The 57671-nt window shown below is 67.9% G+C and carries 41 protein-coding genes and 1 tRNA gene (1 of these 42 only partly in view); 31 read left to right on the top strand and 11 right to left on the bottom strand.

Annotated elements, in window-relative coordinates:
- Positions 1-18: 18 nt before the first annotated feature.
- The 5 genes from KF889_19845 to KF889_19825 form a co-directional block, all read right to left on the bottom strand.
- A complete protein-coding gene (locus tag KF889_19845) occupies positions 19-447 on the bottom strand; it encodes a type II toxin-antitoxin system HicB family antitoxin (protein ID MBX3501700.1) in 429 nt (142 codons plus the stop codon).
- A gap of 28 nt (positions 448-475) precedes the next feature.
- Positions 476-664 carry a type II toxin-antitoxin system HicA family toxin gene (locus KF889_19840; protein ID MBX3501699.1) on the bottom strand — a complete coding sequence of 63 codons (189 nt, stop codon included), beginning with the start codon at positions 662-664 and terminating at the stop codon, positions 476-478.
- Positions 665-1003: 339 nt separating this feature from the next.
- Complete coding sequence (locus KF889_19835; GenBank protein MBX3501698.1) at positions 1004-1519, bottom strand: DUF3859 domain-containing protein; 516 nt, start codon at positions 1517-1519, stop codon at positions 1004-1006.
- 70 nt (positions 1520-1589) lie between these two features.
- Positions 1590-3260 carry a hypothetical protein gene (locus tag KF889_19830; GenBank protein MBX3501697.1) on the bottom strand — a complete coding sequence of 557 codons (1671 nt, stop codon included), beginning with the start codon at positions 3258-3260 and terminating at the stop codon, positions 1590-1592.
- Positions 3261-3285: 25 nt separating this feature from the next.
- The gene (locus KF889_19825; protein MBX3501696.1) at positions 3286-5577 is read right to left on the bottom strand and encodes a xanthine dehydrogenase family protein molybdopterin-binding subunit; all 2292 of its coding nucleotides are present in this window, start codon (positions 5575-5577) and stop codon (positions 3286-3288) included.
- A 167-nt stretch (positions 5578-5744) separates the two neighbouring features.
- Between KF889_19825 and KF889_19820 the strand changes: the two genes are divergently transcribed.
- Both KF889_19820 and KF889_19815 read left to right on the top strand, forming a co-directional pair.
- Positions 5745-6101, top strand: coding sequence for a hypothetical protein (locus KF889_19820; GenBank protein ID MBX3501695.1), 357 nt, complete (start codon positions 5745-5747; stop codon positions 6099-6101).
- Positions 6102-6267: 166 nt separating this feature from the next.
- Positions 6268-7293 (top strand): FecR domain-containing protein, encoded by a 1026-nt coding sequence (locus tag KF889_19815; protein ID MBX3501694.1) that lies wholly within the window; start codon positions 6268-6270, stop codon positions 7291-7293.
- A 91-nt stretch (positions 7294-7384) separates the two neighbouring features.
- Here the strand turns inward: KF889_19815 and KF889_19810 are convergent, their stop codons facing one another.
- Both KF889_19810 and KF889_19805 read right to left on the bottom strand, forming a co-directional pair.
- Positions 7385-7756 carry a hypothetical protein gene (locus tag KF889_19810; protein ID MBX3501693.1) on the bottom strand — a complete coding sequence of 124 codons (372 nt, stop codon included), beginning with the start codon at positions 7754-7756 and terminating at the stop codon, positions 7385-7387.
- 207 nt (positions 7757-7963) lie between these two features.
- Entirely contained in the window at positions 7964-10423 is a 2460-nt protein-coding gene (locus tag KF889_19805; GenBank protein ID MBX3501692.1) for a S8 family serine peptidase, read from the bottom strand.
- Between the two features lie 700 nt (positions 10424-11123).
- On the opposite strand from KF889_19805, the gene KF889_19800 reads away from it, so the two are divergent.
- The 9 genes from KF889_19800 to KF889_19760 all read left to right on the top strand — a co-directional run bounded on the left by KF889_19800 (position 11124) and on the right by KF889_19760 (position 21965).
- Positions 11124-11996, top strand: coding sequence for a hypothetical protein (locus KF889_19800; GenBank protein ID MBX3501691.1), 873 nt, complete (start codon positions 11124-11126; stop codon positions 11994-11996).
- A 141-nt stretch (positions 11997-12137) separates the two neighbouring features.
- On the top strand, positions 12138-13694 hold the full coding sequence (locus KF889_19795; protein MBX3501690.1) for a methyltransferase regulatory domain-containing protein: 1557 nt from the start codon (positions 12138-12140) through the stop codon (positions 13692-13694).
- A gap of 217 nt (positions 13695-13911) precedes the next feature.
- Positions 13912-15681, top strand: coding sequence for a type I secretion system permease/ATPase (locus tag KF889_19790; GenBank protein MBX3501689.1), 1770 nt, complete (start codon positions 13912-13914; stop codon positions 15679-15681).
- 170 nt (positions 15682-15851) lie between these two features.
- A complete protein-coding gene (locus tag KF889_19785) occupies positions 15852-17126 on the top strand; it encodes an HlyD family type I secretion periplasmic adaptor subunit (protein ID MBX3501688.1) in 1275 nt (424 codons plus the stop codon).
- Between the two features lie 202 nt (positions 17127-17328).
- Positions 17329-18117, top strand: a complete 789-nt coding sequence (locus KF889_19780; protein MBX3501687.1) for an enoyl-CoA hydratase/isomerase family protein — start codon at positions 17329-17331, stop codon at positions 18115-18117.
- Positions 18118-18128: 11 nt separating this feature from the next.
- On the top strand, positions 18129-18419 hold the full coding sequence (locus tag KF889_19775; protein ID MBX3501686.1) for a hypothetical protein: 291 nt from the start codon (positions 18129-18131) through the stop codon (positions 18417-18419).
- A gap of 43 nt (positions 18420-18462) precedes the next feature.
- Positions 18463-18942: a hypothetical protein gene (locus KF889_19770; protein MBX3501685.1), complete on the top strand. Its 480-nt coding sequence runs from the start codon at positions 18463-18465 to the stop codon at positions 18940-18942.
- A gap of 95 nt (positions 18943-19037) precedes the next feature.
- Positions 19038-20225 (top strand): SGNH/GDSL hydrolase family protein, encoded by a 1188-nt coding sequence (locus KF889_19765; GenBank protein ID MBX3501684.1) that lies wholly within the window; start codon positions 19038-19040, stop codon positions 20223-20225.
- A gap of 132 nt (positions 20226-20357) precedes the next feature.
- Complete coding sequence (locus tag KF889_19760; protein ID MBX3501683.1) at positions 20358-21965, top strand: NAD(P)/FAD-dependent oxidoreductase; 1608 nt, start codon at positions 20358-20360, stop codon at positions 21963-21965.
- An 82-nt stretch (positions 21966-22047) separates the two neighbouring features.
- Here KF889_19760 and KF889_19755 read toward each other — a convergent pair whose 3' ends face one another.
- The gene (locus KF889_19755) at positions 22048-22458 is read right to left on the bottom strand and encodes a carboxymuconolactone decarboxylase family protein (GenBank protein MBX3501682.1); all 411 of its coding nucleotides are present in this window, start codon (positions 22456-22458) and stop codon (positions 22048-22050) included.
- A gap of 120 nt (positions 22459-22578) precedes the next feature.
- Between KF889_19755 and KF889_19750 the strand changes: the two genes are divergently transcribed.
- The 9 genes from KF889_19750 to treY all read left to right on the top strand — a co-directional run bounded on the left by KF889_19750 (position 22579) and on the right by treY (position 42543).
- Positions 22579-23925, top strand: a complete 1347-nt coding sequence (locus KF889_19750; GenBank protein ID MBX3501681.1) for a nucleotide sugar dehydrogenase — start codon at positions 22579-22581, stop codon at positions 23923-23925.
- Positions 23926-24190: 265 nt separating this feature from the next.
- Complete coding sequence (locus KF889_19745) at positions 24191-25678, top strand: trehalose-6-phosphate synthase (GenBank protein ID MBX3501680.1); 1488 nt, start codon at positions 24191-24193, stop codon at positions 25676-25678.
- A 60-nt stretch (positions 25679-25738) separates the two neighbouring features.
- On the top strand, positions 25739-28945 hold the full coding sequence (locus KF889_19740; protein MBX3501679.1) for a DUF3416 domain-containing protein: 3207 nt from the start codon (positions 25739-25741) through the stop codon (positions 28943-28945).
- Complete coding sequence (gene treS / locus KF889_19735; GenBank protein ID MBX3501678.1) at positions 28942-32241, top strand: maltose alpha-D-glucosyltransferase; 3300 nt, start codon at positions 28942-28944, stop codon at positions 32239-32241. The genes KF889_19740 and treS overlap by 4 nt, the downstream gene beginning before the upstream one ends.
- Positions 32238-34382, top strand: coding sequence for a 1,4-alpha-glucan branching protein GlgB (gene glgB, locus KF889_19730; protein ID MBX3501677.1), 2145 nt, complete (start codon positions 32238-32240; stop codon positions 34380-34382). The genes treS and glgB overlap by 4 nt, the downstream gene beginning before the upstream one ends.
- A gap of 4 nt (positions 34383-34386) precedes the next feature.
- Positions 34387-36483, top strand: a complete 2097-nt coding sequence (gene glgX, locus KF889_19725; GenBank protein MBX3501676.1) for a glycogen debranching protein GlgX — start codon at positions 34387-34389, stop codon at positions 36481-36483.
- On the top strand, positions 36480-38213 hold the full coding sequence (treZ, locus tag KF889_19720) for a malto-oligosyltrehalose trehalohydrolase (GenBank protein ID MBX3501675.1): 1734 nt from the start codon (positions 36480-36482) through the stop codon (positions 38211-38213). The genes glgX and treZ overlap by 4 nt, the downstream gene beginning before the upstream one ends.
- Complete coding sequence (locus KF889_19715) at positions 38210-40102, top strand: 4-alpha-glucanotransferase (GenBank protein ID MBX3501674.1); 1893 nt, start codon at positions 38210-38212, stop codon at positions 40100-40102. The genes treZ and KF889_19715 overlap by 4 nt, the downstream gene beginning before the upstream one ends.
- Positions 40099-42543, top strand: coding sequence for a malto-oligosyltrehalose synthase (gene treY, locus KF889_19710; GenBank protein MBX3501673.1), 2445 nt, complete (start codon positions 40099-40101; stop codon positions 42541-42543). The genes KF889_19715 and treY overlap by 4 nt, the downstream gene beginning before the upstream one ends.
- A 115-nt stretch (positions 42544-42658) precedes the next feature.
- On the opposite strand, the gene KF889_19705 is transcribed toward treY, so the two are convergent.
- A complete protein-coding gene (locus tag KF889_19705) occupies positions 42659-45130 on the bottom strand; it encodes an NAD-dependent epimerase/dehydratase family protein (GenBank protein MBX3501672.1) in 2472 nt (823 codons plus the stop codon).
- A gap of 231 nt (positions 45131-45361) precedes the next feature.
- On the opposite strand from KF889_19705, the gene KF889_19700 reads away from it, so the two are divergent.
- Genes KF889_19700 through KF889_19675 form a run of 6 tightly spaced genes read left to right on the top strand, consistent with a single transcriptional unit; the run spans position 45362 to position 51876 of the window.
- Positions 45362-45940, top strand: a complete 579-nt coding sequence (locus KF889_19700) for a cytochrome c oxidase assembly protein (protein ID MBX3501671.1) — start codon at positions 45362-45364, stop codon at positions 45938-45940.
- A 1-nt stretch (position 45941) separates the two neighbouring features.
- A complete protein-coding gene (locus KF889_19695; GenBank protein MBX3501670.1) occupies positions 45942-46967 on the top strand; it encodes a c-type cytochrome in 1026 nt (341 codons plus the stop codon).
- Positions 46964-47938 carry a c-type cytochrome gene (locus KF889_19690; protein MBX3501669.1) on the top strand — a complete coding sequence of 325 codons (975 nt, stop codon included), beginning with the start codon at positions 46964-46966 and terminating at the stop codon, positions 47936-47938. Before KF889_19695 ends, KF889_19690 begins: the two co-directional genes overlap by 4 nt.
- A 7-nt stretch (positions 47939-47945) precedes the next feature.
- Entirely contained in the window at positions 47946-48998 is a 1053-nt protein-coding gene (locus KF889_19685; GenBank protein ID MBX3501668.1) for a sodium:calcium antiporter, read from the top strand.
- Positions 48995-51541 (top strand): cytochrome c oxidase subunit I, encoded by a 2547-nt coding sequence (ctaD, locus tag KF889_19680; protein ID MBX3501667.1) that lies wholly within the window; start codon positions 48995-48997, stop codon positions 51539-51541. Before KF889_19685 ends, ctaD begins: the two co-directional genes overlap by 4 nt.
- Positions 51541-51876 (top strand): hypothetical protein, encoded by a 336-nt coding sequence (locus KF889_19675; protein MBX3501666.1) that lies wholly within the window; start codon positions 51541-51543, stop codon positions 51874-51876. The genes ctaD and KF889_19675 overlap by 1 nt, the downstream gene beginning before the upstream one ends.
- A 100-nt stretch (positions 51877-51976) precedes the next feature.
- Here the strand turns inward: KF889_19675 and KF889_19670 are convergent.
- Both KF889_19670 and KF889_19665 read right to left on the bottom strand, forming a co-directional pair.
- Positions 51977-52050, bottom strand: a tRNA-Gln gene (locus KF889_19670).
- A gap of 83 nt (positions 52051-52133) precedes the next feature.
- On the bottom strand, positions 52134-53084 hold the full coding sequence (locus KF889_19665) for a helix-turn-helix domain-containing protein (protein MBX3501665.1): 951 nt from the start codon (positions 53082-53084) through the stop codon (positions 52134-52136).
- Between the two features lie 156 nt (positions 53085-53240).
- Between KF889_19665 and KF889_19660 the strand changes: the two genes are divergently transcribed.
- From KF889_19660 to KF889_19640, 5 genes are all read left to right on the top strand, one after another.
- Complete coding sequence (locus KF889_19660) at positions 53241-54431, top strand: amino acid ABC transporter substrate-binding protein (protein MBX3501664.1); 1191 nt, start codon at positions 53241-53243, stop codon at positions 54429-54431.
- 132 nt (positions 54432-54563) lie between these two features.
- Positions 54564-55433 carry a branched-chain amino acid ABC transporter permease gene (locus tag KF889_19655; GenBank protein MBX3501663.1) on the top strand — a complete coding sequence of 290 codons (870 nt, stop codon included), beginning with the start codon at positions 54564-54566 and terminating at the stop codon, positions 55431-55433.
- Positions 55430-56326 carry a branched-chain amino acid ABC transporter permease gene (locus KF889_19650; GenBank protein MBX3501662.1) on the top strand — a complete coding sequence of 299 codons (897 nt, stop codon included), beginning with the start codon at positions 55430-55432 and terminating at the stop codon, positions 56324-56326. The genes KF889_19655 and KF889_19650 overlap by 4 nt, the downstream gene beginning before the upstream one ends.
- Positions 56323-57054: an ABC transporter ATP-binding protein gene (locus KF889_19645; GenBank protein ID MBX3501661.1), complete on the top strand. Its 732-nt coding sequence runs from the start codon at positions 56323-56325 to the stop codon at positions 57052-57054. Before KF889_19650 ends, KF889_19645 begins: the two co-directional genes overlap by 4 nt.
- Positions 57047-57671 carry the 5' portion of an ABC transporter ATP-binding protein gene (locus KF889_19640; GenBank protein ID MBX3501660.1) on the top strand. 89 nt of this gene lie beyond the right edge of the window, so only the first 625 of its 714 coding nucleotides appear in the window; the start codon lies at positions 57047-57049; its stop codon lies off the right edge, out of view. The genes KF889_19645 and KF889_19640 overlap by 8 nt, the downstream gene beginning before the upstream one ends.

The raw sequence follows: 57671 nt of genomic DNA, 5'->3' as shown, positions 1-57671 counted from the left end.
TGGCGGCCTGACGCCGGGCTAAGCCGCTTTCTCGATTCCCACGACGATCCTGCGTCCGAGCGCCCTGAACGCTGACTCGATCTGCTCGAGCTTCGAATCGTGCGTCAGATCGAACAGCCGATCGACCTGGGGCGCGTGGACCGACAGCCGGCGTGCCAGCTCGGCTTTGCGGACATTGTCCTTCAGCGCGGCTCGGTAGAGTTCCACCTTCAGCGCGGTCAGGGCGGGCAGCGTGACCAGCGGGCCTTTGCCTCTGGTCGGGGCCTTGATCGGTTCCCGTCGTGCGATCCGGGCGGCAAGCGCTTCCTCGATCGCGTCCACCGCCCGCAATCGCGCATCGTCGGCGTCGTCGCCGAAGGTGGTGACCTCCGGCAGGTCCGGGCAGGTTACGAGCACTGTGTCGTTGTCATCGGGGGTCAGCGTTACACGGTAGGAAAGGGTACGCATAGGGTTCTGCTTTCTGTGTGCGCCCGGTCTATTTCAGGCCGAGATCCTTCTTGATCTTGTTGACCAGACCGGTGCCGAGTTCCTTGTTGGAGCCGTGCATCGGCAGCTGGGATTTCCTGTTGCCCAACGTCACCGTTACATGGCCGCTGCCGCCCTTGTGGCTCTCGAACTTGCAGCCCTGCCTGGCGAGCCAGCGGCGAAGTTCAGCGGCATTCATGCAAGCAACATAAGTGTTGTGGTGGTATTATGCAATGGGTCTTCCCTGTCGTCCCGAGCGCAGCGAGGGATCCAGTCAGCTTCCCTGGATCCCTCGCTGCGCTCGGGATGACAGCAAGTCGAGCTTGCTCGGATACCGCATTGGTTGGACGTCCGATCCCGGGAACGCGGCATGATGGACTGGACGACAGGCGAGCTCGTGGCGGCCCTGCTGCGGTATGGCCTGACGTCCATCGCCTGCAGCATCATCGTGGTCGTCTTCTTCAGATGGGTCGCGCGACGCAGGCGGGACTCCGACAAGCAACCGCCGCGATGAGGGCTGAACACGAACAAGATCGCGTCACGGCGCCTCGACCAGGAACGTCCGGCTCGCGAGCAGGCGCTTCTCGTGCCAGATCTCGAGGACCCAGTTTCCCGCCACGATCTCCCACGGTTGATCGAAGCCGTAGCCGTGGATCTGCGTGTCGCCGATCCGCGCGGTGAAGTCGCGCGCGCTCTCGCGATAGGTGTTGCCGTTGACCGGGTTGGTGATGCCGGGAGCGGGGATCTGCCACACGCCGCGCAGCGCGACCTCGCGACCCGGCGGCGATCCGATCAGCCGGTACTGGAAGCCGAACCGGATGCCGATCTGCGCCGGCACGCGTGCGGCATCCGCGTAGAAGCTCGGGCTGTCGAGGAGCGAGGCCTGGCCAGTGGGTGTGCCGTGCGCGCTGTCCCGGCGCACGATGCTGGCGCTGTACAGGCCTGATTGGATGATCTCGATCCGGTCCAGCCTGCCCTGCTGTCCCGACGCGCCGCCGACGGCGAACAGCGCCAGCGCCGCAAGCGCGCCGAGCGACCATCTGCGAATTCCCATCGTTGCCCCCCGAGCCATCCGGCAACAGTGTCAGAGCGCGGCGGCGCTGAACAGCCCGCCGCGCATGGCCTCACTGCTCGGTGCGCAGTCGGCTCCTCTGCACGATCGCGACCGCCGCCAGCGGTGCCGCGACGCCGATGATGGCGGCCGCTATCAGGATCCAGCCCAGCTCGCCGTAGTCGGCGGCGGTCTCGATGGCGCCGGTCGCGGGGCTGGTCACCTCGCGCGTCACGGTGAAGACCTGGTTGAGGTACCGGGTCAGCAACGCCGACGCCGACAGGGCGAGGTTGGTGAACGAGGCCATCACCGCGAAGAAGGTCGCCTTGAGGTTGGCCGGCGCGTTGCGGGCGATCCAGGCCAGCATCGGGATCATCGCCACCTGGCCCAGCGGCGATTCGAGCGCGGTGTCGATGATCGCGATGAAGTGCGCATCGACCAGGCCGCCGGTCCACGCCGCCGTCCAGTGGTGCACGCCGTAGAACAGGCCGATGTTGGGCAGCGACAGCACGCCGGCGGCGATGGTCAGCAGCACGACGATATAGGCGATGGAACGGTGGGCCATGAGCGGCCGCAGCACCACCAGGCCGACCAGGGTCAAGACCGAGGTGATCAGCGCCAGCACCGAGATGAACTGCTGGTCGAACTTCAGCACGTCGATCTGGAACCACGTGGCGCCGGGTCCGGGCAGCGGCACGGCGCGGAACACGAAGATGATGACGGCGGTGCCGATCAGCGGGCCGCGCAGATCGGGCGCGATCTCGAACAGGAGTCGGCGGATCAGGAAGAGCACGATGGCCAGGGAGCCGAGGAAGATGATCTCCTGCGCATAGGGCACGTCGGCGAGTCCGGTGGCCATGCTGAAGACCACGAAAACGCCGCTGCCGCCGAGGATCCACCAGTTGGGCTCGACCTTCTCCGGCGGGGCTTCCGCGACGCCCATGGCGTGCAGCCGCCGGGCGTGCCGATACCGCGTCAGCGACCCAAGGGTCACGCCGGTGACGGAGACCAGCGGGATGATCAGCGCCAGCAGGTAGATGTCGGCGTAGACGGCGGCCGTCTGCGCCGTCCCCAGTTTCTCGACGCCTTCGAACATCGCGACGTTGACGACCGCCACCGCCACCGTGCCGCCGATGATGGCGAAGCGGCCGAGCGTCTGCATGGTGGTATGCATGGCCTTGATCTCGGCTTCGGCGAACTTCCTGCCGTCCTTGTCGAACGCGGGCACGGCCTCGACCGTCATCGCATCGGCGACCACGTCCTGGACGACATAGCCGCTGGGCGCCAGCAGGGCGGCGAGCACGTACCAGGCGCCGGCGGGCATGATCGCGGTCATCGAGTCGGTCTGCGCGATGAGCGCGTACATGATGGCGATGCTGGCGGCGATCAGGCCGGCGCCGAACCACACCAGCAGTGCCTTCCAGCGCCAGATGAGATCGACCAGATGGCCCAGCGGCATCTTCAGCGCCCACGGGATGCCGGCCCAGAAGGTGAGGCCGGCCAGGAAGGCGGCCGACAGGCCGAGGTAGTCCTTGACGAAGAAGGTGCCGACGATCGCCGTCAGGCTGGATATGCCGGCCGCGAAATAGACCATCAGCGGCGGCAAGTAGGACCAGCGCATGTGCCGGCCGAGATCGACGAAGGTCACGCGGAACCAGACGGCGATGCCGGAGGCGGCGGCCTCGAGGGCGGTGCGGACGGCGGCGCCGGCGCGGCGGATGGTTTGCCCGATCGGTCGAGGCATCAGCGGTGATCCTGATGGCGAGGGATCAGCGTGCGCCTCCGGTCATTCGCCACACGCGCATCGGGGTCAGGGGGCCGTCGATGTTCTTGACGTTGAACGATGCCAGCGCATCGAGGATCGCATTGTGGATCGCCGGGAACGCCGCGATCGCGCCGGCCTCGCCGCAGCCCTTCACGCCCAGCGGGTTGGTCGTGCAGCGCGTCGGGTTGAACGCCAGGTCGAAGCTCGGCATGTCGTCGGCGCGCGGCAGCGTGTAGTCCATGAACGTGCCGCTCAGCAGCTGGCCGCTCTCGCCGTCATACACCGCCTTCTCCAGCAGCGCCTGGCCGATGCCCTGGGCCATCGCGCCGTGCGCCTGTCCCGAGGCGACCATCGGGTTGACCAGCACGCCGTAATCGTCGACCGCGGTGTAGCGCGCCAGGCGCGTGGCGCCGGTCTCGGGATCGATCTCGACCTCCACGACATGCGTGCCGCTGGGGAAGGTCATCGCCTCGCGTGTCCAGGCGTGGAAGGTGTCGAGCGGCGTGCCCTGGTCGCGGCCCAGCGCGGCGATGTCGAGGATGCCGATGGCGCGGTCGGTGCCGGCGACGCGGAAGGCGCCGTCCTCGAACACGATGTCGGCCTCGGCCGCCTCGAGCGCGCGTGCCGCCAGCGTCGTGCCCTTCCTGATGATCTCGTCCGAGGCGCGCCACATCGCCGTGCCGCCCATGTAGGTGGCGCGCGAGCTGCCGTGGCCGCCGCCGTTGACGATCAGATCGGTGTCGCCCTGGCAAAGCCGGATGCGCGCGTTGTCGATGCCCAGGCGGTGCGCGAGGATCTGCGGGAAGGTCGTCTCGTGGCCCTGGCCGATGGTCTGCGTGCCGGTGATCAGCCGCACCGTGCCGTCCGCGTCGAAGCGCACGTCGACGTTCTCGTCGGGCGAGCCGCCGGTGCCCTTGATGTGGCAGGCGAAGCCCAGCCCGCGCAGCATGCCGCGCGACTCGCTCGCCTTCTTTCGCGCGGCGAAGCCCGCGACGTCGGCGCGCAGCAGCGCCTGGTCCATGGTCTCGGCGAAGGCGCCGCTGTCGACCTTGAACCCAAACGCATTCGTCATCGGCGTCGGCGCCATGTTGCGGCGGCGCAGGTCGGCGCGGTCGAAGCCGTGGCGGCGCGCGGCCTCGTCGATCAGGCGTTCGACGACGTTGATCGACTCGGCGAAGCCCGGTCCGCGCGTCACGCCGATCGGCGCGGTGTTGGTCAGCACCGCCTTGACGCCGATCTCGATCGCCGGGATGGCGTAGACCGAGCCGGGCAGGTGCACGTGCTGGAAGGTTGCCACGCCGGCGCCGGCGCCGCAGAGATAGCCGCCGACGTTGAACACGCTGTCGCAGCGCAGTGCGAGGAAATGGCCCGCGGCGTCGAGCGCCAGCGCGGCCTCGGCCTGGTGGTCGCGCGCGGCGTGGTCGGCGGTCATCACCTCCGCACGCGTGGCGATCCATTTGACGGCGCGACCGGTGCGCTTGGCCGCCCAGGCGAGCAGCGGGAACTCGGCATAGACGAAGTTCTTGGCGCCGAAGCCGCCGCCGACATCGGGCGCGATGAAGCGCACCTGCGCCGGCGGCACGTTGAGCGCGCGGGCGGTGAAATTGCGGATGCCGTGGATGTTCTGGCTCGAGACGTGCAGCGTGTAGCGGCCGGTCTGCGCGTCGAACTGGGCCACCGCGCCGCGCGGCTCCATCGGGTTGGTGGTGATGCGGTGGTTGTCGAGGCTGAGCCTCACGACATGCGCGGCGCGCGTGAAGGCGGCCTCGACCGCCGCCTGATCGCCGATGCGCCAGTCGAGGCAGGTGTTGTCCGGCACGTCCTCGGCGATCAGCGGCGCGCCGGGCTTCGTGGCGTCGGCGGGCGTCACCAGGGCGGGCAGGGGCCGGTACTCGACCGCGACCAGCTCGGCGGCGTCGAGCGCCTGGTTCTTGGTGTCGGCGACGATCAGCGCCACCGGCTCGCCAACATAGCGCACGCGGTCGGTGGCGAGCAGCGGCTGCGGCAGGAATTTGAACTTCTCGCCGGTCTGCACGTTGGCCTCGACATGCGGGCGCAGCGCCTGCAGGCCGTCGGCTTCGACCTCGGCCGCGGTCAGCACCGCGCGCACGCCCGGCGCCTGGCGGGCGGCGGCGACGTCGATGCCGGCGATCCGCGCATGCGCGTGCGTCGAGCGCAGCACGACAGCGTGCGCGAGGTCCGCGAACGGCAGATCGTCGAGATAGGCACCGTGTCCGGTGACGAAGCGCGCATCCTCGCGCCGGCGGGGCTGATCGCCGATGATCGAACGGGTCATGACGCGAGCCTAGCGCGTAATGCGCGCGGATCGAATCACCGTGTCATTCCCCGCTGCGCTCGCAATGACCGTGGCGCCGCGCGGGCAACGACGCTGCGGAACGTCGGCGGTCGTGCTAGAAGTACGCCCCTATGCTTGCCGGCTGGAACGACATGAGAGCGTTTTGTTTGTTGTTGCTTGGTCTTGTCGTGCTGCTGGGCGCCTGCCAGCCCAACCCGACGCCGCCGTCGGTCAGCGAGCCGGTTCCGCCGCCCCCGGGCCCGTCCTACACCGCGCCGCCGCGCCTCGCTCCGCCCGCGGCCCAGCCGCCGGCCGCCAAGGCCATGACGCGCGTCCCGGCGGGTCGCGGGCAGAGCTGCTCGCAGTACCTGCGCTGGTGCGTGGAGTGGTGCTCGAAGAACCAGCCCGGGCAGACCGGCTGCCTCGACTGGTGCCGGCAGGAGAACGACAAGTGCCGCACCAGCGGCGAATGGACGATCGAGAGCGAATCCAGGATCGTGACCGGCCTGCCTCCGCGCAGATAGCATGCGCTGATAGCAATTGTCGTTCTCGCTGAAATAAGCGATAATCTATCCACAGGACAGACGCCGTCGATTGGGAAGGTCGAGGGCGCCAGGGTCAGGGACATATCTGCGGTTGGAATGCGTGCACCCGACGGGTGCGCGCCGCAGGCGTGTACGGGGGTTGGCGATGAAGATTCGTGCGCTGGGCCGGGCGCTGGCCGCGGCCGCATGCTTTGCGTTCTCTGCCGAGGCGCTCGCCCAGCAGCAGATCGCCAGCGTGCGCAAGATCGATCCGATGGGAACCCGACAGCAGGGGCAGGACAGCCCTGTCGCGCTCGCGCTCGACAGCCGGCTGTTCAGCAACGACGTCATCGAGACCTCGCCGCAGGGCCGCATCGACCTCGCCTTCCAGGACGGCTCGCGGCTGGCGGTCGGGCCGGATTCGCGGCTGACCCTGGACGACTACGTATACAAGCCGGGCGCGCGCGCCACCGCCGTGCTCGGCGTCGCCAAGGGCGCGCTGCGCTTCGTCTCGGGCAACGTCCAGCGCGACGGCGTGCGCATCAACACGCCGACGGCGACGATCGGCATCCGCGGCACGGAGTTCTCGATCAAGGTGCTGGCCGACGGCGCGACCGAGGTGCGCGTCGAGCGCGGCATCGTGCGGGTCTGGGCCTGCGACGCGCCGCGCACGTCGGCCAACGCCTATGTCGCCGAGGCGGGCTATTCGCTGGCCGTCGACGTCACCTGCACCGTGTCGGTCTCGGTCACCGCCGCGAACTCCAACGGCGACGCATCGCCGGCGGCCGCGGCTGCGGCCGCGGTGTCGAGTGCGGCCGTGGCGGACACCGACGGTCCCGGTCCCGCCGCACCCGGAGGCCCGGCCGGCGGACCGGGCAACGGCAACGGCAACGCGGCCAATGATTCCGGCGGCGGCAACACCGGCGGCGGCGGCCCCGGCACGGGCAACGGCGGCGCCAACAGCGGACAGGGCGATGGCGCCGGCAACGGCGGCGGCGGATCCGGCAATGGTGGAACTGGTGGCGCCGGCGCAGACGGCGGCGGTGGAGCAGCCGGAGCCGCTGGTGGCGCCGGTGGAGCTGGCGGTGCTGGCGGTGCCGGCGGAGCTGGTGGTGCCGGCGGAGCTGGTGGTGCCGGTGGAGCTGGCGGTGCCGGCGGCGGTGGTGCCGGCGGCGGTGGCGGCAACCGCTGATCAGCCTGGTCGACCAATCTGTCATCCCGAGCGCAGCGAGGGATCCAGGGAAGCCGCCTGGATCCCTCGTTGCGCTCGGGATGTCAGGGCGCTAGTCGCGCGACGGGCCGAACAGCCGGGAGAAGAGGCCCGGTGACGGCTGGGCGGCGCTGGGAGCGATCGGCTCGGGCACCGGCGGGCGTTCGGGCGGCTCGGGGCGGCGCTGATCGGGCGACGGACTCACGACGAAGGCGCCGATGTTCAGGCCGCGCGTCTCATCCCGGGCGGCGAGGTCGGAATCGTAGCGCGCCCGGCTGCGGTCGACGGCGATGCCCTTGGCGGCCACGCGGCGATCGGCGCCGATGGGGCCTGAGGAACTCTCCGCGGGCAGAGGCGCCGCGGCCGGCTCCTCGCCGTCGCAGGCGCAGAGCACCGCGGCGGCGAATGCCGCCGACGCCATCGTGCTGAAGGGTCCGCGCTGCACGGCGCGATGATAGTCGCGGCCGGCGGCGGTGGGAACAGCCGACCGCCCGGCTCCCCCCTGGCCGCCCTGGATCCCTCGCTGCGCTCGGGATGACGGATGCGTCCGGTCAACCGCTCGATCCCTGGCCGCTTTGTCATCCCGAGCGCAGCGAGGGATCCAGGGTTGAGCCTGGATCCCTCGCTGCGCTCGGGATGACGGATGCGTCCGCTAGACGAAGCGCAGGTCGGCGAAGCTGAGATCGGTGATCGTCATCACCTGGATGGCGGCATTGTCGAGCCAGTTGCCCGAGGCGTCGACGAAGCCGATGACGGTGTAGTCGATGCCGCCCAGGAAGCGCACCTGATCGGCCGCGTAGCCCTGGATCTCGAACATGTCGAGGCCGCGCGTGAAGTCGAGCACCAGGTCGACGCCGTCGCCGAAGCCGTAGAAGAAGATGTCGGCATCGGCCCCGCCGCTCAGCCGGTCGCCGACGATCAGGCCGGCGAAGTTCAGGTCGGCCGGGTCGTAGCGCCAGGTGCCGCCATCGACGCCGCCGGCGAGGCGATCGCTGCCGGCGCCGCCGAACAGCTGGTCGTTGCCGGCCTCGCCCCACAGGAAGTCGTGCCCGGCGCCGCCGTAGATTGCGTCGTCGCCCGGCCCGCCATGCAGGTTGTCGTTGCCGGCGCCGCCCTTGATCGTGTCGTTGCCGCGGCCGCTCTGGATGGTGTTGCCGTAATCGTTGCCGATGATCAGGTCGTTGCCGTCGCCGGCCCACACGCTCTTGATCACCGTGTCGGCGCCGATCTGCACGGCGCGGCCGGCGATCGTGCTGGTGGCGCCGGCATGGAGGTCGATCGTCGAGTTGCTGGTGACCGCCGCGGTGTTGATCATCGCCGTGCCGCTGCTGTCGTTCAGCACGAAGCGCGTGGCGCCGGTGATGGTCGCGAACTCGTCGGTGTAGATATAGACGTTGGGCGCGTCGGCCGAATCGCCCAGCGCCTTCAGGGTCCACGAATTGAGCGTGCCGGTGTTGCCGACGACCTTGTCGGTCACCGTCAGCGTCCAGTTGCCCGCGGTATCCTCGCCCCAGAAATTGTTGGCGGTGGTCGAGAATACGATGCCGCCGCCGACGCCGTTGGCGGGCTGCGCGATCAGCGTCGCCGTGGTGCCCTTGGGCGAGGTCAGGGTCACGACCAGGTCGCTGGCCATGGCGTGGGTGATGTTGAGGTCGACCACCATGCGGTCGATGTCCAGCCCGCCGGCGAGCGTGATCGTGCTCTTCAGGCTGCCCGAGCCGTCAGGGATCGCCGACTTGGTGGCGTTGGTCGCCGAGAGCGTGACCAGGTTGGCGTAGGTCGACTGCGCCTGCCAGCTCTCCGCCAGCCGCACCGCGGCGAAGGCGTCGACCAGGCCGAAGCCGTAATCGTGGCTGAAATGCAGGCCGCCGCCGTTCCAGGTGGTGGCGCCGTTGGTCGCCCAGCCGCTGCTCGCGGCGTCGGTCTTGCACGCCGAGTAGGCGAGGATCTCCATCACGTCGCGATAGCCGAGATCGGCGTTGGCCTGCAGCATCAGCGCGACCACGCCCGAGACGTGCGGCGCGGCGAAGGAGGTGCCGGAATTGGTGACGTAATCGCCGCTCGACTTGCCGTCCGTGCCGGTGACGTCGGTGGTCATGATCGACACGCCCGGCGCCGACACCAGAATCGCCGCGCCCGGCGAGCTCGAGGACGCGACCTTGCCCGAGCTGTCGGTGCTGGCCACCGTGATGACGTAGGGGCTGTTCTTGAAGCTGTGGTAGTTCACGTTGTCGCCGGAGGAGCGATAGTTGCCGGCGGAGAACACCACGTTCATGCCCAGGCCGTCGCGGCCCAGCGATACGGCGTCGCGGATGAACGACGGACCCGACGTGCCGTAATTGTCGGCGAACGGCGTCGAGTAGCCCCAGCTGTTGTTGACGACGTCCATCCCGTTGATGCGCGCCTGGTAGAACGCCTCGGAGATGCTGCCGCCGCCGATCGCGCGGTAGCCGGCGATCCCGGCATCGTAGGCGACGCCGACAGTGCCCGTGCCGTTGTTGGCGGCGGCGATGACGCCGGCGACGTTGGTGGCGTGGTACTCGGACGATTGCTCGTAGTAGGGATCGTAGTCGCGGCCCACCGTGTCATAGTCGAGCGCCGACAGGTAGTTGGGCGCCAGGTCGGAGTGCAGGTAGTCGATGCCGGTGTCGATCACGCCGACCTTGACGCCCTCGCCGGTGTAGTTCTGCCACACCTTGGTGACGTTGATGCCGGCGGTCGTGCTGTTGAGCGCCCATTGCTGCTTGAAGTAAGTATCGGTGGGCAGGGCGCTGTCGCCGGTGGGCGGGGCGAGATCCCAGCCGCCGCCGGATGACGTGCCGCCCGACGTGCCGCCGGAGGTGCCGCCGCCGGTCGTGCCGCCGCCCGACGTATCTCCGCCCGTCGAACCACCCGTCGACGTGTCGGTGCCGCCGGATGTGTCGCCGCCACCCTTCTTGCCCTTGGTCGGAGAGTCGGAGCCGCCGCCCTTTGTCGACCCGTCCGTATTGCCGCCCTTGGCTTCGAGGCCCGGTGCCACATCATCGCCGGTGAGCCAGGGCAGGTTGTCGAAGGGGTTCTGAAATAAGTCGCGATCGAAGGCAGCCGAAGACCGGGGAGCGGCATTGCGCATGAAATATTCCCATGTTCCCGGCCACACCAGGAGCGCACAGATATTTTCTCGCGAACTTCGAGAAGGGCGCGCCGATGACAACCGGCAGAAGAATGAATTTGGTAAAATAACTAAAGAATAATAGGTCTTATATAAAAGACCTGAAACATTAGGTCAATTGAATATTTGTCCGCGGCATCCGCGATCTGAGCCAGTTTGGTGCGATCTCGCATCGGCGATGCGGCAGTGGTCATTCCCGGGGTGAAGCCGGCGCAATGGCTATACCCAATGGGGGTATCGACCAAGAACGCTTTTGGTAAGGATCGGGTCAGCTACATGGAGAGCCGGCTCCAGACATCGATTCATTTTTCACGATCCGGTAATTCCCAACGCGATCAAGAATCTATCATGTGACGTGTCGAAACCGCTTAAAGTCATGATTGTCCAATGAAAACAATGCAGTGGACAACTTCTGGGATAACTCGCAGGCTAAAAAGAGAGTGCACACTTTTCTGTTCTTCAGGCCATGGAAGATCGGCACTCGAGGGGCGTGGTTCGCCCCGGGGAGCTCTGGGAGAGAGAGCGGCAATAAGGGCAATGGGTTGGGTTCGCCGTTGGCGTCATGACGCGCCGGGGCGTGTCGGCGGGGGATGGCACGGCATCCGCACTGTCGTGATGGAATTGTCCATCTGCTCCGTGCGTGAACATAGGAGAGTGGGGAATGGCTACCTGGACCTGGGAATACGGTGAAGCCGGCACCGGCCTTCACTTTACGATCGTGTACGACACCGAGGCGGGGACGTTCACCGTGACCTCCCTGGAGGGGAAGTTCGATCTGAACGCGCTGTGGTGGGACGACGGCTCTTCCGCTGGCAGCGACGTCAAGCTGTCCAAGCAGGACAACGCCCTCAACATGAACGGTTCCGGCGAAGACTGGGACGGGATGATGAAGCTGAGCAACGCCGGCCTTGGCACGGAGGGTGAGGACAAGAACAGCTTCATCTCCGAAGGCGAAGTCGCTGTGTTCTCACTGGCCGATTTCGGAATCACCGGCGACTTCAATGTCGCCGGCGGCGGCACGCTTGGTGTGCGGGCCACCAGCGTCAACGGCGGCGACAGCATCAAGCTGGTCGACAAGGATCCGGTGTTCGACGATGGGGAGACCGAAGAGGATCCGGACCACTTCCCCGAGTGGGAGTCGCCAAGCATTTCTCACGTCACCTTCTACTTCGACGTGCCTGATGGGGATGCCCGGGACATCAAAGGGATCGTTGGTGACAAGGGTGCCAACAACCCCGACGGATGGTTCACCGTCAAGTTCGACAACGAGGCTCTCGGCCTGAGCAATGATCTCGATGACTGGTATGAGGATGCCCTAGCTTATATTTACGCAAACTACGGTAACGACCTGGCAGCCTACTTGAAGGGTGTGTCGATCAAGGGTGGCCAGCAAGAGGTCTGGTATGATTTTGACAACGATCCGGACGACGTGGATGATCCTTTCGCCCACCTCGGGAATCCCTGGATCGTCGAGAACAAGGAGTTGGACGCAGATCACGATGTGACCGTCGCCGATCCGTTCACGGTCGTTTAGCAGTCGTCAGCGCAAAAAATCGGTAACTGTGGTTCTCTGTGCACCCGGCGGCGTGAGTCGCCGGGTGTTTGCGTATCGGGTCAATACGTTCAAGAGAGCACCCACCGTTCCCCAGCTTGCGACGAGGGCGGAGCAGCGGCCATGGCAGAGACAGGCGTGCGCGCGTCCGGCTATGTTGACGACGTCATATACACGCTCGGCTTTCATCCCGAACTCGCGCCCTCGTTTCTCGACTATGCATGCCTTGTCGGAGGGGTCGATGGTCTGTCAACTGCGCGCAGATTGCGGTACTGCGAACTCGGATGTGGCCGCGGCTACAGCACGATCCTTCTCGCCGCTGCCAATCCAGATATGGATTTTGTCGGCGTCGACTTTAGTCCAGCACACGTGGACGAAGCGCGGTCGCTGGCGAAGCGCGCCGGCCTTGAGAACCTCCTATTCTATGAGTTGAGTTTTGACGACGCTGCGCGTTCAGGCGATGCTGGGCTTGAGGCCTTCGATATTCTTACTCTGCACGGTGTCTATAGCTGGGTCTCCGCGGAGGTGCGAGAGGAGATCCACGATTTTCTGGCGACGAAGCTGGTTTCGGGTGGGGTGGCATTCATCAGCTACAACGTGATGCCTGGCTGGACACGTGTACTTCCGACACAGAAGCTGCTGTTCGAGGCCGCCCGCCGAAGCCAGGGAGATAGCATCGCGCGAATTGAGAATGCGATGCCGCTACTGGAACTGCTAATTGACAAATCGGACGGCAAGGTAGCGAAGCACGGCGCACTGTCGAAGAAGTACCTGTCCCACTTGGGGGGACGGGACAGGCGCTATATTGTGCACGAGTTTCTGAACGCGGGGTGGCAACCGTTATATGTATCGGATGTAATCGCCAGCCTGGCCCAAGCTGGGCTCCGATATGTCGCTTCTGCCGCCGTCGGTGAAAATCGAGTTGAGCTTTGCGTTCCCAAGGACTTACGCGACACAGTAAGTGCTGCGCCTGATGCGGCAATGCGTGAACTGCTGAAGGATTTCATCGCTGGCAAAGAGTTTCGCCGAGATGTCTACGTCAAGGCACCGCAAGCGTTGACCCCCCAGCAGCAACGGCAACGACTGAGGGACTGGCCATTTGCGTTGATGCCCCATGTTGTTGAAATGCCCACGTCCTTGAAAACTCCTCTGGGAGAGATTCGTCCGCCTGGAAGAGTCCTCGATGCCATGTGTCGATGTGTCGAGGGTAAAGTGGTACACGGTGCCACCTTGATAGACGCGGCCACAAATTTGGGCTTGAAGGAGGAGCGCGCAAGGACACTGGTAGAATTGCTAGTTCACAACAAGTTAATCCGTCCGGCACGGTCCGGTGTTACGTTGATCGACAGGTCTGTTGCCCTACGCCTGAATGACATTGTCATGGACCTATCGATGTCAGCCGACACGCATCGTTACTTGGCCTCGCCGGTTCTCGGTTCAGCAATCCCGGCCAGTCAGGCCGAACGCATCCTCGTTCCATTACTGGCTGACGCACTTGCCGGCGACGAACTCGCGATCGCTCAGGCGGCCATGGATCGTATCGGCCGGTCGGGCCAATCATTCATGCGGGACGGTCGTCCTGTCGAGAACAACCCCGAAAACGTAAAGGCACTCGCGGGGTTTGTATGCGAGTTCAGAACAACAAGATTGCCACGCTGGCGCATGCTGGGCGTGATCTAATAGGGGTGGCTGCAGTTGATTGCGAATACGGCTTGATTCGCCGCAGGGCTGGCGATTCGAACAGAACGCCCAAGCTTGCAGGTGCATTCAAACTGGTCCGTATTCGAGCTGTTGCCCATTGCCATCTGGATCAAGTTTCGTTGGCGTGCTATGTACTTGCCAGATTATTTTGGGTCATTAGGCAGCCATTGTGCGGCATCTGCCGCCGGCGGAGAGAATGAGTCGCAAGTCCAAGAAGACCGACGAGCTGGCCCGCGCGCTTCAGCTCTGCCGGCGTCACTTCCTGACCGCGGGCATCTTCAGCCTCGGCATCAACCTGCTCTACCTCGCCGCGCCGCTTTACATGCTCCAGGTCTACGACCGGGTGATCTCGAGTTCGAGCAAGAGCACGCTGGCGATGCTGACCATCGCCCTGCTGGTCGCCTTCATCACCATGGCCGGCCTCGACTGGGTACGCGCCCGCATCCTGGCGCGCGCCGGCATCCGGCTCGACCGGGTGCTGGGCGGCCGGGTGATGGCCGCCACCTTCGCCACCGCCAGCCGGGGCGACGTCGCCGGTAGCCAGCCGTTGCGCGATTTCGACACCTTCAGGCTGTTCCTGTCGGGCCAGGGCATCAGCGCCCTGTTCGACCTGCCATGGGCGCCGGTCTATGTCTTCGTGATCTTCATGCTGCATCCCTGGATGGGCGCCTTCGCGCTGGGCTGCGTGATCGTGCTGCTGTTGACCGCGGTGATCGGCGAGCATTTCGCGCGCAAGCCGCTGGCCGAGTCGACCGAGGCGGCCAACAAGAGCTACCGCTTCACCGAAACCAGCCTGCGCAACTCCGAGGTGGTGCAGGCCATGGGCATGATGCCCCGGCTGCTGGAGCGCTGGGGGCGCGAGCGCAATCGCATGATGGTGCGCCAGGATTCGGTGGCGGCGCGCATGGCGGCGACCGGCAGCTTCACCAAGATGCTGCGCCTCGCCATGCAGTCGCTGATCCTCGGCCTGGGCGCGTACCTCGTGATCGAGCGCTCCGCCACCATGGGCGCGATGTTCGCCGGCACGCTCCTGCTGGCGCGCGCCCTGCAGCCGGTCGAGCTGATCGTCGGCTCGTGGCGCACCATCGCCTCGGCGCGCGGCGCCTTCGAGCGCCTGAAGGGCCTGCTGGGCGCCAATCCGTCGGACGACGACAAGCTGTCGCTGCCGCGGCCGACGGGCCGCGTCGAGGTCCAGGCGGTGAGCTACGGCCTGCGCAACACCAGCCGCATCATCCTCAGCCGCGTCGACTTCGCCATCCAGCCCAGCGAGGTGGTCGGCGTGGTCGGCCCCTCGGGCTCCGGCAAGTCGACGCTTGCGCGCCTTCTGGTAGGCCTGATCGCGCCGTTCAGCGGCACCGTGCGCCTCGACGGCGCCGACCTGACCAAGTGGCCGCGCGACGAGCTGGGCCCGCATATCGGCTACCTGCCGCAGGACGTCGAGCTGTTCGCCGACACGGTGGCCAGCAACATCAGCCGCTTCCGCGACGGCGACGATTCCGGCGTGATCGACGCGGCGCAGCTGGCCGGCGTGCACGAGGCGATCCTGGCGCTGCCGGAGGGCTACGACACCCAGGTCGGCGAGGGCGGGGCGGCGCTGCCCGGCGGCCTGCGCCAGCGCATCGGCCTGGCGCGCGCCGTCTATGGCAGCCCCTGCCTGGTGGTGCTCGACGAGCCGAACTCCAACCTCGACAACGAGGGCGAGGCGGCACTGGCGGAATGCATCAAGCAGCTGAAGATGTGGGGCACGACGGTGGTCGTGATCTCGCATCGTCCGGCCGCGCTCAACGTCGTCGACAAGGTGCTGGTGATGAAGGACGGCACGGTGGCCGCCTTCGGCCCGCGCGACGAGGTGCTGAAGAAGATCACGCGGCCGGTGCAGGTCAAGGCCGCGCCGGCCGACCGCCAGGGCAAGCTGTCGGCCAAGCCGGCTGACGGCGGCCCGATCGCGGCGGAGGGCCGGCCGTGAGCGACAAGACCAAAACGCCGGCCCTGCCGGTGGCGGCGGAGCCGACCCGACGCCGGCAGCTCATCGTGCGCGACACCGGCGGCACCGAGGTCGATTTCCTGGCGCCCAAGAAGAAGCCGCTCAGCAAGCAGCAGGCCGAGCTGCTGGCCGAGAAGCCGCCCAGCGACTCGATGTGGGGCATCGCCACCGTGGGCTGGGTGATCGTGCTGCTGTTCTTCGGCGGCTTCGGCTACTGGGCCGCGACCGCGCCGCTGCATGGCGCCGTGGTCGCCACCGGCGTGGTCAAGGTCGAGGGCAACCGCCGGAGCCTGCAGCATCTCGACGGCGGCATCGTGCGCGAGCTGCGCGTCAAGGAGGGCGACCAGGTCGCGGTGGGCGACGTCGTGATCGTGCTCGACGACACCCAGGTGCGCGCCGAGTTCGAGGTCCTGTCGCGGCAGTTCCTCGTGCTGCGCGCCACCGAGGAGCGGCTCAAGGCCGAGCTCAAGCGCGCCGACGCCATGACGCTGCCCGCCGACCTCGTCCCGCACAACGACAACGTCGATTTCACCGCGGTGTGGACCGGCCAGCTCGACCAGTTCACCAGCCGGCGCGCGGCGCTGGAGGGCGCGCGCCAGGTGATCCGCGAGAAGATCGCCCAGCTCGAGCACCAGATCACCGGCGGCGAGGGGGCGGTGAAGTCCTACCGCACGCAGATCGCGTCGGTGAAGGCGGAGATGGAGGATATCAAGCCGCTGCTCGACAAGAAGCTGATCGCCCGGCCGCGCTTCCTGCAGCTGGAGCGCAGCGGCATCCAGCTCGAGGGCCAGCTGGCCGAGGCCCAGGCGGCGATCGCCAAGTCGCGGCAGGCGATCACCGAGCAGCACCAGCAGATCGCCCAGCTCGAGAACGACCGCATGACCGAGGTGACGCGCGACCTGCGCGACACCCAGGCCCGGCTGCTGGAGGTGCTGCCCAAGCTCGGCAACGCCAAGGCGGTGCTCAGCCGCATGGAGATCCGCTCGCCCTATGCCGGCCGCGTGGTCGCGCTCAACGTCTTCTCGGTCGGCGGCGTCATCGGCCGCGGCGAGAAGATCCTCGACATCGTGCCGACCGAGGACGCGCTGGTGATCGAGGCCCAGGTGGCGGTCGAGGACATCGCCGAGGTGCGGCCCAACATGCGCGCCGAGGTGCACCTGACGGCCTACAAACAGCGCATCACGCCGATGGTCAACGCCGACGTGGTGCAGGTCTCGGCCGACCGCCTGGTCGACCAGAAGAGCGGGCAGCCCTATTACGTCGCGCTGCTGCGCATCGACCAGCAGCAGCTCGCCGACCTGCCGCAGATCCAGCTCTATCCCGGCATGCCGGCGCAGGTGAACATCCCGACCGTCGAGCGCACCGCGCTGGACTACATCGTCGGCCCGCTGGTCCAGGCCTTTAGCCACTCCTTCCGCCAGCGCTGAAGTTCTTCCTTCCGCCGCTGGCGGGGGAAGGTAGGAGGTTCGGGCGCGTCCCGTGGTTTTCATTTGGCATGTCGGATGTATCGAGTGTATATTCGAGCTGATATTTTTGATTATATTCGCATCATAGGGCATTGCATGATCGAGATTTTCGGCTACAGCCCACTTGCGGTCGCGGGCTGAGCGAAGGAACGCCCGAACGCCGATGCCCACCTTCGCTCCGATCCCCTATGCCGGCGGCCTGATCCTCTCGACGCGGCGGCCGCCGGTGATGACGGTCATCCTGAACTCCGCCGAGACGCGCAACGCCTTCACCCGCGAGGGCGCCCTGGGGCTGGCGACGGCGCTGCGGGCGGCCGAGGCCGATCCCGAGATCGGTGCCGTGGTGATCACCGGCAGCGGCGGCAATTTCTGCTCCGGCGCCGATCTGTCGGACCTGACCGCCGCCAACGAGTACGTCCCTTGGGCCGGCGAGGGCGGGCCGCTGCACAGGCGGCTGGCCAAGCCGAGCATCGCCGCCATCGAGGGCTATGCCAGCGCCGAGGGGCTGGGCCTGGCCCTGCTGTGCGACATCCGGATCGTCGACGAGACCGCGACCTTCGGCGTCTTCGCCCGCCGGCTGGGCGTCACCGGCGACGGCACCGCCGGTCGCCTGCCCGGCGTCGTCGGCATCGGCCAGGCGATGGACATCCTGCTCACCGGCCGGGCCATCGGCTGCGACCGGGCCATGGCCATCGGTCTCGCGACCCGCAAGACCGCCAATGGCATGACGCGCGCCCTGGCCGAGAGGATCGCCCAGGACATCGCGTCCTTTGCGCCGATGTCGATCGCCGCCGACCGGCAGACCGCCTACGCCGCCGATGACGGCGACGTCGACGGCGCGCTCAGGCTCGAGGTCGAGACCTCGCAGGTCGTCTTCCATGAAGAGGGCCGGCCCAGGGTGAGCGAGCTGATCGATGTCGCGAGGCCAACGTCCAGGCTGGTCGTGGCGTAGGGGAGACCACCATGCCGATCTATGCCGCCGACACGGGTCGGTCGGGCGTCGCCATCTTCAACGCGCGCAGCGAGGCCGAGGCGGCAGCGACATGCCTGGAGCAATGGTTCCAGGGCATTCTTCGGAAATTCCTCCACGACGGCAGCCCTTTCGGGCGCGATCCCGCCCGCCCGCCGGCCATCCGCATCGCCAGCGACAGCGAGATGTCGCGATGGTGGGTGCACCAGCGCCAGCCGGGGGAGCACCATCTCGGGCACGGCGGCGATGTCGTCGTCGTGATCCTTCGCCGGCGCGGCGCCTGAGGCGGTATAGTCGGGCAGCGGAGGCGACGAGGGAGGCGACGCGGTGCGTGCTCGCGTCGGGGGATTGCGCCAGGCAGCGACGGCCTGTGCCATGGCGCTGTTGGCGGCCTGCGGCGATTACGAGCCGGTGGCGGCGCCGGCGAGCGCACCGGCGTCGGCCGACCCCGAGGTGACACTGCGCGACGTCGACCCGGCCTGCGTGCGCGCGCTGCTGCTCAGGGAAATGCTCGGCCAGGGCTTCACGGCGCGGCTCGACAGCGAGACGGCCCTGGTCGTCGGGCGGGTGAGGCCGGCGGCCCCCGATGGCCCGCTGACCCTGCGCCATGCACCGGCGCCGCCCGAGGAGGTGATCCGGTTCAATTTCGTGGCGCTTTCGCCGCGCGACCTGCGCATCGTCCTGCAGGCGGCGCTGGTGACGAACCAGGACACCGGGCTGGCGCGGGCCGAAATGGCGCGCTCCAGCGCCGCCGACGCCGCCGCCTTCGCGTCGAAGATGCAGGTCGCCGCCAGCCGCTGCCGGTGACAGATCCACCGTCTCGCCAACGGCGGAAGGCAATGCATTGACGCAATCCCCGACAGCGGAAACCATGGCAGCCGCATCGCGTGCTGGGGGAAGGCATGTCGACCATTCGGGTTCGACTGCGGGCCGGTGTCGTCGCGTATCCGTGGTCGTTTCTGCTCGCCGCAGTCCTGTTGGCGGGCGGCATCGGGCTGTTCGGGATCAATTCGCTGCTCGCCTGCGTCGGGCTGGCGGCCGCCGCCGCGTTCGCCCTGGCGATCCTGCCGATTCGTCCGCTGGCGCGAAACGTCGCCATCTCGATCGGCACGATCCTCGCCTGCCTGGCGGTGGCCGAGATGGCGCTGTACGCCGCGAAGGGCTCGCACACCGGCGACGCCAGCGCCGTCGTCCGGCACGATCCCGCGCCGATGTTCCTGCCGGCGCCGCTCGTCGGCTGGCTGCCGCAGGCGTCCACCACCGTGCGTGCGCTCTCCAGGCAGGGCGACCGGACGATCTACGACGCGCTCTACACGATCGATGCCGACCGTCGCCGGGTGGTGCCGGCGTCGAACCCCGACGGTGAGGTCGTGATCTTCCTGGGCGATTCCTTCGTCTTCGGCGATGGCGTCAACGACGACGAGACGTTGCCGCAACAGGTCGCGCTGGCGACGGGCGGGCGCTTTCGCATCGTCAATTTCGGGGTCAGCGGCCACAGCGCGAGCCAGGCCCTGACGCGCCTGGAGAACGGCGCGGTCGACGCCGCGATCGCCGGCGGCAAGGTGCGCCAGGTCTTCCTGTGGTTCGACGACGATCACCTGCTGCGCGACGGCGGCGACTACGCTCATTTCGGGCACTGGCGGCTGATGGCGCAGTACGAGCTGACGCCCGGGGGCCTGCGCATCGCCGGGCCGGCCGGCGCGGTGCGCGACGGGCGAAGCTGGATCGTGCGGCGCACGATGTCGGCCGTGCTGCGCTCGGAGATCGCCTTCATCGCCCGGCGCGTCCTGCGCGTCTCGCGCCAGCTCGCGCTGGCCGAGGCGCTGCTGTCGCAGATCCGGCGGACCGTGCGCGAGCGCTACGGCTGCGATCTCGTCGTCCTGTACTGGAGCAACGACCGCCTGTTCTATCACGACCGCGTCGCGGCGATGATCGCCCGGACCGGCTCGACCATGCTCGCCATCCAGCCGCTCTTCGCGCAGGCCGGCCTGGCGTTCGAGGATTTCCTCATTCCGGGCGACGGGCACGGCGGCGGCCGCTTCCATCGCTTCGTCGGCGAGGAGCTGGCGCTGCGCTTCCTGCGCCGCTGAGGACGACACGCACCGCTGCGGAATTCGCTTCCGCATCGGCATGCGGCAAAACGCAGCCCGTGCCGCGATGAGAGATTGCCGCCGGCGGGGCGGGGGTACAATCGGCGCCGGCAAGCGGCGTGGAGCGGGCACATGGACTACGAGGTCATCGTCATCGGCGCCGGCGTCGGCGGCATCTACCAGATCAAGCGGCTGGTCGATCTCGGCATCTCCGCCACCGTGCTCGAGGGCGGCGCCGATCTCGGCGGCACCTGGTACTGGAACCGCTATCCCGGCGCGCGTTTCGATTCGGAGAGCTACACCTACGGCTATTCCTTCTCGCGCGAGCTGCTCGACGAGTGGCACTGGAAGGAGCGCTTCTCCGGTCAGCCGGAGAATCTGCGCTACCTCAACTTCGTCGCCGGCAAGTTCGACCTGCGCCGGCACATGCAGTTCAATTGCCGGGTCGATGCCGCGCACTACGACGAGAAGGCCAACCTCTGGCGGCTGAGGATCAGCGATGGCCGCACACTGTCGGCCCGCTTCGTGATCCTCACCGTCGGCCTGCTGTCGATCCCGACACCGCCCCGGCTGGAGGGCATGGACGATTTCAAGGGCCACTCGTTCCACACCTTCCACTGGCCGCAGGAGCCGGTCGAGCTGGCCGGCAAGAAGGTCGCGGTGATCGGCACCGGCGCCACCGGCATCCAGGTGATCGGCGAGATCGCCGACAAGGTGGGCGAGCTGACGGTGTTCCAGCGCCGGCCCAACTGGAGCGCGCCTTTGGGCAACGGGCCGATCTCCGAGCGCGAGATGGCCGATATCCGCAAGCGCTACGACGAGATCTTCCAGGCCTGCGCGCGCTCGCCCGGCGGTTTCGAGCACGAGCCGGACCGCCGCGGCTTCTACGAGCTCACGCACGAGGAGCGGGTGAAGTTCTGGGACGGCCTCTACGGCAAGCCCGGCTTCGCCATCTGGCTGGCCAATTTCCGCGAGATCTTCACCAACGAGGAGGCCAACGCCGAGTTCTCGGAGTATATCGCCGGCCGCATCCGCCGGCGCGTGAAGGACCCGAACGTCGCCGAGAAGCTGATCCCGAAAGACCATGGATTCGGCGTGCAGCGCGTGCCGATGGAGACCAATTACTTCGAGGCCTACAACCGGCCCAATGTGCATCTGGTCGACATCAGCGAGACGCCGATCGTGCGCCTGACCGAGACCGGGCTGCGCACCAGCGAGCGCGACTTCGAGTTCGACGTCATCGTCTACGCCACCGGCTTCGACGCCATCACCGGCGCCTACGACCATATCGACATCCGCGGCGAGGGCGGCGTGACGCTCGCCGAGCGGTGGAAGGACGGGCCGAGCACCTTCCTCGGCATGATGGTGAGCGGCTTCCCCAACCTGCTGATGCCCTCGGGGCCGCAGAGCGGCTCGGCCTCGACCAACTACCCGCGCGGCATCGAGACCGGCGTGAACTGGTGCACCGATCTCCTGCGGCACATGCGCGCCCGGGGGTTGAGCCGCGCCGACGCCACGCCCGAAGCCGAGGCGCGCTGGACCGAGCACGTGATCCAGATGTACTCGATCATGCTGATGCGCAAGGCCAAGTCGTGGTTCACCGGGTACAATTCCAATATCCCGGGCCATGAGCACGGCCGCGTGCGCTACATGGTCTACAACGGCGGCGCGCCCAAGTACGTCCAGCGCATCAACGAGGTCGCGGCGAAGGACTACGAGGGCATCCGCTTCGTCGCGTAGGGAATCGGGCCCGTTTGTCATCCGAGCGCGGCGAGGGATCCAGGTCAGCCCTGGTTCCCTCGCTGCGCTCGGGATGACAGAACTAGGTCTTCGCCCGGTCGAGGGCGGCGAACTCCTCCATGGCGGCGCGCACCGCGGAGACCGCCGTCGGCACGCCGGCATAGATGCCGACATGCAGGAAGATCTCCTTGAGCTCCTCGCGCGTCAGCCCGTTGTTGATGCCCATGCGGATGTGCGACTTCAGCTCCTCGGTGCGGCCCAGCGCCGTGAGCACCGAGATGGTGATGATGCTGCGCGTGGCGCGCTCGAGCCCCGGCCTCGCCCAGACCGCGGCGAAGCAGTGCTCGAACAGGTACTGGCGCAGGTCGCGGGTCATCTCATGCTCGGCGGCCTGCTCCATGGCTGCCTGAGCCACCTTCGGCCCGCGCATCTCGAACCACACCTCGCGGCCCTTCCTGAAGGCCTCATTCTCGTCGAAGGCAAATTTGGTCACGATCGGTCCCTCCCGGCGATTGGATGCGGCCATGCTAGGGCAGGCGACTGCTTCGGTCGCACACAATCCTGATCGCCTGGCGGCGGTTCAGGTGGTATCTGACATCCGTGGCCAACCGCGATGAATGACAGTCTGGCTCCCCCGGCGCTGGCGCCCGCCGAAACCTTCCATGCCCGCACGGCGCGGATCGGCGTCATCGGTCTGGGATATGTCGGGCTGCCGCTGGCTGTCACCTTCGCCAGGCGGGGATTCTCCGTCCAGGGCCTCGATATCGACGGGGCTAAAGTCGATCGCCTGAACGCCGGCTCCTCCTACATAGGACGCATCTCCGACGACGATATTCGCGAGTTGCGCGCGGCGGGCACGCTGACGGCCACCGTCGACTTCGCCGCCCTTGCCGCCGTCGACGCGATCATCCTGTGCGTGCCGACGCCGCTTACGCCGCAGCGCGATCCCGACCTGTCGTTCGTGATCGGCACGTGCGAGTCCATCGCACCGCATCTGCGGCGCGGCCAGCTCGTCGTCCTGGAGTCGACGACCTATCCCGGCACGACGAACGAGATCGTGCGGCCGATTCTCGAGCGCGGCGGCCTGCGCGCGGGGGTCGACTTCTTCCTGGCCTATTCGCCGGAACGCGAGGATCCGGGAAACACGACGTTCGCCACCGCCGACATTCCGAAGATCGTCGGCGCCGACGATCCCGATTCGCTGCGGCTGGCCTGTGCGCTCTACGACCAGATCGTGCCGCGCACCATCCCGGCTTCCTCGCTGGCCACCGCCGAGGCGGTGAAGCTGACCGAGAACATCTTCCGCGCCGTCAACGTGGCGCTGGTCAACGAGCTCAAGGTCGTCTTCGAGGCGATGGGCATCGATGTCTGGGAAGTCATCGAGGCCGCCAAGACCAAGCCATTCGGCTTCATGCCGTTCTATCCGGGCCCGGGGCTGGGCGGCCACTGCATCCCGATCGACCCGTTCTATCTCACCTGGAAGGCGCGCGAGTTCGGCGTCGCGACGCGCTTCGTCGAGCTGGCCGGCGAGATCAACACCGCGATGCCGCAGCGCGTGGTCGCCCGCACGATCGAGGCGCTGAACGAGCATGGCGGACGGGCGGCCAGGGGCGCGCGCATCCTGGTGTTGGGCGTCGCCTACAAGAAGAACGTCGACGACACGCGCGAGAGCCCGTCCTTCAGGATCATGGAGCTGCTGGAACGCCACGGCGCGGAAGTCCTGTTTCACGACCCCTTCGTGCCGCAGATCCCGCCGATTCGCGAGCACGCGGCATTCGTCGGCCGGCGCTCGGTCGAGCTCAGCGAAACGATCCTGTCGGGCATCGACGCCACGGTCATTGCCACCGATCACGATGCCGTCGACTACCGCACAGTGGTGCGCTGCTCGCGCCTCGTCATCGACACGCGCAATGTCTGTGCGCGCCATGGCCTGTCCGGCCCGCGGATCGTCAAGGCGTGATCCATTGTCCGCGTGCAGGACCTCGACGGGCTCATATCCAGCACGGCCGTCGAAGCGCCGTTCCGGGACGGGATGATCCGGGCCAAGGGCCTGCTCAATTCACGGAGGATCCGAGACCCGGGATGGTCGGCCATCCACGGCTGCTTCCGGCACGATAGCCCCAGCGGCGCGGCCCACCAGCACGACAGCGCGTAATCGACCGGGCGTGGCAACTTGGCCCGAAGTGCGGCGTTCCCGTGAGGTCGGTCGGTCGGGGAAAGCCTCCATGCGTCTTGTTGTCGTTTCGGATCGTGTCCCCTCATCGCGCGGCGCGGAGAAGGCGGCCGCTGACGGGCGGGCAGTTGCGATCAAGGACTTGCTGCAGGAGCGCGGCGGCGTCTGGTTCGGCTGGAGCGGCGGGGTGGCGGAGGACGCCGACGGCCGATTGCGCACCACGCTCGATGACCGAGTCGAGTATCAGCAGGTCGATCTGACGCCGATCGATCGGCAGGAATACTATCTGGGCTTCGCCAACCGTGTTCTCTGGCCGGCCATGCACTACCGGTTGGGCCTCGCCGAGTTCTCGCGCAACGACTACGCGGGCTATCTGCGCGTCAATCGAAAGTTGGCAACGGCACTGATGCCTCTGTTGCGCAGTGATGACGTGATCTGGGTTCACGACTACCACTTGCTGCCCTTCGCCTCGATCCTGCGCGAGATGGGTGTGAAAAACCGTATCGGCTACTTCCACCATATCCCGTGGCCGCCGATCGAAGTGTTCGGTGCCGTACCGGCGTGCCGACAATTGCTTCGCGGCATGGCCGCATACGACCTCATCGGCGTGCAGACCACGACCGACGCGGGCAATCTGGTGCGCGGTTTGGTCGAGCAGAGGGGTGCGATCGAGAGTCGTGGCGGTCGCGTGCGGCTCGATGGGCGCACCATACGGATCGAGGCCTTTCCCGTCGGCATCGATACGCGCACATTCCGGCAATTCGCCGAGCGCGCCAGCATTCTGCCGCTGGTCCGCCGGGCTGCGCAGAGCCTGGGCAATCGACGGCTGGTGATCGGTGTCGATCGGCTTGACTACTCCAAGGGTATCGTCGAACGCATCGACGCCTTCGAGCAGTTCCTGCTCGCCCATCCGCAGCAGCGCGACCAGGCGGTGCTGTTGCAGATCACGCCGCCTTCGCGATCGGAGGTGCCGGGGTACGAAGCGCTGGCGCGCCAGATCGACCAGAGCATCGGTCGCATCAACGGCGCGCATAGCGGCCCCGACTGGGTGCCGATTCGTTTCGTAAAGCGTACCTTTTCGCGACAGGTGCTGGCCGGACTGTATCGCCACGCCGCGGTCGGCCTGGTGACACCGATGCGCGACGGCATGGGCCTCGTGGCCAAGGAATATGTCGCGGCACAGGACGCGGCCAATCCCGGCGTGCTCGTGCTCTCGCGCTTCGCTGGCGCCGCGCGCCAGATGCCGGACGCGCTGACGGTCAATCCCTTCGACAAAGTGGAGGTCGCCGAGGCCATCCACACCGCGCTCTGCATGCCATTGGAGGAGCGCCGGGTGCGTCACGCACGCCTGGTGGCCGACCTCGAGGCGCGCGATGTCGGGTGGTGGGCCCGGACCTACCTGGCCGCGCTGGCCCGCCAGAAGACGCGCGATGAGGCGCCGTTGCGACGGGTTGCAAAGAAAAACGTCCCGGCACCGCCGCGCGTGCCTGTCGGAAGCACCGCGCACGCACTCTCTCTGGCCGCCGCGTCAGCCAAGTAACCTGTCCACAAGGCGCCGCAGCCACGCAACCATTTGCGGCGTTCGGCGGTTATCTCTCCCATGTCAGAACGCCTGTCGCCGACCGGGCTCGCGAAACTTTATTACATCCATCCCGCACTTGCGGGGCCGGTAGATGCTTGGCCGGGCCATTTCCGGCGCGCGCGCGACATGGGTTTCGAGGCGATCTGCCTGCCGCCGCTGTTCCGGCATGTTCCGTCCGATCCCTTCCTCGCCGACGACCACGACCAGGCCGCCCTGGGCGGCGCACCCGAGGGGCAAGCCGGGCGACTTGCCGCCGCGTGCAAGGCGGCCGGGCTGCGTCTGGTAGTCGACATCGTGCTCGATCGCATCGCGACCACCCACAGGCTCGCCCAGGCCTTTCCTGACCGTTTCCGTCCGCTGAAGCTGTCGGGCGGGCTCGATCCGCGTGCGCGGGCGGACGGCCTGGTCGTATCGCTCGAGAGCTCTACCGTCGGCTGGTTCGCCGGCTGGTGGATCGAGCATCTCGGGCGGCTTGCAAGTGAGGGCGTCGCCGGGTTTCGCCTGCTGGGAAGCGACTCGCTGCCGACGGCGGCGCTGAAGGCGATCATCGACGGCGTTCCCGGTGCATCGCACCTGGCATGGACGCCCGGCATGGACTGGCCGCGGCTGGAGTCGCTGGCCGGCAGCGGTCTGGCCGGCGTGTTCGCGTCCGCCCCGTGGTGGGATGGCCGCGCCGGCTGGTACGCCGAGGAGCACGAGCGACTGCGCCGCATCGCGCCGGTCATTGTGCCGGCGGAGGTACCCTTTGGCGAACGCATCGCCGCGCGTGCCGCGACGTCACAGGCGCGCGCCATGCTGGCGCAACGCGCGCTGCGGATCGCGGCGGCGACTGGCAACGGATGGCTGGTGCCGATGGGCTTCGAGCGGCTGGCGACGCGCCGGGTCGATGCCCACTCCGTGCCGGCGGATCTTGGGGAGATGTCGGCCGGCGATGTCTCCGGTGACGTCAAGGCACTGGGCACGACATTTGCGCAGGCGCTCGCCCTGCGCGGACAGATGGTCAGCCTCAGCGGCGCCGGCGCCAGGGTCTCGTCCCTGGCGCGCGTCGACGCCCCTGATGTACGCGACGCGCGTCGGGGCGTCGCCGTCATCATCAACACCGATCTCGCCAATTCCTGGTCGGTCTCCGGCAGGGCGGCGCATCCCGCGATCGGGGAATTGGCGGCCAAGCATCCGATCACCACCCTCGAACCGGGCGAGGTTCGCGTCGTCGAGCTGGAACCGGCGAGGGCGGTCGTCCGGGCCGATGTCGCCGGCGATGTCCTGGCGGCGGTGTCGTCTGCCCGGATCGTCGTCGAGAATCTCGCGCCGGCCGTCGCCGGCGGTCCCTTTGCCGCCACGCGGATCGCCGGGCAGCCGGTTATCGCCGAGGCCGACGTCTACACCGATGGCCATGATCAGCTGCGGGCCGAGCTGCTCTGGCGCGCCGCCGACGAGCCGGAGTGGCGGCGCGTGCCGATGGCATTTCTGGGCAATGATCGCTGGCGCGCATCCTTCGTGCCGGTGCGAATCGGCCGGCACGAGTTCGCCGTCGAGGGGTGGTGGGACGAGTTCGGCTCGATTCGCCACGCCATCGAGGCGCGCCACGAGGCAGGCGTCGACGTCGCCGCCGACGTCGCCGATGCGCGCGCCTATCTGCAGATGCTGGCCGACCGCAACGTACCGTGCACGGCGGCGAAGTTCGCCGAAGTGCTGAACATGCTGTCGCAGGCGTCGGGCGAGGTGATGGTAAAGGCCTTGCTGTCGCCGGCGATGCGCGAGCTGGTCGATATCGCCGATCCGCGTGCCTTCGCCGCCCGCAGCGCACCGGTAGCGCTGGATGTCGAGCGGCGCGAAGCCGGGTTCGCCAGCTGGTACGAGCTCTTCCCGCGCTCGCTCACCCGCGACGAGCGGCGTCATGGCACTTTCGACGACGTCGTCGCCGCCCTGCCGCGCATCCGCGCCATGGGCTTCGACGTCCTCTATTTCCCGCCGATCCATCCCATCGGGGCGCGCAACCGCAAGGGCCGCAACAACTCGCTGAACGCGCAGCCCGGTGATCTCGGCAGTCCCTATGCGATCGGCGGCGAGGAGGGTGGCCACGACGCCATCCATCCAGCCCTGGGTACGCCGGCGGATTTCCGGCGGCTGGTGGCGGCAGCGCGTGCGCAGGGGCTGGAGATCGCCCTCGACTTCGCCATCCAGTGCTCTCCCGACCATCCCTGGCTGCGCGACCACCCGGAATGGTTCAGGCGCCGGGCCGACGGCACGATCAAGTATGCCGAGAATCCGCCGAAGAAGTACCAGGACATCCACAATGTCGACTTCTACGCGCCCGGCGCCGTGCCCTCGCTGTGGCTGGCGCTGCGCGACGTGGTGCAGTTCTGGGTCGACGAGGGCGTACGCATCTTCCGCGTCGACAACCCTCACACCAAGCCGCTGCCGTTCTGGCAGTGGATGATCGCCGACGTGCGCGGCCGTCATCCCGACGTGATCTTCCTGTCGGAGGCCTTCACGCGGCCGAAGATGATGTACCGCCTGGCCAAGGTCGGCTTCACCCAGTCCTATACCTACTTCACGTGGCGCAACACCAAGCGCGAGTTGACGGAGTACCTGACCGAGCTGACGACAACCGAGGTGGCCGAGTTCTTCCGGCCCAACTTCTTCGTCAACACGCCCGACATCAATCCGGTGTTTCTGCAGACCTCTGGCCGGCCCGGCTTCCTGATCCGCGCCGCGCTGGCCACGACGTTGTCGGGCCTGTGGGGCATGTATTCCGGCTTCGAGCTGTGCGAAGGCGCGCCGCTGCCCGGGCGAGAGGAATACCTCGACTCCGAGAAGTACCAGATCCGCGTCCGCGACTTCGACGCGCCCGGCAACATCGTGAGCGAGATCACGACGCTCAACCGCCTGCGGCGCGCCCATCCGGCACTGCAGAGCCATCTCGGGCTGCGCTTCTACAACGCCTTCAACGACCAAGTGCTGCTCTACGGCCGCTTCACCGAGCCGCGCGAGGACATGATTCTCGTCGCCGTCAGTCTCGAGCCGAATGTCGCGCAGGAAGCGACCTTCGAGATCCCGCTCTGGGAATGGAATCTGCCGGACAGCGGGACGCTCGAGGTCGAGGACTTGCTGACCAATCGGCGCTTCACATGGACCGGCAAGTTGCAGCGCCTGCGGCTGGATCCCCAGGTGCTGCCCTACGCCCTGTGGCGCATATCGCCCGTTGGCGGAGCAGCGCCATGAACGTGCCCGTTGCACCGCTTGCTCCGTCCCGGGCGCTGACGCGCGAAAGCAGCGCGAGGGATCCACTCTGGTACAAGGACGCGATCATCTACCAGCTCCACGTCAAGTCGTTCGCGGATTCGAACAACGACGGCATCGGCGACTTCCCCGGCCTGATCTCCAAGCTCGACTATCTTGCCGACCTCGGCGTCAACACGCTGTGGCTGCTGCCGTTCTACCCCTCGCCGCGGCGCGACGACGGTTACGACATCGCCGACTATCGCAACGTGCATCCAGAGTACGGTGTGATGGCCGACGTGCGCCGGTTCATCGCCGCGGCGCACAAGAAGGGGATGCGCGTGATCACCGAACTGGTGATCAACCACACCTCGGACCAGCATCCCTGGTTCCAGCGCGCCCGCAAGGCCAAGCCGGGTTCGGTGTTCCGCGACTTCTACGTCTGGTCCGATACCGACGAGAAATACAGGGGCACGCGCATCATCTTCCTCGACACCGAGCGCTCCAACTGGACCTGGGATCCGGTGGCCCGGGCCTATTTCTGGCACCGATTCTACTCGCACCAGCCCGACCTCAACTTCGACAATCCCAAGGTGGTCGAAGCGGTGCTGTCGGTGATGCGTTTCTGGCTCGACATCGGTGTCGACGGGCTCAGACTCGACGCCGTGCCCTACCTGGTCGAGCGCGAAGGCACCATCAACGAGAACCTCCCGGAGACGCACGCCATGCTCAAGCGCATCCGCGCCGAGCTCGACGCGCGCTATCCCGATCGCATGCTGCTGGCCGAGGCCAACCAGTGGCCGGAGGACACCAAGGACTATTTCGGCCAGGGCGACGAATGCCACATGGCGTTCCATTTCCCGCTGATGCCGCGCATGTACATGGCACTGGCGCGCGAGGACCGCTTCCCGATCACCGACATCATGCGCCAGACACCGCAGATCCCCGACAACTGCCAGTGGGCGATCTTCCTGCGCAATCACGACGAACTGACCCTGGAGATGGTCACAGACTCGGAGCGCGACTATCTCTGGCAGACCTACGCCACCGACCGGCGCGCGCGGATCAACCTCGGCATCCGCCGTCGCCTGGCGCCGCTGCTCGAGCGCGACCGTCGGCGGATCGAGATGCTGAACTGCCTGCTGCTGTCGATGCCCGGCGCGCCGGTTATCTACTACGGCGACGAGATCGGCATGGGCGACAATATCCGTCTGGGCGACCGCGACGGCGTGCGCACGCCCATGCAATGGTCGCCGGACCGCAACGGCGGCTTCTCGCGCGCCGACCCGGCGGCGCTGGCGCTGCCCTCGATCATGGATCCTCTCTACGGCTACGACGCGGTCAACGTCGAGGCGCAGACCCGCGATCCGCATTCGCTGCTCCACTGGATGCGCCGCATGCTGGCGATTCGCCGCCAGCATCCGGCCTTCGGTCGCGGCACGCTGCGTTTCCTATACCCGCGCAACCGCAAGGTGCTGGTCTACCTGCGCTGCCACGAGGACGAGACCATCCTGTGCGTGGCCAACGTCGCGCGCACGCCGCAGGCCGTGGAGATCGATCTCTCGGAGTTTGTCGGTCATGTGCCGGTCGAGCTCAGCGGCGGCTCGCTGTTTCCGCCGATCGGCCAGCTTACCTACCTGCTGACCCTGCCGCCCTACGGCTTCTACTGGTTTGTGCTGGCTCCGGCCGGTGAGCCGCCGTCGTGGCACACGCCCGCTCCCGAGCCGCTGCCGGACTATGTCACCATCGTGCTGCGCGACGGGCTGGAGGAGTCGCTGCTCGAGTCGCCGGCGCTGCGCGACGCGCTGCCGGCCTACCTCGCCAAGCGGCGCTGGTTCGCCGCCAAGGACCAGGCCATCAAGTCGGCGCGGCTGGCGAGCGTGACCCGGGTGCCCGATGGCGAGCGCACCCTTCTGCTGGCGGAGATCGCGGCACAGACCGACGGCGGCATCAGCCGCTGGCTGCTGCCGCTCTCCATCCTGTGGGAGGACGAGCCGCAGGCCGCCTTGCCGACGCAGCTTGCCGTCGCGCGAGTCCGCAAGGGCCGACGCGTCGGGCTGCTGACCGATGCCTTCGCGCTGCCGGACTTCGCGCTGCACGTGCTGTCGGCGATGGCCGACGGCACGCGGCTGAAATCCTCCGATGGCGAGATCGTCTTCGACGCGACGCCGGGCATGGAGGACGTACTCAGGCGCGCGCCCGACGCGACGGTGATGTGGCTGACGGCGGAGCAGTCGAACTCGTCGCTGATTGTCGACGACGCGGCGATGCTCAAGATCTTCCGTCGCGTCTCGGCGGGCGAGCATCCCGAGGCCGAGATGAGCCGCCATCTGACGCGGCAGGGCTTCGCCAACGCCCCGCCGCTGCTGGGCGAGGTGGTGCGCGTCGGCGAGGATGGCGCGCGCCACTCACTGGCGGTGGCGCAGGCTTTCGTGCGCAACCAGGGCGATGCATGGACCTGGACACTGAACCACTTCAACCGCGTCCTCGATGATCTGGCGACGCACGAGGCCAGCGAGGAGGCGCGCGCCGACAAGGCCCAGGACTACTACGATGTCGCCGCCAACATCGGCCGCCAGCTCGCGACGATGCACAGCATTCTGGCGCGACCGAGCGACAACGAGGCCTTCGCGCCGGTGCGCGCCTCGAGCAAGGACATTTCGGTCTGGATCAAGCGTACCGGGTCGCTGCTTGACTCCGCGTTCAGGGCCATCGCCAACCGCATTCGCGGCGATGATCCGGCGCTCGAGGCGGCGGCTGACCGGCTGAGGAAGCAGCGCGCCGCGCTCCTCAAAGCGGCCGCCGAGCTGGCGCGCCGGGGCGAGGGCACGCTGATGACGCGCGTCCACGGCGACTTTCATCTTGGCCAAGTGCTGGTGGTGAGCGGCGACGCCTACATCATCGACTTCGAGGGCGAGCCCGGCCTGCCGCTGGCGCAGCGGCGCGCCAAGTCGAGTCCACTGATCGACGCGGCGGGCCTTCTGCGCTCGCTCGACTACGCCGTTGGCGCGGTCACGGACCCGAAGAACCTCGTCGCCGCACGACTGAGCATGGCCGCGCGTGACGCGTTCATTGCGCGCTTGCGTGCCGGCGCGGAACGCGCCTTCCTCGAGGCCTATCGCGAGGGTGTGAACGACCTGCCGAATATCGGCGGCGACGCGCTGCTCGACTTCTTCCTCCTGCAGAAGGCTGCCTACGAGATCGGCTACGAGGCGGCGAATCGGCCGACCTGGCTGCACATACCGCTGCACGGCCTGTCTCGGCTCGCCGATCGTCTCGTGCTGGAGGTCGCGGCGTGAGCGCGGCCTCGCAACCGCGCGCCGGCGCCGCGATCGACCCCGCGCTCCTGCTGCGCGAACCTTTCGCCTTCCTCGGCCCGCACGACGGCGTGGTGCGTGCCTATCTGCCGGGCGCGCGCGATGTCGAGGTGCTCAGGCGCGGCGACCGGGCGCCGATCGGTCGGCTCACCGAGACGCAGACTCGCGGCCTGTTCGAGGGCGGCGTCACTGATCGCGCACCCTACCTGCTGCGCGTCGCCTGGCCGGATGCGATGCAGGAAACCGAGGACCCGTATGCGTTCGGCCTGCTGCTGGGCGATGTCGACCTGCATCTTTTCAACGAAGGCCGCCATTTCGAGATGGGTCGAGTCTTCGGCGCCCAGCCGATGCAGGTCGACGGCGTCGCGGGCGTGCGCTTCGCGGTATGGGCGCCCAATGCCGGCCATGTCTCGGTGATCGGCGACTTCAACAGCTGGGACTCGCGCCGCCATCCCATGCGGCTGCGCCATCCGGCGGGGGTCTGGGAGCTCTTCGTGCCACGCGTCGCGGCGGGTGCGCGCTACAAGTACGACATCGTCGGCGCCGGACAGAAGGCCGATCCGATCGCGCGCCACAGCGAGACGCCGCCCGGCACCGCCTCGGTCGTCGCCGCGCCGCTCGACTGGCACTGGCAGGACGAGGCGTGGATGGCGGGGCGCGGCGCGCGCCAGTCGCCGGCGGCGCCGATCTCGATCTACGAGGTCCATCTGGGTTCGTGGATGGCCGGCCTCGACTGGGATCGGGCGGCGGAGAAGCTGATTCCCTATGTGCGTGACATGGGCTTCACCCATGTCGAATTGCTGCCGATCACCGAGCATCCCTTCAGCGGCTCCTGGGGATACCAGCCGATCGGCATGTTCGCACCCACCGCGCGCTTCGGCACCCCCGAAGGCTTCGCGCGCTTCGTCGACGCGCTGCATCGGGCGGGCATCGGCATCCTGCTCGACTGGGTGCCGGCGCACTTCCCCTCCGACGCGCATGGACTGGCGCGTTTCGATGGCACGGCGCTTTACGAGCATCAGGACCCGCGCGAAGGTTTCCATCGCGACTGGAACACGCTGATCTACAATTTCGGCCGGCGCGAGGTGCAGGGCTTCCTGATTGCCAGCGCGCTCTACTGGCTGGAGCAGTTCCATGTCGACGGCCTGCGCGTCGATGCCGTGGCCTCGATGCTATACCGCGACTACAGCCGCGCCCATGGCGAGTGGATTCCCAACGTCCATGGCGGGCGCGAGAACCTCGAGGCGGTGTCGTTCCTGCAGCACCTCAATGCCGTTGTCGCCGAGCGCTGCCGCGGCGCGATCATGATCGCCGAGGAATCGACGGCCTGGCCGGGCGTGACGCGGCCGACGACGGAGCAGGGGTTGGGCTTCCACTACAAATGGAACATGGGCTGGATGCACGACACGCTGCGCTATGTGTCGCGCGATCCGGTGCATCGCCGGTGGCACCACGACGACGTCACCTTTGGCCTGCTCTACGCCTTCTCCGAGCAGTTCATCCTGCCGCTCTCGCACGACGAGGTGGTGCACGGCAAAGCCTCGCTGCTGGGCAAGATGCCGGGAGATCGCTGGCAGCGCTTCGCCAATCTGCGCGCCACGCTGGGGCTGATGTGGATGCATCCCGGAAAGAAGCTGCTGTTCATGGGCGGCGAGCTGGCGCAGCCGGGCGAGTGGAACCACGACAGCAGCCTGGACTGGCGCCTGCTCGACGAACCGGATCACGCCGGTGTTCAGCATCTGGTGCGCGACCTCAACGCGGTCTATCGCCGTGAGCCGGCGATGCATCGGCTCGACGGCGACGGGCGCGGTTTCCGCTGGTTGATCGGCGACGATCGTTCCAACTCGGTCTTCGCCTTCCTGCGCAGCGGCAAGCACGGCGACAGGCCTGTGCTGGTGGTGTGCAACATGACGCCGGCGCCGCGATACGCCTACAGCGTCGGCGTGCCGCGGGCCGCGCGATGGCGCGAGATCATCAACACCGACTCGCGCTTCTATGGGGGCAGCGACATGGGTAATGCCGGCAGCATCACCGCGGACACCGTGGCCGCGCATGGCGAGGCGCAGTCGCTGAAGCTCACCCTTCCGCCACTGGCGGTGATCGCGCTGCGGCCCGAGGACTGAACCCGTGCCGGCGCGGGTCGACCGGCTGCTCCCCGGCGCGCCCCATCCGCGGGGCGCCACGTGGGACGGGCTGGGAATCAATTTCGCTGTCTTCTCCGCGCACGCCGCGCGCATAGAGCTTTGCATCTTCGATCCCTCGGGTCGACGCGAGATCAAGCGCCTGCCATTGCCCGAGTACACCGACGAGGTCTGGCATGGCTACCTGCCCGGGGAGCATGCGGGCCTGGTCTACGGCTATCGCGCCTACGGACCCTACGAGCCGACCAGGGGCCATCGCTTCAATCCGCACAAGCTGCTGCTCGACCCCTATGCCCGTCGGCTCACCGGCGAACTGCGCCAGTCCGACGCCCTCTACGGCTACCGCGTGAACTCGGCGCGCGCCGATCTCTCGTTCGACCGCCGCGACAGCGCTCCCGGCATGCTGAAGGCGGTGGTGGCGGAGGATGGCTTCAACTGGGGCGACGATCGCCCGCCGCGCATCCCGTGGTCGGATACGGTGATCTACGAAGCCCACCCGCGCGGGCTCACCATGCTGCGCGACGATCTGCGCCTGCCGGATCGCGGCACCTTCGCCGCGCTTTCGGACCCCAAGCTGATCGACCATCTGCGCCGCCTGGGGATCACCGCGCTCGAGCTGTTGCCGGTCCACGCGTTCGTGCAGGATCGCCATCTGCTGCAGAAGGGCCTGCGCAACTACTGGGGCTACAACTCGATCGGCTTCTTCTGCGTCGAGCCGCGCTATGTCGGCGAGGGCGGGGCCAACGAGATGCGCGCGGCGGTGCGCCGGCTGCACGCAGCCGGCATCGAGGTGATCCTCGACGTGGTCTACAACCACACCGCCGAGGGCAGCGAGCTCGGTCCGACTCTGTCGTTTCGTGGCTTGGACAATGCCAGCTACTACTGGCTGGTGGCCGACAATCCGCGCTACTGCGTGAACGACACCGGCACGGGCAACACGCTGAACCTCTCACACCCGCGCGTGCTGCAGCTGGTGACCGACTCGCTGCGCTACTGGGTGAACGACTTCCACGTCGACGGCTTCCGCTTCGATCTCGGCGTCACGCTGGGCCGCGAGGCGCATGGCTTCGATCCGAGATCGGGCTTCTTCGACGTGCTCCGCCAGGACCCGGTGCTGGCGCAGGTCAAGCTGATCGCCGAGCCTTGGGATGTCGGGCCGGGCGGCTATCAGCTCGGCCAGCAGCCGCCGGGCTTCGCCGAGTGGAACGATCGCTTCCGAGACGGCGTGCGACGGTTCTGGCGTGGCGACGACAACATGCGCTCGGACTTCTCGGCACGGATCGCCGGCTCGAGCGACTTCTTCGACCGGCGCGGACGGCGTCCCTGGGCCTCGATCAACTATGTCGCCTCGCACGACGGCTTCACTGCGGCCGACATCGTGCGCTACGCCGAGCGGCACAATGAGGCCAACGGCGAATCGAGCAATGACGGCCACGCCGAGAACTATTCATCGAACTGGGGCGTTGAAGGGCCCAGCAACGACGCCAAGATCGAAGCGATTCGCGACCGGGTGCTGCATGCCATGCTGGCGACCGTCTTTCTGGCGCAGGGCACGCCCATGCTGCTGGCCGGCGACGAGTTCGGCCGTAGCCAGCATGGGAACAACAACGCCTATTGTCAGGACAACGAGATTTCGTGGCTCGACTGGAAGCTGGCGGCCAGCAACAAGGGACGCGCGCTGAGCGGCTTCGTCGCGCGGCTGATCGCGCTTCGGCGTGCCCATCCCGTTCTGCGCTGCACTACATTCCTGCATGGCCGCGAGGAGCCGGTGCCAGGCGTCCTCGATATCGCGTGGTTCGACGAGGAGGGGCGCCCGATCGGCGAGCAGGACTGGAAGAATCCGATGGCTCATCTGCTGGTGCTGCGCCGTGCATCGAAGGGCGACGACGGCACGGTCGACGTGCTCACGACATTCTTCAATGCCGCCGCAGAGGATCGCGCGTTCCGGCTTCCGCCGCCGGCGATGCCCACGGCGATCATCCTCGACAGCGCCCAGCCGACAGCGTCGCGCCGCGCCGTCGAGGGCGACACGCTCCTCGTGCGCGCCCGCAGCCTCGTGCTGACCCAAAGCGAGGTCGCATGATCCACGCGCGGCAACTGCCCTTCGGGGCCACGCTGGTCGACGCCGATCGAGTGCGCTTCCGGCTGTGGGCGCCGCGGCAGCGGCGTGTCGAGGTCCTGCTTGGCGACGATGCGTCCGTCGCCATGCGCCGCGACGCCGGGGGCTGGTTCGAGGCGGAGGCGCGTTGCGGCCCCGGCGCCCGCTATCGCTATCGGCTGGGCAGCGGCGAGACGATAGCCGATCCGGCCTCGCGCGCGCAGCTGGGCGGCGTGCACGGCGAAAGCGTCGTCGTCGATCCGGTGTCCTACACGTGGCGCCACGCCGACTGGCGCGGCAGGCCGTGGCACGAGGTCGTGCTCTACGAGCTGCATCCGGGCCTGTTTGGCGGCTTCGAGGGGATCCAGGCCGAGCTGAAGCGGCTCGCCGGGCTGGGCATAACGGCGATCGAGCTGATGCCGGTCGCCGATTTTCCCGGCACGCGCAATTGGGGCTACGACGGCGTCCTGCAGTTCGCTCCGGCCTGCTGCTACGGCACGCCGGAAGATCTCAAGACGATGATCGACGCCGCGCACGGCCTGGGCCTGATGGTCTTCCTCGACGTCGTCTACAATCATTTCGGCCCGGACGGGAACTGCATCGCCGCCTGCGCGCCATCCTTCTTCCGCGACGACATCGCCACGCCTTGGGGCGCTGCCATCGACTTCCGCCGTCCCGAGGTGCGCCGGTTCTTCACGGAGAATGCGCTGATGTGGCTGATGGAGTATCGCTTCGACGGCCTGCGCTTCGACGCGGTGCACGCCATCGCCGAGCAGGACTGGCTGGTCGAGATGGCGCGCGAGGTGCGCGCTACCGTCGAACCCGGCCGCCACGTTCATCTGGTGCTGGAGAACGACGCCAACAGCGCCGGACTCCTGCGGCCGGACGCCTTCGATGCGCAATGGAACGACGACGCACACCACGCGATTCACGTTCTGCTGACCGGCGAGACCGACGGCTACTACGTCGATCACGCGCAGCATCCGGCCGATCGCCTGGCCCGCTGCCTTGCCGAGGGCTTCGACTATCAGGGTGAGGCCTCGGCCCATCGCGGCGGTCGCAAGCGCGGCGATATCTCGGCCGATTTGCCGCCCACTGCTTTCGTCTTCTTTCTGCAGAACCACGACCAGGTCGGCAACCGGCCCTTCGGCGACAGGCTGACGACGTTGGTCGAGGGCGAGACCTTGCGGGCCGCGGTTACGCTGCAGCTGCTGTGCCCGCAGATTCCGCTGATCTTCATGGGCGAGGAGCTGGGCAGCACCGTGCCGTTCCAGTTCTTCACCGATCATCGTGGTGAGCTGGCGGTGGCCGTGCGCGAAGGACGGCGCCGCGAGTTCGCCGCCTTCACGCGCTTCGGCGATGGCGAGATTCCCGATCCCAACGATCCGCAAACCTTCGAGCGCTGCCGCCTGGGCAACGAGCCGCCCAGTGCCGAGTGGGTCGACTTCTACCGCCAGATTCTCGCGCTGCGGCGCCAGGCGATCGTTCCGCGCCTTGCAGGCATGACCAGCCTCGGCGCCGCCACCCTGTCGGCCACCGCCGTCCTGGCGCGCTGGCGCGGACGGGCGGGCGAGGTCCTGACCATCGCCGCCAACCTCGGCGGCGAGCCCTGCGTGCTGCCCACCATCGCCGGGGACCTGCTTTTCGCCAGCCGCGCGAACAGCGAGCACGGTCACCTGGCCGCGCGCTGCACCGTGGCGTTCCTCCAGACATGAGTGACGAGGCGGTGCGCGCGCTGGCCCGCGAGGCCGGCATTGCGGTCGAGTGGACCGACGCCTCCGGCCAGCCGCAGATCGTCTCGCTCGACGTGCTGCGCCGCATGCTCGCGGTGCTGGGCCTGCCCGCCGACTCGCCGGAACAGGTGGCGCTGAGCCGCGATCATTTGTGCGCGCCGCCTCCGCTGCCGCCGATGATCACAACGACAATCGGCGTGGCGTGCAGGGTTCCAGGGCTGAGCGGTTCGGCCGAGCTGCGCCTGGAGAGCGGCGAGGGGCTTGCGCTCGTCGGCAATGAGCTGCCGGCCATTGTACAGCCCGGCTACCATGTCCTGCGCACGGCCGAGCGCGAGATCCTGGTAGCGGCGGCGCCCCGCCGCTGCGTCACTCTCGATGATGTCGCCGCCGGCCGGCCGATGTTCGGGCTGGCGGTGCAGACCTATGCGCTGAGGCGTGCCGGCGATGATGGCATCGGCGACACGACTGCCTTGGCCGACCTGGCGCGTCAGGCGGCGCGACATGGCGCCGACGCGCTGACGGTCAGTCCGGCCCATGCGCTGGCCACCGACGGGTCTTCGCATTTCACGCCGTACTCGCCGTCGAGCCGACTGTTTCTCAACGCCCTGATGGCGGATCCGGCCTGCGTGCTGGGGGACGAGCGCGTGCGGCGCGCCCGAGCCGGGCTCCAGATAGATGACGGCGAGCTGATCGACTGGCCGGCCGTATCGCGAGCCAAGCGCATCCTGCTGCGGCGTCTGCACCAGGAATTCGTGCGCGACGGGCTGCCGGCCGACGATCTGCGACGGTTCGTCAGCGAGGCAGGGCCACGTCTGGTGGAGCACGCACGCTTCGACGCGCGCGGCAGGGAAGCCGAGATCGATTACCTGCTGTTCGAGCAGTGGATCGCCGACCGCGCCTTGGCCGGTGCCCAGCGCGCGGCGCGCGATGCCGGCATGCGCATCGGCTTGATCGCCGACCTGGCGGTCGGGCTCGATCGCAATGGCAGCCAGGCGCGCTCGCGCCCGCAGGACATGCTCGACGGCGTCAGCATCGGCGCACCACCGGATTCCTTCAACATGAAGGGGCAGGGATGGGGCCTCGGCGCCCTCTCGCCGCGCGCCCTCGTCGACTCGGGCTTCGAGCCGTTCCTCGCGACCCTGCGCGCCGCCCTGCGTCACGCCGGCGGCGTGCGCATCGATCACGCCATGGGCATGATGCGGCTATGGCTGATTCCCGATGGAGCCCCGCCCACCGAAGGGGCATATCTCGCCTATCCGCTTGACGATCTGCTGCGCCTGGTGGCGCTCGAATCGCATCGCCACCGCGCCGTCGTGATCGGCGAGGATCTCGGCACCGTGCCGCCGGCGTTTCGCGAGCGCTGCCGCGAGGCCGGTATCGCCGGCATGGACGTTATGTGGTTCCAGCGCGACGACAGCGGCTTTCTGCCGCCGCGGCGATGGCGCGGTGATGCGATCGCCATGACCACGACCCACGATCTGCCGACCGTTGCGGGCTGGTGGCAGGGCGCGGATATCGGGCTGCGCGCCGGGCTCGGCCTGGCGTCGGAGGCCGACGCGCAACGGCCGCAGGACCGTTCGGCCTTGTGGCGCACCTGTGTCGAGGCTGGTGTCGCCCAGGGTGTCGAGCCGCCACCGCATGATCCGGCGCCAGCCGTGGACGCGGCGATCGGCCTGGTGGCTGCCGCGCCATCGCCGCTGGCGATCGTGCCGCTGGAGGATCTGCTGGGCCTCTCCGAGCAGCCGAACCTTCCCGGCACGGTCGACGAGCATCCCAACTGGCGTCGCCGCCTGAAGTTCCCCGTTGATCAGCTGCTGGAACCGGCGCCGGTACAGGCACGCCTGAAGCGTCTGGCGGCGCGCTCGTCGTGACGCCGCGCGCCACCTACCGCCTTCAGTTCCATCGCGGCTTCACCTTCGCCGATGCAACGCACATCGTGCCGTATCTCGCCGCGCTGGGGATCAGCCACGTCTACGCTTCGCCGATCGCCGCGGCGCGCGCCGGCTCGACGCATGGCTATGACGGCATCGATCCCACCCGCATCAATCCCGAGCTCGGCGGCGAGGTTGCCTTCCGCGCCATGGTCGCGGCGCTGAAGGAGCGCGGGCTGGGGCTGATCCTCGACATCGTGCCCAACCACATGGCGGCGGGCTGGGAGAATGCCTGGTGGGTCGACGTGCTGCGCCATGGTCCCGCCAGCCGCTATGCCGGCTTCTTCGACATCGACTGGCAGCGCGAAGATGGCAAGGTGCTGCTGCCGGTGCTGGGAAAGCCGCTGACGGACGTGCTGGAGGCCGGCGAACTGGTGCGAGGCGACGGCACGCTGCGCTACCACGGGCATCGCTTTCCGCTGAACGAGCACGCCGAGCTCGGGCGGCAGCACTATCGCCTCGCGTGGTGGCGCAGCGCCGGCGATCGCATCAACTGGCGCCGATTCTTCGAGATCAACGACCTTGTGTGCCTGCGCCAGGAAGACGAGGTGGTCTTCGACGCCACGCACGCGCTGATCCTGCGGCTGCATCGCGAGGGCGCGATCGACGGCGTGCGGATCGATCACATCGACGGGCTGACCGATCCGGCGGCCTACTGCCGCAAGCTGCGTCAGCGCCTCGGTCCGCACGCCTACATCGTCGTCGAGAAGATCCTGCTCGGTGGCGAGACGCTGCCGCCTTCGTGGAGCTGCGACGGCACGTCGGGCTACGATTTTATGGATGAGGTCAGCGCCCTGCAGCACGATCCGGCCGGCGAGGCACCGCTGACCGACGCCTGGGCCGAACTCAGCGGCCGTCCGGCCGATTTTGCCGTCGAGGAGCAGGCGGCACGCCGCGAGATGCTCGATCGCAGCTTCGGCGGGCAGCTCGAGGCCTGCGTCGATGCTTTCCACATGGTGGCGCAAGACGACCGAACCAGCGCCGACGTGACCCGTCCGGCCCTGCGCCGCGTGCTGGTGGAGCTGCTGGCGCATTTCCCGGTTTATCGAATCTATGGCGCGGGCGACGCCGATGTCGCGGTGCTGAAGCGGGCAGGAGCGGACGCGCGTGCCACCATCCGTCGCCACGACAGCTGGGTCCTCGAGCACGTGCTGCGCTGGCTCGGCACCGGGGCGGACAGCGACGCTCGCGGCCGCGCCGTCGCGCGCTTCCAACAGCTGAGCGCGCCGATCGCCGCGAAGGCTGTCGAGGACACGGCCTTCTATCGGTACGGCCGTCTGCTGTCGCGCAATGACGTCGGCTTCGATGCGTCGCGCTTCGCCGATCTGCCGGCGACCTTCCATGCGCGCATGGCCAGGCGGCTATGGATGGCGCCGCTGAGCATGCTGGCGACGGCGACGCACGACCACAAGCGCGGCGAGGACGTGCGTGCGCGCCTGGCGGTGCTGAGCGAGATCGCACCGGAGTGGATCGCCCATCTGCGGCGGTGGCTGGTGTGGAGCGCCCCGCTGCGTGGCGAGCGCATGCCTGTCGATGCCGATCTGGCGATGCTGTTCCAGACAATCGTCGGTGCCTGGCCGCTGGATCTCGATCCCGCTGACGACGATGGCCGCGCGGCGTTCGCCGAGCGGCTGGCGGCGTGGCAGCAGAAGGCGCTGCGCGAGGCCAAGTTGCGCAGCGACTGGATCGATCCCGACGAGGCCTACGAGGAAGCGGCTCGCACGTTCGTGTCGCGGCTGATCGCCGGGCGCGCCATTCCCGATCTGCTGGAGGGCATCGTCGCCTTCGTCGAGCGCATCGCGCGGGCGGGGGCGATCAACAGCCTGGCGCAGCTGGTGCTCAAGCTCACGGCACCCGGCGTCCCGGACATTTACCAAGGCACGGAGTTTTGGGATTTCAGCCTCGTCGATCCCGACAACCGCCGGCCGGTCGACTTCGCGCGGGCGGCCGCGTCCCTGCGAGCGCCCGGCGGGGATTGGCGGGCTGGAGCCGTGAAGCAGCGGATGGTCGCGGCGTTGCTGGCGCTGCGGTCGCGGATGCCGGAGGTGTTCACCAGGGGCGCGTACGAGCCGATCGAGGTCCAGGGAGCCCAGGCCGAGCAGTTCGTCGCCTTCGCGCGACGACTCGGCAGCGAGGTCGTCGTCGTCGCCGTTCCTCGCCTGGCTTACGGCATGGTTGGGGACTTGGCGTCGCTCGCGATCTCGCCCGAGGTGCTGGGCGGAGCATGCCTGCGGCCCTCCTTCCAGCCGGCGACGCTGGTCGACATTCTTGACTCGCGCGAGGTTCGTTTCGATGCCGCCCGAGTGCCGCTGACGAGCCTGTTCGGCCGCCGGCCGGTCGCGGTGCTGTTCGGCAGCGTATCGGCGCAGACCCAGGATTAGTTCGCGGGCCCCGTCCCACGGGCACCAGGGATACCCGGATGTTCGACCTCCGCGAATGTGTCGGCACGATCTTGATCGCGGGCAGTTGAAATCAGCACCCCGGCGTGCCCCGACGCTAAACGATCAGCCGGCTCCATCCGGCGTAGCGGCTTCGCACCGGGCCGCGGAACAGGCTCAGGGAGCACAGGGCCAGGCCGGCGATGACGGAGGCGGTATGGACCATTGCCGTTTCCTCTCTGAGGAAGAGATCGGAAATCAATGCGATCCCCCATAGACAATTCAGCAGGCGTACCGGCCGCGCCACCTCGGCGGCGGCGATCGCCGTCGTCGTGAGGACCAGGGCCCCGATGACATGGTGCGCATTGGCGGTTCCCTCGCCGGTATCGAGGGCCAGGCGGCTGAGCATCAACCACACGCCGATCGCGGCGCATATCGCCATGTTCCAGGGCAGGGAGACGCCGCCCGCGACCATTTCGCGTGCCAGTGCCGGCAGCGGCCTGTCGAGTTCGTTGTCGACGGCAGGTGGAGGCGTGCCTTCGTCGGTATCGCCGAACACCAGGATTCGCAGCACCTTGCGGCCGGCGCGCTGCCGCCGGCGCAGGAACTGCAGGGTCGCCAGCAGTTCATCGAGGGAGTAGGGGATCTGGATCAGCATGGCCGCGGCCGCGATCAGGCAAAGGGTGCACCAGGTACCGATGACGATCGGCTGGATGACGATGAAGGTGATGGACACCACGCCCAAGGGCACGATCATCAGGCCGAACAGAAGCACCAGCCATGGCATCGTGCGCCAGCGCCGCGTCGAGCCGACAATCCCGGTCACGATCTCCAGCGCATAGGTGAGGGCGCCTACCGCGGCGTCCGGCACCGGCCAGGCGCGGGAGACTTCCGAGGTGATGATCTCTTCCGTCCCGTTCTTCGGATCCGGCCCGCCGGCGAAGAACGGCTCCCATACCGAGTCGATGTGGCCAAGCTGATAGGCCGCGAGATAGCGCGACGTAAGCAGGCCGATGACCGCCAGGGCGATGATCGGCAGGCGCTGCGTCCATGCCGATGGGTTGTAGTCCCAGCCCGATGGCACCGCGGGACCGCTGGCGGCCGCGAGCGGCGATGGTCCCGGTTCGGGCGGCGTGCCGACGGCGAAGGCGACGACAAGCCCACCGACCAGCGTGTCGTTGAGATAGGCCATGCCGTTGGGCGTCCAGAAGATGAACGCCGCCGACATTACCCAGATGCCAATGGCCGCGACGGTCCATCGCGCCCAGGACCTTCGCGGCTCGAGCGCGATCGCACTTAGGATCATGATCGCGAGTCCCGCCGCGACGTCGCTCGAGATGAGCAGCGCGCCTTCCAGACCAATGAGCGGTGGCGACGCAGCCAGCCAGAAGCCCATGAAGATGTTTGCGAGATGTGCCCAGCGGAAGCGGCGGTGTTCGTCCAGGTACTGGCTTTCGTGCCGGCGCCTGAGCGCCTCTGGATCGTGGCCCGCCTTGTCCGCAGCTTCTATCCAGGGTGGCGGCGTGATCTTGTTCTCGCGGTACCAGGCCGCGGGGTCCTCCTTGAGTGCCGCGACAAGCATCGGCAGTTCGTCCGCCAGTCGGCGCCGCGGCTCCCAGCCCAGCAGCCGCCGGGCCGCGGCTATGTCGAGGGCATAGTGATCGTCGGCCATGTCGACCATGAACGGTCGAATGAACGGCTTCTCGCCCTGGTCGAAGGCGTCGGGCACGATCGGCTCGATCACTCCCTGCGCCCAGGCGCCGGCCTTGGCCAGCGGCTTTGGCACCTCGATCGTTGGCCAGTCTTGCTCGCCATGGATCGCCTTGCCGATCGCGTCCTGGATCTCGTCGTAGCCCATCGCTTCGGGCTCGCCGATCAGCAGCGTCACCTCGCGCGGTAGCTCGGCGCGCCGGTCGACCACGCGGCGGAACGCGTCGATCATGTCTTCCTTGTGCAGCATGCTTTGGCCGGCAGTCGGGTCGCCGGAATAGAGCTTGCTCTGCAGGGTGCGCTCGTAGATGCGCGCAATCTGCTGGGCGAGCGTCGGCACTGCCGTTCGCTCGTCGTACAGCCCGGCGAGATGCAGCAGCACGATCGGGATACCGCCGTGCTCCTGGCGGATCGCCGCCTCGGCGTCGGCCTTGGACTTCGGATACACCCACTTCGGCTCGATCGGCTGGCTTTCATCGATTCGTTCGCCGGGCCGGCAGGGGCGGTGGACCAGCATCGTGCCGGAATAGACGAACTGCCCGATCTCGAATTCCTGCAGCGCGCGCAGCAGCCGTCGTGTCCCTTCGATGTTCACGGTCCGGTAGAGCTCGTTGTCCTCGCCGCTGAAGTCGAAATATGCCGCCAGATGGATCACGCTGGCGATGCGCCCGCCAAAGCGTCGGCGCACTTCCTTCAAGGCGGCGGCGAGCTTTTCATCGGATGTGATATCGGCGGCTATGACGGGAACGCCGCCGGCGAGCTCGCCTTCGTGCCGGTCCAGGCCGACGACGCGATAGTTCCGTCCCAGGGCGGCGGCGAGCGCGCTTCCGAGAGTTCCGCCGGCGCCCATGATCAGCACCACGGGCCGGGTGCCTGACATGCCAGACCTCGCGCTGGTTGGTACGCAGGCGTGCAACGAGTGGTCTTGGCCATCGTTCCAGTCATTCGAACAGCTCGCGGATGGGGCGGATCGATCTTGGATGCCTTGGCTGCTGCGAGTGCAACCCCGTGTCTCCTGCGACGTTCGCCATGCGCCCGTACACCCGCCCGCGTAGACTCCGCTTGCGGGATTCTGCGATTGCGCCCTGGCCAGAGAGCGATGCACGAGCAAATGCAGGTTCTTCTCGCCGGTTACGGGCCCCTCAGTGCCGGGATGGGCGTGCACATCCTGCTCATGAACCTGCTTGCACCAGCTGCCGCCCTGGGGAGCGTCAGGGTCTCGGGGACCGCCGCTGGCCGAATGCACGGGCTTGTGCCGGCCTCGGTCGTGCAACTCCTGCTTCTGTGGGGATGGCATGCGCCACCATCTCTGGCAGCGGCAATGGAGCAACCGGCGTTGCATTTCGTGATGCAACTTTCGCTGGCGCTTGCCGCCGTCTGGTTCTGGAGGGCGGTCGTTCGCGCGATGGCAACCTGCCCCTGGCGCGCCATCGCGGCTCTGCTCCTCACGAGCAAGCTTTTCTGCCTGCTCGGTGTTCTGCTGACATTCGCGGCGCGACCGCTCTATCCGGCGATGACGCATCACGACGTGATGGCTGCCGACCCGCTGGCGGATCAACAACTCGCCGGCCTGATGATGCTGGTCGCCTGTCCTCTCAGCTATCTGGTGGCCGCGGTCGTCGTCGCGTGGCGTTGGCTGGCGCCGGCCGCCCAAGCCGGACACCACCCCGAAGACGTCAGGGTGACCTAGGTTGCTCGGTGTTTCCTTGCGGAAGGTCCTGGTTGGCACCGCCTCGATGGTGCTTGCGCTTGCGGCGGTAGCACTGTTTGTGCTGTCGAGCATCTATGTCCACGTCCAGAGCCTCGATGTCGGCGAGCCGCCGCCTCAGCCGCCCGATGCGGTGCGGCTGGGCGCCGCCCACTACGAGCTGGGCTGCGCCGCCTGCCACGGGGCGCCCGGCCGTCCGGCGAGCGCGCTTCAGGGGGCGATGCGACCCTCGCCACCGTCCTTCGCCGAAGCCGCCTCGCTGTGGTCGCCCCGGCATCTCTTCTTGGTCGTCCTGAACGGACGGAAAAACACCGGCATGCCGGCATGGATCGCCCGGCGCCGCGAGGACGAAGTCTGGCCCGTGGTGGCTTTCCTGGGTCGCATCCCCGAGCTCGACGCGACCAGCTATCGCAAGCTCGCCGGGATCGAAGTGGGGCGGCCGACCTCCGGCCTGCAGACGGGCGCGTCGCGGGAACGGTTGAACATCTGCGCGCGCTGTCACGGGTTGCCCGGCGCACCGCCGCCGATCGACATCGTCCCGCAGCTCAGCGGACAAAGCCGCGACTACCTCCTGCGTTCCTTGCGCGACTACGCCGAAGGGAGGCGGCCCAGCGGTTACATGCAGCTCGTCGCCACGTGGCTCGACGACAAGGAATTGGAGTCGCTGGCGAGCGCATATGCCGGAGCGCCGGCGCCGTCTGGAGATGAACCGGGTATCGATACCGCACTTCTGGACCGTGGCGAGGCGATCGCGCGCGGGGGCGTGCCGGCGAAGGGCGTGCCGGCCTGCCTCGCCTGCCATGTCGACGCACGCAATCCCGCGTTCCCGGAGATCCTCGGCCTGTCGCGGCGATACATCGGGCAGCAGATCCGGCTTTTCCAGGCGGGCCATCGCCAGGCCACGACGTACGGGCCGATCATGCAGGCGGCGACGGCGAGACTCGGCGACGAGGAAATCGAGGCCGTCGCCGCCTATCTCGCCCGACAGCAGCCGCGGGCGACGCCATGAAGCGCATCGTGCTCCTTCTGGCGCTGCATCCGCTGTTGTTCGGCTGTTCTGGGGAGCAATCGGCGCTTTCGACCAGCGGCGAGGAGGCGAGCGAGGTCGCACGCCTGTTCTGGGTCATGACCGCCTTTCTTGGCATGGTTCTCGTCGGCGTCGTCGTCGCCATGGGCGGTGCGATCGGCGGAGGCCGCCGTCTGCGGTCGCTGCTTTCCGCCGAGCGCTTCGTCGTCGCGGCCGGCGTAGTGTTTCCCAGCGCCTCGCTGCTGGTGTTGCTGGCCTACGGGTTGGCGGCCATGGCCACCCGGACCACGCCGCGCGTGGAAGACGCCGCGTTGCAGGCCACCGTCGTCGGCGAGCAGTGGTGGTGGCGCGTCACCTATCACTTGCCGGACGGTACCGATCTGGAAAGCGCCAACGAGCTCGTCATTCCGGCCGGCGAGCGGGTCGCGTTGACGCTGCGGACGGCCGACGTGATTCATAGCTTCTGGGTGCCCAACCTCGCCGGCAAGGTCGACATGATACCGGGCCGCTCGAACCGGCTGGTGCTGCACGCCACCAAGGCCGGCATCAGCCGCGGCCAGTGCGCGGAATACTGCGGTGGCGCGCACGCGTTGATGTCCTTCCATGTCGTCGCCCGAGAGCGACCGGACTTCGCCGAATGGCTGCGCGCCGAGCAGCGGCCGGCCGTTCGCACCGATGGCGAAGGGGCTAGGCTGTTTGTCGCTTCGGGCTGCGGTGCCTGCCATCGCATCCGGGGTTTGCCGTCGGCCGACGGCAGAGTCGGTCCGGATCTCACCCATGTCGGAAGCCGCCAGTCGCTCGCGGCCGCAGCGCTGCGCAACGATCCAGAGGCCTTCGCGCTCTGGATCCGCGACAGCGGCCACATCAAGCCGGGCAGCCGCATGCCGCCCTACCGCATGTTGACCGATCGGGAACTGGCGGTGCTCGCCGCCTACCTTGATGGACTCGAATGAGGGCCACATGATCGACTTCGCTTCGCTTGGCCTCGTGGCCAACCTGGGCATTTTCGCGCTGGCGGCGGCGATCGTGTGGGTGGCGGGCGTGCGCATCACACGTTACGCCAACGTCATCAGCGTGCGAACCGGCATCGGCCAGGCCGTTGTCGGCATGCTGCTGCTGGGTGGCGTGACGTCGTTGCCGGAGGTCGCGGTGGCAGTATCGGCGGCCGCGCAGGGAGATGGGGCGCTTGCGGTGAACATGGGCTTGGGCGGTATCGCCATGCAGGTGGCCATCCTCGCCGTGGCTGACTTGATGATCGGCAAGAAGGCGCTGACAGCTGTGGTGCCCAATCCGATCGTCTTCCTTCAGGGCGCCTTCAAGGTTTTCCTTCTGTCCGTCGCGGCCGCCGCCATCATCGTCGGCGATGTGGCGGTTCTCGGCGTCGGCCTGTGGATGTGGCTGTTGTTCTTCCTTTTCCTGTTCGCGATTTGGACGCTGGCGAAAACCAAGGGACGCCGTCCGTGGCGCGTCGTGGACGACGAGGACCTGGAGGAGCAGGAAAAGCGGAAGGCCAGGGACGAAGCGAAGTCCGATGAGTCCCGGGATCTGCGGTCCACGATCATCGGCGCCGCGATCGCGGCAACCGCGATCATCGCCGCGGGCTACGTGCTTTCCCGCACCGGCGATGCCATCGCCGAGCAGACAGGCCTGGGCGAAAGCTTCGTGGGAGCGGTCCTCGTCGCCATTGCGACCTCCCTGCCCGAGGTCAGCACCGTGGTGACGGCGGCGCGCGCCGGTCTCTATACCATGGCGGTGTCCGACGTTTTCGGCACTAACCTGATCAACGTGGCCTTGTTGCCCTTGGTCGACGCCGTCGCGGCGGGCGAGCCGGTGCTCAACAGCGCCGGCCGCTTCTCGGCCTTTGCCGCCATCATCGGCATTATCACCACCATGATTTTCGTTGCTGGCGTCGCCGAGCGCCGCGATCGCACGGTAATGCGCATGGGCATAGATTCCGCCGCCGTCCTGGTGACGTACCTCGCCGGACTCGTCGTCCTCTACTTCCTGCGATGAGCTCGATGCCCGAGCCCGCCCGCCCCATCAACCCGACCCCGCGGCCGGCCGGCGAGGAGGACGAGCTGCTGCGCATCTGGGCGACACCGAAGGGGTGGCGTCTGCCTAGTGCGGTCAACAACACGGTGGTCGGCCTGATCTACCTCGGGGCGGCGCTGCTGTTCTTCGTCCTTGCCGGCATCCTGGCGCTGCTGATGCGGGTGCAGCTCGCGCAGCCGGACGGCCGCTTCGTCGGCCAGGAACTCTACAATCAGATGTTTACCGTGCACGGCACGACGATGATGTTTCTCTTCGCCGTCCCGGCGATGGAGGCGCTGGGAGTCATGCTGCTGCCGCAGATGCTGGCGGCGCGCGACCTGCCCTTTCCGAGGCTCAGCGCCTTCGCCATCTGGGCCTACATCATCGGTGGGTTGGTCTTCTTCTCCACCATCCTGTACGACCTGGCGCCCGCCGGCGGCTGGTTCATGTATCCGCCGCTCACGCTGACCGAGTATCAGCCCGGCGACAACGCGGATTTCTGGCTGCTGGGTATCGGCTTCATCGAAATCTCGGCCATCGCCGGCGCCATCGAGATCGTCATCGGCGTACTGCGCACGCGCCCGCCCGGCATGACGCTGTCGAAGATGCCGATCTTCGCCTGGTCGATGCTGATCTTCGCCGCGATGATCATCTTCGCCTTCCCGGCGGTCATCCTCGCCACGATGCTGCTCGAGATCGAGCGCGCGTTCGGCTGGCCGTTCTTCACCGCGGCGCACGGCGGCGACCCCCTGCTGTGGCAGCATCTCTTCTGGTTCTTCGGCCATCCCGAGGTCTACATCATCTTCCTGCCCGCGGCGGGCCTTGTATCGATGATGGTGCCGACCTTCGCGCGCACGCCCCTGGTCGGCTATCGCCTGATCGTCGTGGCGCTGATCGCCACCGGCTTCTTCAGCTTTGGCCTGTGGGTGCACCACATGTTCACCACCGGCATTCCCGGCCTCAGCCTCGCATTCTTCTCCGCCGCCAGCATGGCCGTCGCCATCCCGTCGGGCATCCAGGTCTTCTCCTGGATCGCCACGATGGCGGCCGGCCGTCGGCGGTGGCAGATAAACACGCCGTCGCTCTTCATCCTGGGCTTCATGTTCATCTTCGTCCTGGGCGGTCTGACCGGCGTGATGGTGGCGATGGTGCCCTTCGACCTGCAGGTGCACGACACCTATTTCGTGGTCGCCCATTTCCACTACGTGCTGGTGGGCGGCATGGTCTTCCCGCTGTTCGCCACCTTCTACTACTGGGCGCCGATGGTGAGCCGCAGGCGATTGTCCGAGCGGCTGGGCCGCTGGTCGTTCGGCCTCATGTTCGTGGGCTTCAACGTCGCGTTCTTCCCCATGCACATCACAGGTCTCGCCGGCATGCCGCGGCGGGTCTGGACCTATCCGGGTGGCCTTGGATGGGACGATCTCAACCTTGTTTCGACGCTCGGTGCTTTCGTGCTGGCGGGCGGCGTGCTGGTCTTTCTTGTCGATCTCGCCCTCAATTTCCGCATATCCCGACGCGGCGCGGGCAATCCCTGGAAGGCAGGAACGCTCGAATGGCTGCCCAGCGATGTCTACTCGACGCGCAGCATCCCCCACGTCACCACCCGGGATCCGCTGTGGGATCAGCCCGGGCTTTCGGACGAGGTCGCCGCGGGCGCCCACTACCTTCCCAACGCGCCGACCGGCGGCCGCGAGACGCTGGTGACGTCGGCCGTCGAGGCAAAACCGCAATACGTGCTGCAGATGCCAGGCGCCGGCTGGCCGCAGGTGTTGGCGGCCGCGTTCACGGCGGCTTGCTTCCTGCTGCTCACCGTCAAGGTGGTCATCCCGGCGATCGTCGCGGCCCTGCTCGCGATCGCGTCGGCGGTGATCTGGCTCTGGCCGCTCGATCCCGGTCCGGCAAAGGGCCGGGTCGACGTCGGCGCGAACCTCCGTCTGCCGACCTACATGACCGGACCTCAATCGCATGGCTGGTGGGCGATGGTTGTGCTGATGCTGGTCGCAGGCTCGCTCTATCTGTCGTATCTCTTTTCCTATCTCTATCTCTGGACAGTCTCGCCCGAGGTCTGGCCTCCACACGGCTCGCCGGCGCTTCCCGAGCTTGGTCGGCCCCTGCTGTCGGCATCGCTTTGCGCCCTCGCCGCGTCGGCGTTCCGCGTCGGCGACCGTTTGTTGCCGGCCCCCGGTACGCCGGCGATCCTGCCGACGATCACGGGTGTCCTGCTGGGCTGTGGCGCGCTGGCGGCGGCCGTGATCATGGAGATCGCCGGCCATTGGCAGGCCGGTCTACGGCCGGACGCGACGGCTTATGGCGCGATGGTCTATCTGGCGGGTCTGCTGGCCGCTCAGGTTGTCGTTGCCGTGGTACTCATGGGGCTGTTCACCGTCGCGCGGCTGCTCGCCGGCCGCACGGATCGCGAGCGTCGCAACAGCTTCGATCACACCGCCTTGCTCGGATACTACGCGGCGGCGCAAACGCTGGTCGGCCTCGTGCTGGTGCACGGGTTCCCGAGGCTCGTGCACTGATGGGCAAGTTCATCGGCATTCTGTTTGGGCCGCTGGTGTGGTTTGCCCATCTGGCGGTTCTCTATGGTTCGCATGCGAGCGTCTGTGCAATGACGGGACGCGCCGGCGTGCCGCCCGGCACGCTCGTGGCCGGGCTCGGGCTGGCGACGGCGCTTGCGCTCCTTCTCGCCTCGCTGCCACTGGCGTTTCCGACGCGCTTCGCCGCGATGTTTCTCATTGCGCCCTCGGCACAGGAGAGACGGTTCATGCTGTCGCTGATGCGGTGGCTGGCTGGGCTCTCGGTGTTCGCAGTAATCGCCAACGGCCTTGCCGTGCTGCTCGTGCCGCCATGCTGATGCAATCGGCGGAAGGGATGAGGCTGTGATCTGCGGCGCCCATTGCGCCGCGGGCCTTCTGCCTCCCTATAAGGTCCTGAAAACACTCACTTTATGGAAATGGCTGGGGGACCAGGATTCGAACCTAGACTAACCGGGTCAGAGCCGGTTGTTCTACCGTTAAACTATCCCCCAGCAGGGGCCATCGGCCGGGCACGATGTAGCGGCCGGAACGCCGCTTTGCAAGCGCTCGACTATGGCGGATCCGTGGGGCGGATTTAGGGCTCCACGGCGCCGCTGGCCAGCGCGCGGAAGCGGCGCGGCGAGACGCCGAAGGTCGCGCGGAACAGCCGGCTGAAATGCGAGGAGCTGCTGAAGCCCCAGGAGAAGGCGATATCGGTGATGGTGCGGCGGCCGTGGGCGGGATCGGCGAAGTCGTGGCGCACGCATTCGAGCCGCCGGCGCCAGATGTAGCCGTTGAGCGTGTCGGCTTCGCTTTCGAACAGCTTGTGCAGGTAGCGCTTGGAGCAGCCGATGGCGCCGGCGATGCCGTCGAGGCAGAGCGCCGGGTCGCGCAGGTTGGCGGCGATGAAGGCGATCACCTGCCGCCTGAGCGTCTCGGCCAGGGAGCGGTCGCGCGGCTGGACATCGAGCTCGCGCGCGGCGCGCGCCACCAGATCGGCCAGCGACTCGCCGAGATCGTCGTCCGGCGCCGTCGCCGTCTGGGCCTCAACCAGCAGGTTGAAGGCGGCGCGGCCGGCGCTGGTGTCGCGGCTGAAGCGGCGCACCACGACACGGCCGGGATCGACCCCGATGCGCGTGAGCCGGTCGCGCGGCAGGAAGATCGCCGCCTGGCGGATGCTCTCGACGTTCGACACGCTGTAGGGCTGGGTGGCGTCGTAGATGCTCCATTCGCCCGGCGTCAGCACCACGCGGCGCCCGGCCTGCTCGAAACGGGCGACGCCCTGCAGCTGGGCCAGCACCTTCACATAGGCCTGGTCGTCGCGCCTGATGGTGCGCGGCGTGCGCACCACGCGGTGGCGGCTGACGGCGATCTCGAAGATCTTGACCTCGCGGTGCTCGGCGAGCGTCAGGCGGCCGTCGAAATGCGGGTCGCCGAAGGTGTCGGCCTCAAGCTCGCCGATATGCCGGCGCACGAACTCGCCCCACAGGCTGAGGCGATCCGCCGTCGCGACCTCCGGGCCGAATGCGATCGACTGCCCCTGCACCGCCTGCCCTCCCTTTGCCGGGCAGTAGACGCCGCAGTTCGCTCCTAGGCAAGACCGCCGGGCGGCCTGCCGGCTAGACGTGGCGGCAAGGTGGGCTCCGTCCGCGGGGCCGCCGCGACAAGACGGGAGGAACTGATGGGCAGACTGAGCGCGCTGATGACGTCCGCCGTGCTCGGCGCGGCCGCGCTCGCCCTGGCGGGCGGGGCGGCGCTGGCGCAGGACAAGGTCAGGATCGGCTGGGCGATCTCCAAGACCGGGCCGAACGCCGGCGGCGCCAACATCACCCAGATCCCCAACTACCAGCTCTGGGTGAAGGAGGTGAACGACAAGGGCGGCCTGATGCTTGGCGGCAAGCGCGTGCCGATCGAGATCGTCGAGTACGACGACCGCTCCAACTCCGAGGAGGCCGTGCGCGCCGTCGAGCGCCTGGTGACCCAGGACAAGGTCGACCTGCTGTTCCCGCCATGGGGCACGGGGCTCAACCTCGCGGTCGGGCCGGTGTTCAACAAGTACGGCTATCCGCAGCTCGCCTTCACCGCGGTCACCGACCGCGCGCCCGACCTCGGCAAGCGCTGGCCCAACAGCTTCTGGCTGCTGGGCACCAGCGGCATGTATGTCGATGCCCTGGTCGGCCTGCTGACCAAGATGCGCACCGAGGGCAAGATCAACGACAGCATCGCGATGATCTCCATCGCCGACGGGTTCGGCATCGACCTGTCGAAGGCGGCGCGCGAGGGTTTCACCAAGGCCGGCTTCAAGCTCGCCTACGACAAGAGCTATCCGATCGGCACCCAGGATCTCTCGCCGCTGATCGGCGAGGCCGCGCGCTCGGGCGCCGACTCCTTCGTTGCCTTTTCCTATCCGCCCGACACCGTGGCGCTGACCGACCAGGCCAAGATCGCCTCCTTCGCGCCCAAGGTGATGTTCCTCGGCGTCGGCGTCGGCTTCCCGCTGTACCCGGGCCGCTTCGCCGCCAATACCGAGGGCGTGATGTCGCTCGGCGGCTGGTCGAAGGACAACAAGGCCACGGCCGAGTATCGCGACAAGCACAAGGCGATGCACAATCGCGATCCCGACTACTGGGGCAGCCAGGTCGGCTACGCCTCGCTGCAGGCGCTGCAGCAGGCGATCGAGAAGGTCGGCAAGATCGACCGGCCGGCAATCATCAAGGAGCTGCAGACCGGCACCTTCGACACCGTGCTGGGCAAGATCCAGTTCAAGGACAACATGCTGCGCGACGGCTACTGGCTGATCGGCCAGTGGCAGGGCGGCTTCTACACCGGCGTCGCGCCGGCCGGCCGCGCCGGCGCCGCGCCGGTGGTCGTGCCGAAGCCGGCCTGGAAGTAGTTGTTGCGCCGCCCCCTCACCCCCGACCCCTCTCCCGCGAGGGGAGAGGGGAGGAAGACTCGCTCCTCATGTCCCCCTCTCCCCTTGCGGGAGAGGGGCTAGGGGTGAGGGGGCGCTGCTAACATACTCGCCATGTTGGACGCGCTCGTCTCGGGCCTCACGCTCGGCGGCATGTACGCGCTGTTCGCGCTGGGGCTGACGCTCCAGTACGGCGTGGCGCGGATCATGAACCTGTCCTACGGCGAGATCCTGGTCGCCGCCGCCTTCGCCGCCTGGTGGCTGTTCACCGCGCAGGGCGTGGCGCCGCTGCCGGGCCTGCTGCTGGTGATCCCGGCGGCCTTCGCGCTGAGCTGGGTCGTCTATCGCGTGCTGCTGGTGCCGCTGGTCGTCCGCGCGCCCAATCGCGATGCGCTGGAGGTCGACAGCATCCTCGCCACCTTCGGCCTGCTCTTCGTCGTGCAGGGCGTCATGCTGGTGCTCTTCGGCGGCGGCTATTTCAGCTACGCCTTCCTCGCCGTGCCGGTCGACGTGTTCGGCGCCACGGTCGCCGCCAACCGGCTGCTGGCCTTCGCCTTCGCCGCCGTCATCGGCGTCGCGCTCTATGTCGGGCTGACCCGCACGCGCATCGGCACGGCGATCCGCGCGGTCGCCGTCGATCCGGTGGCGGCGCAGCTTGTCGCCATCGACGTGCGCGCCGCGGCGGCCTTCGCCTTCGCCCTGGGCGGCGCGCTGGTCGCCAGCGGCGGCGTGCTGGTGTCGATGTTCCTGACCTTCAACGCCAATCTCGGCGTGGTCTTCACCATGAAGGCGCTGATCGTCGTCATCATGGGCGGCGTCGGCAACATGATGGGCGCGTTGATCGCCGGCCTGATCCTCGGCCTGGTCGAGACCTTCGTCGCCACCTATGTCGATCCCGGCCTGACCCTGGCCGCGACCTACGCGATCTTCCTGCTCACCCTGCTGATCCGTCCGCAGGGCCTGTTCGGCGCGGGCCGGCGATGAAGCCGTGGCACGCGCTCGCCGCGCTCGTCCTGGTCGCGGTTCTCGCCGCCGTGCCGCTGGCCTTCGACGGCTATGGCCTGTCCCTGGCGATCAACCTGATGAGCTATACCGTGCTGGCGACGGCCTGGGCGCTGTTCTCCGGCCCGACGCGCTACGTCTCGCTGGCGACGGTGGCGTTCTTCGGCATCGGCGCCTACGCCGTCGCGGTCTTCGGCGAGCAGCTCGCCTGGCCCCTCGTTCTGCTGATCGCGCTTGGCGTCGGCATCGTGCTGGCGCTGATCGTCGGTCTGTCGACCCTGCGGCTCTCCGGCGTCTACTTCGTGATCTTCACCTTCGGCTTGGCCGAGCTCGTGCGCCAGCTGGTGACTTGGTACGAGGTCAACATCACCCGCACGCTCGGCCGCTACGTCTTCGTCGACATCAGCACGGCACAGATCTACTGGCAGCTCCTGGCGCTGGCGGTGCTGGTCTTCGCCGCCGGCCTGCTGATCCGCCGCTCGCGCCTGGGGCTGGCGCTGCGGGTGATCGGCGACGACGAGACCGTGGCGCGCCATGTCGGCATCGACACCACCATGGCCAAGGTCGCGCTGTTCACCTTGAGCGCCGCCTTCATCACCGTGACCGGCGCGGTCATGGCGCCGCGCTGGACCTATATCGACCCGGCGATCGCCTTCGGTCCGACGGTGTCGTTCCAGGTGCTGATCATGGCGCTGCTCGGCGGCGCGCATCGGCTCTACGGGCCGGTCCTGGGCGTGATTCCGCTGGCCCTGCTGTTCGAGTTCCTGCAGGCCAATTTTCCCAACCACTTCAGCATCCTGGTCGGCATCGCCTTCATGCTGGTGGTCTACGCCGTGCCGCGCGGTGTCGCCGGCCTGATCGAGCGCTGGCGATGAGCGCCTCGATGCTCGCCGTATCGGGCCTCACCCGCCGCTTCGGCGGCCTGCTCGCCGTCGACGGCGTCGGGCTCGACGTGGCGCGCGGCCGGATCCTGGGCCTGCTCGGGCCCAATGGCTCGGGCAAGACCACGGTGCTGAACCTGATCTCCGGCGCGCTGGCGCCCGACGACGGCGCGATCGTGCTCGACGGCGTGCCGATCGCCGGCCTGGCGGCCCATCGCATCGCGCGGCTCGGCGTGGCGCGCACCTTCCAGCTGGTGCGCGTGCTGGGCTCGATGACCTGCCACGAGAATGTGCTGGTCGGCGTCGCCTTCGGCACGACGAATAACTGGGGCAGCGAGGCGCGCCGCGCCGCCGATCGCCTGCTGGCGCGCGTCGGTCTCGAAGGTCGTGGCGACACGCCGACCTCGGCGCTGACCTATATCGACCAGAAGCGGCTCGAGCTGGCGCGCGCCCTGGCGCAGCGGCCGCGCCTGCTGCTGCTCGACGAGTGGCTGGCCGGGCTCAATCCGACCGAGCTGGCCGAGGGCATCGCGCTGGTGCGCTCCTTGCGCGAGGAGGGCATGACCATCCTGATGGTCGAGCACGTGATGGACGCCATCCGTTCGCTCTGCGACCGCTGCGTGGTGATGAATGTCGGGCGCGCCATCGCCGAGGGCACGCCCGACGCCGTGCTTGCCGATCCCGAAGTCGTGCGCGCCTATCTCGGATCGGACGATGCTTGAGGTCGCCCGGCTCACCGTCGCCTATGGCCAGCACGTCGCCGTCGACGACGTGGCGCTGAACGTCGCGGCGCGCGAGATCGTCGTGATCCTGGGCGCCAATGGCAGCGGCAAGACGTCGATGCTCAAGGCGGTGGCCGGGCTGATCGCGGCGCCGGGCGCGCGGCGCGCGCTGGGCGGGCGCGATCTGGCGGCCTTGCGCGCCGACCAGATCGTCGAGGCCGGGTTGGCGCTGGTGCCGGAGGGCCGCGGCATCTTCGGTGAGCTCAGCGTGCGCGAGAACCTGCTGCTCGGTGCCTTCGCCAGGCGGGCGCGGGCAGGGGAGAAGGCCAATCTGGAGCGCGTGCTGATCCTCTTCCCGCGCCTGGCCGAGCGCATGGCGCAGCCGGCGCGCACCATGAGCGGCGGCGAGCAGCAGATGGTGGCGATCGGCCGCGCGCTGATGTCGGCACCCGACATCCTGCTGCTCGACGAGCCGTCGCTCGGCCTCTCGCCGCTGCTCTGCGGCGAGCTGTTCAAGGCGCTGCAGCGGATTCGCGACAGCGGCATCGGCGTGCTGCTGGTCGAGCAGAACGCCAGGCGCAGCCTGGCGATCGCAGATCGCGGCTACCTCATGGCCA

The sequence above is a fragment of the Alphaproteobacteria bacterium genome, from assembly GCA_019635875.1.
GTDB lineage: Bacteria > Pseudomonadota > Alphaproteobacteria > Reyranellales > Reyranellaceae > JAFAZJ01.
Note: the sequence above shows the minus strand (reverse complement) of the source record. Positions and strands in the feature narration are given on the sequence as shown.

What these genes read in the sequence shown, in the direction of transcription:
- KF889_19845 (MBX3501700.1), bottom strand. Translation starts at nt 447, where the DNA reads ATGCGTACCCTTTCCTACCGTGTAACGCTGACCCCCGATGACAACGAC.
- KF889_19840 (MBX3501699.1), bottom strand. Translation starts at nt 664, where the DNA reads ATGAATGCCGCTGAACTTCGCCGCTGGCTCGCCAGGCAGGGCTGCAAG.
- KF889_19835 (MBX3501698.1), bottom strand. Translation starts at nt 1,519, where the DNA reads ATGGGAATTCGCAGATGGTCGCTCGGCGCGCTTGCGGCGCTGGCGCTG.
- KF889_19830 (MBX3501697.1), bottom strand. Translation starts at nt 3,260, where the DNA reads ATGCCTCGACCGATCGGGCAAACCATCCGCCGCGCCGGCGCCGCCGTC.
- KF889_19825 (MBX3501696.1), bottom strand. Translation starts at nt 5,577, where the DNA reads ATGACCCGTTCGATCATCGGCGATCAGCCCCGCCGGCGCGAGGATGCG.
- KF889_19815 (MBX3501694.1), top strand. Translation starts at nt 6,268, where the DNA reads ATGAAGATTCGTGCGCTGGGCCGGGCGCTGGCCGCGGCCGCATGCTTT.
- KF889_19805 (MBX3501692.1), bottom strand. Translation starts at nt 10,423, where the DNA reads ATGCGCAATGCCGCTCCCCGGTCTTCGGCTGCCTTCGATCGCGACTTA.
- KF889_19800 (MBX3501691.1), top strand. Translation starts at nt 11,124, where the DNA reads ATGGCTACCTGGACCTGGGAATACGGTGAAGCCGGCACCGGCCTTCAC.
- KF889_19795 (MBX3501690.1), top strand. Translation starts at nt 12,138, where the DNA reads ATGGCAGAGACAGGCGTGCGCGCGTCCGGCTATGTTGACGACGTCATA.
- KF889_19790 (MBX3501689.1), top strand. Translation starts at nt 13,912, where the DNA reads ATGAGTCGCAAGTCCAAGAAGACCGACGAGCTGGCCCGCGCGCTTCAG.
- KF889_19785 (MBX3501688.1), top strand. Translation starts at nt 15,852, where the DNA reads ATGTGGGGCATCGCCACCGTGGGCTGGGTGATCGTGCTGCTGTTCTTC.
- KF889_19780 (MBX3501687.1), top strand. Translation starts at nt 17,329, where the DNA reads ATGCCCACCTTCGCTCCGATCCCCTATGCCGGCGGCCTGATCCTCTCG.
- KF889_19775 (MBX3501686.1), top strand. Translation starts at nt 18,129, where the DNA reads ATGCCGATCTATGCCGCCGACACGGGTCGGTCGGGCGTCGCCATCTTC.
- KF889_19765 (MBX3501684.1), top strand. Translation starts at nt 19,038, where the DNA reads ATGTCGACCATTCGGGTTCGACTGCGGGCCGGTGTCGTCGCGTATCCG.
- KF889_19760 (MBX3501683.1), top strand. Translation starts at nt 20,358, where the DNA reads ATGGACTACGAGGTCATCGTCATCGGCGCCGGCGTCGGCGGCATCTAC.
- KF889_19750 (MBX3501681.1), top strand. Translation starts at nt 22,579, where the DNA reads ATGAATGACAGTCTGGCTCCCCCGGCGCTGGCGCCCGCCGAAACCTTC.
- KF889_19745 (MBX3501680.1), top strand. Translation starts at nt 24,191, where the DNA reads ATGCGTCTTGTTGTCGTTTCGGATCGTGTCCCCTCATCGCGCGGCGCG.
- KF889_19740 (MBX3501679.1), top strand. Translation starts at nt 25,739, where the DNA reads ATGTCAGAACGCCTGTCGCCGACCGGGCTCGCGAAACTTTATTACATC.
- treS (MBX3501678.1), top strand. Translation starts at nt 28,942, where the DNA reads ATGAACGTGCCCGTTGCACCGCTTGCTCCGTCCCGGGCGCTGACGCGC.
- treZ (MBX3501675.1), top strand. Translation starts at nt 36,480, where the DNA reads ATGATCCACGCGCGGCAACTGCCCTTCGGGGCCACGCTGGTCGACGCC.
- KF889_19715 (MBX3501674.1), top strand. Translation starts at nt 38,210, where the DNA reads ATGAGTGACGAGGCGGTGCGCGCGCTGGCCCGCGAGGCCGGCATTGCG.
- KF889_19705 (MBX3501672.1), bottom strand. Translation starts at nt 45,130, where the DNA reads ATGTCAGGCACCCGGCCCGTGGTGCTGATCATGGGCGCCGGCGGAACT.
- KF889_19700 (MBX3501671.1), top strand. Translation starts at nt 45,362, where the DNA reads ATGCAGGTTCTTCTCGCCGGTTACGGGCCCCTCAGTGCCGGGATGGGC.
- KF889_19690 (MBX3501669.1), top strand. Translation starts at nt 46,964, where the DNA reads ATGAAGCGCATCGTGCTCCTTCTGGCGCTGCATCCGCTGTTGTTCGGC.
- KF889_19685 (MBX3501668.1), top strand. Translation starts at nt 47,946, where the DNA reads ATGATCGACTTCGCTTCGCTTGGCCTCGTGGCCAACCTGGGCATTTTC.
- ctaD (MBX3501667.1), top strand. Translation starts at nt 48,995, where the DNA reads ATGAGCTCGATGCCCGAGCCCGCCCGCCCCATCAACCCGACCCCGCGG.
- KF889_19675 (MBX3501666.1), top strand. Translation starts at nt 51,541, where the DNA reads ATGGGCAAGTTCATCGGCATTCTGTTTGGGCCGCTGGTGTGGTTTGCC.
- KF889_19660 (MBX3501664.1), top strand. Translation starts at nt 53,241, where the DNA reads ATGACGTCCGCCGTGCTCGGCGCGGCCGCGCTCGCCCTGGCGGGCGGG.
- KF889_19655 (MBX3501663.1), top strand. Translation starts at nt 54,564, where the DNA reads ATGTTGGACGCGCTCGTCTCGGGCCTCACGCTCGGCGGCATGTACGCG.
- KF889_19650 (MBX3501662.1), top strand. Translation starts at nt 55,430, where the DNA reads ATGAAGCCGTGGCACGCGCTCGCCGCGCTCGTCCTGGTCGCGGTTCTC.
- KF889_19645 (MBX3501661.1), top strand. Translation starts at nt 56,323, where the DNA reads ATGAGCGCCTCGATGCTCGCCGTATCGGGCCTCACCCGCCGCTTCGGC.